57 protein-coding genes (1 of these 57 running past the window's edge) are annotated in these 54,248 nt (G+C 70.5%); 24 read left to right on the plus strand and 33 right to left on the minus strand.

Annotated features, from left to right (window positions below; genetic code table 11):
• From ACE3OU_RS07430 to ACE3OU_RS07470, 9 genes are all read right to left on the minus strand, one after another.
• The coding region (locus ACE3OU_RS07430; RefSeq protein WP_374240909.1) for a PqqD family peptide modification chaperone at positions 1-2,011 on the minus strand (2,011 nt) is incomplete at its 3' end.
• Position 2,012: 1 nt separating this feature from the next.
• Positions 2,013-3,338 carry an efflux RND transporter periplasmic adaptor subunit gene (locus ACE3OU_RS07435; protein WP_374240910.1) on the minus strand — a complete coding sequence of 442 codons (1,326 nt, stop codon included), beginning with the start codon at positions 3,336-3,338 and terminating at the stop codon, positions 2,013-2,015.
• A 307-nt stretch (positions 3,339-3,645) separates the two neighbouring features.
• Positions 3,646-3,930, minus strand: a complete 285-nt coding sequence (locus tag ACE3OU_RS07440) for a hypothetical protein (protein WP_374240911.1) — start codon at positions 3,928-3,930, stop codon at positions 3,646-3,648.
• A 117-nt stretch (positions 3,931-4,047) separates the two neighbouring features.
• Positions 4,048-5,556 (minus strand): methyl-accepting chemotaxis protein, encoded by a 1,509-nt coding sequence (locus ACE3OU_RS07445; protein WP_374240912.1) that lies wholly within the window; start codon positions 5,554-5,556, stop codon positions 4,048-4,050.
• A gap of 280 nt (positions 5,557-5,836) precedes the next feature.
• The gene (locus ACE3OU_RS07450) at positions 5,837-6,979 is read right to left on the minus strand and encodes a M14-type cytosolic carboxypeptidase (RefSeq protein WP_374240913.1); all 1,143 of its coding nucleotides are present in this window, start codon (positions 6,977-6,979) and stop codon (positions 5,837-5,839) included.
• A gap of 20 nt (positions 6,980-6,999) precedes the next feature.
• Positions 7,000-8,265, minus strand: a complete 1,266-nt coding sequence (locus ACE3OU_RS07455) for a DUF445 domain-containing protein (RefSeq protein WP_374240914.1) — start codon at positions 8,263-8,265, stop codon at positions 7,000-7,002.
• A gap of 47 nt (positions 8,266-8,312) precedes the next feature.
• On the minus strand, positions 8,313-9,098 hold the full coding sequence (gene yaaA, locus ACE3OU_RS07460) for a peroxide stress protein YaaA (RefSeq protein WP_374240915.1): 786 nt from the start codon (positions 9,096-9,098) through the stop codon (positions 8,313-8,315).
• A gap of 54 nt (positions 9,099-9,152) precedes the next feature.
• Positions 9,153-10,025 carry a cation diffusion facilitator family transporter gene (locus tag ACE3OU_RS07465; protein ID WP_374240916.1) on the minus strand — a complete coding sequence of 291 codons (873 nt, stop codon included), beginning with the start codon at positions 10,023-10,025 and terminating at the stop codon, positions 9,153-9,155.
• A gap of 6 nt (positions 10,026-10,031) precedes the next feature.
• On the minus strand, positions 10,032-12,230 hold the full coding sequence (locus ACE3OU_RS07470; RefSeq protein WP_374240917.1) for a bifunctional (p)ppGpp synthetase/guanosine-3',5'-bis(diphosphate) 3'-pyrophosphohydrolase: 2,199 nt from the start codon (positions 12,228-12,230) through the stop codon (positions 10,032-10,034).
• Positions 12,231-12,337: 107 nt separating this feature from the next.
• On the opposite strand from ACE3OU_RS07470, the gene ACE3OU_RS07475 reads away from it, so the two are divergent.
• Both ACE3OU_RS07475 and ACE3OU_RS07480 read left to right on the plus strand, forming a co-directional pair.
• Positions 12,338-13,117: a zinc-dependent peptidase gene (locus tag ACE3OU_RS07475; protein ID WP_374240918.1), complete on the plus strand. Its 780-nt coding sequence runs from the start codon at positions 12,338-12,340 to the stop codon at positions 13,115-13,117.
• A gap of 102 nt (positions 13,118-13,219) precedes the next feature.
• Positions 13,220-13,663, plus strand: coding sequence for a host attachment protein (locus ACE3OU_RS07480; protein WP_374240919.1), 444 nt, complete (start codon positions 13,220-13,222; stop codon positions 13,661-13,663).
• 153 nt (positions 13,664-13,816) lie between these two features.
• Here ACE3OU_RS07480 and thpR read toward each other — a convergent pair whose 3' ends face one another.
• Genes thpR through ispD form a run of 3 tightly spaced genes read right to left on the minus strand, consistent with a single transcriptional unit; the run spans position 13,817 to position 15,577 of the window.
• Positions 13,817-14,380, minus strand: coding sequence for an RNA 2',3'-cyclic phosphodiesterase (gene thpR / locus ACE3OU_RS07485; protein WP_374240920.1), 564 nt, complete (start codon positions 14,378-14,380; stop codon positions 13,817-13,819).
• Entirely contained in the window at positions 14,373-14,873 is a 501-nt protein-coding gene (ispF, locus tag ACE3OU_RS07490) for a 2-C-methyl-D-erythritol 2,4-cyclodiphosphate synthase (protein ID WP_374240921.1), read from the minus strand. Before ispF ends, thpR begins: the two co-directional genes overlap by 8 nt.
• The gene (ispD, locus tag ACE3OU_RS07495; protein WP_374240922.1) at positions 14,870-15,577 is read right to left on the minus strand and encodes a 2-C-methyl-D-erythritol 4-phosphate cytidylyltransferase; all 708 of its coding nucleotides are present in this window, start codon (positions 15,575-15,577) and stop codon (positions 14,870-14,872) included. The genes ispF and ispD overlap by 4 nt, the downstream gene beginning before the upstream one ends.
• Positions 15,578-15,649: 72 nt before the next feature.
• Here ispD and ACE3OU_RS07500 point away from each other — a divergent pair, with 72 nt between their 5' ends.
• From ACE3OU_RS07500 to ACE3OU_RS07520, 5 genes are read left to right on the plus strand one after another with little or no spacing between them, the layout of a single operon-like run.
• On the plus strand, positions 15,650-16,918 hold the full coding sequence (locus ACE3OU_RS07500) for an MgtC/SapB family protein (RefSeq protein WP_374240923.1): 1,269 nt from the start codon (positions 15,650-15,652) through the stop codon (positions 16,916-16,918).
• Positions 16,919-16,955: 37 nt separating this feature from the next.
• Complete coding sequence (gene amrB / locus ACE3OU_RS07505) at positions 16,956-17,774, plus strand: AmmeMemoRadiSam system protein B (protein ID WP_374240924.1); 819 nt, start codon at positions 16,956-16,958, stop codon at positions 17,772-17,774.
• Entirely contained in the window at positions 17,761-18,327 is a 567-nt protein-coding gene (amrA, locus tag ACE3OU_RS07510) for an AmmeMemoRadiSam system protein A (RefSeq protein ID WP_374240925.1), read from the plus strand. Before amrB ends, amrA begins: the two co-directional genes overlap by 14 nt.
• 4 nt (positions 18,328-18,331) lie before the next feature.
• The gene (amrS, locus tag ACE3OU_RS07515) at positions 18,332-19,405 is read left to right on the plus strand and encodes an AmmeMemoRadiSam system radical SAM enzyme (protein WP_374240926.1); all 1,074 of its coding nucleotides are present in this window, start codon (positions 18,332-18,334) and stop codon (positions 19,403-19,405) included.
• Positions 19,406-19,448: 43 nt separating this feature from the next.
• Positions 19,449-20,129: a dienelactone hydrolase family protein gene (locus ACE3OU_RS07520; protein ID WP_374240927.1), complete on the plus strand. Its 681-nt coding sequence runs from the start codon at positions 19,449-19,451 to the stop codon at positions 20,127-20,129.
• A gap of 185 nt (positions 20,130-20,314) precedes the next feature.
• On the opposite strand, the gene ACE3OU_RS07525 is transcribed toward ACE3OU_RS07520, so the two are convergent.
• The 3 genes from ACE3OU_RS07525 to tadA are packed head-to-tail and all read right to left on the minus strand — an operon-like array spanning position 20,315 to position 21,707.
• On the minus strand, positions 20,315-20,743 hold the full coding sequence (locus ACE3OU_RS07525) for a GNAT family N-acetyltransferase (protein WP_374240928.1): 429 nt from the start codon (positions 20,741-20,743) through the stop codon (positions 20,315-20,317).
• Complete coding sequence (locus ACE3OU_RS07530) at positions 20,740-21,219, minus strand: L,D-transpeptidase family protein (protein WP_374240929.1); 480 nt, start codon at positions 21,217-21,219, stop codon at positions 20,740-20,742. The genes ACE3OU_RS07525 and ACE3OU_RS07530 overlap by 4 nt, the downstream gene beginning before the upstream one ends.
• 5 nt (positions 21,220-21,224) lie before the next feature.
• Positions 21,225-21,707 carry a tRNA adenosine(34) deaminase TadA gene (gene tadA, locus ACE3OU_RS07535; protein WP_374240930.1) on the minus strand — a complete coding sequence of 161 codons (483 nt, stop codon included), beginning with the start codon at positions 21,705-21,707 and terminating at the stop codon, positions 21,225-21,227.
• Between the two features lie 74 nt (positions 21,708-21,781).
• Between tadA and ACE3OU_RS07540 the strand changes: the two genes are divergently transcribed.
• Positions 21,782-24,124: a PAS domain S-box protein gene (locus ACE3OU_RS07540; protein ID WP_374240931.1), complete on the plus strand. Its 2,343-nt coding sequence runs from the start codon at positions 21,782-21,784 to the stop codon at positions 24,122-24,124.
• A 16-nt stretch (positions 24,125-24,140) separates the two neighbouring features.
• Here the strand turns inward: ACE3OU_RS07540 and ACE3OU_RS07545 are convergent, their stop codons facing one another.
• The 7 genes from ACE3OU_RS07545 to ACE3OU_RS07575 form a co-directional block, all read right to left on the minus strand.
• Positions 24,141-24,638 carry a TPM domain-containing protein gene (locus ACE3OU_RS07545; RefSeq protein ID WP_374240932.1) on the minus strand — a complete coding sequence of 166 codons (498 nt, stop codon included), beginning with the start codon at positions 24,636-24,638 and terminating at the stop codon, positions 24,141-24,143.
• A gap of 1 nt (position 24,639) precedes the next feature.
• Complete coding sequence (locus ACE3OU_RS07550; RefSeq protein WP_374240933.1) at positions 24,640-25,533, minus strand: YgcG family protein; 894 nt, start codon at positions 25,531-25,533, stop codon at positions 24,640-24,642.
• A 19-nt stretch (positions 25,534-25,552) separates the two neighbouring features.
• Positions 25,553-26,173, minus strand: coding sequence for a LemA family protein (locus ACE3OU_RS07555; protein WP_374240934.1), 621 nt, complete (start codon positions 26,171-26,173; stop codon positions 25,553-25,555).
• Between the two features lie 112 nt (positions 26,174-26,285).
• Positions 26,286-27,119, minus strand: a complete 834-nt coding sequence (locus ACE3OU_RS07560) for a uracil-DNA glycosylase family protein (protein WP_374240935.1) — start codon at positions 27,117-27,119, stop codon at positions 26,286-26,288.
• An 8-nt stretch (positions 27,120-27,127) separates the two neighbouring features.
• Complete coding sequence (gene rimI, locus ACE3OU_RS07565; RefSeq protein ID WP_374240936.1) at positions 27,128-27,607, minus strand: ribosomal protein S18-alanine N-acetyltransferase; 480 nt, start codon at positions 27,605-27,607, stop codon at positions 27,128-27,130.
• Positions 27,604-28,296: a tRNA (adenosine(37)-N6)-threonylcarbamoyltransferase complex dimerization subunit type 1 TsaB gene (gene tsaB, locus ACE3OU_RS07570; protein WP_374240937.1), complete on the minus strand. Its 693-nt coding sequence runs from the start codon at positions 28,294-28,296 to the stop codon at positions 27,604-27,606. Before tsaB ends, rimI begins: the two co-directional genes overlap by 4 nt.
• 89 nt (positions 28,297-28,385) lie before the next feature.
• The gene (locus ACE3OU_RS07575) at positions 28,386-28,655 is read right to left on the minus strand and encodes a hypothetical protein (protein ID WP_374240938.1); all 270 of its coding nucleotides are present in this window, start codon (positions 28,653-28,655) and stop codon (positions 28,386-28,388) included.
• A gap of 251 nt (positions 28,656-28,906) precedes the next feature.
• Here ACE3OU_RS07575 and ompR point away from each other — a divergent pair, with 251 nt between their 5' ends.
• From ompR to ACE3OU_RS07615, 8 genes are read left to right on the plus strand one after another with little or no spacing between them, the layout of a single operon-like run.
• Positions 28,907-29,635, plus strand: coding sequence for a two-component system response regulator OmpR (gene ompR, locus ACE3OU_RS07580; protein ID WP_374240939.1), 729 nt, complete (start codon positions 28,907-28,909; stop codon positions 29,633-29,635).
• 18 nt (positions 29,636-29,653) lie between these two features.
• Positions 29,654-31,003 carry an ATP-binding protein gene (locus ACE3OU_RS07585; RefSeq protein WP_374240940.1) on the plus strand — a complete coding sequence of 450 codons (1,350 nt, stop codon included), beginning with the start codon at positions 29,654-29,656 and terminating at the stop codon, positions 31,001-31,003.
• Positions 31,004-31,047: 44 nt separating this feature from the next.
• A complete protein-coding gene (locus ACE3OU_RS07590; RefSeq protein ID WP_374240941.1) occupies positions 31,048-31,758 on the plus strand; it encodes an MBL fold metallo-hydrolase in 711 nt (236 codons plus the stop codon).
• Positions 31,748-32,146, plus strand: coding sequence for a group II truncated hemoglobin (locus ACE3OU_RS07595; RefSeq protein WP_374240942.1), 399 nt, complete (start codon positions 31,748-31,750; stop codon positions 32,144-32,146). Before ACE3OU_RS07590 ends, ACE3OU_RS07595 begins: the two co-directional genes overlap by 11 nt.
• A gap of 34 nt (positions 32,147-32,180) precedes the next feature.
• Positions 32,181-32,717, plus strand: coding sequence for a septation protein A (locus tag ACE3OU_RS07600; RefSeq protein ID WP_374240943.1), 537 nt, complete (start codon positions 32,181-32,183; stop codon positions 32,715-32,717).
• Complete coding sequence (locus ACE3OU_RS07605) at positions 32,717-33,016, plus strand: YciI family protein (protein WP_374240944.1); 300 nt, start codon at positions 32,717-32,719, stop codon at positions 33,014-33,016. The genes ACE3OU_RS07600 and ACE3OU_RS07605 overlap by 1 nt, the downstream gene beginning before the upstream one ends.
• Positions 33,013-33,276, plus strand: coding sequence for a BolA family protein (locus ACE3OU_RS07610; RefSeq protein ID WP_374240945.1), 264 nt, complete (start codon positions 33,013-33,015; stop codon positions 33,274-33,276). The genes ACE3OU_RS07605 and ACE3OU_RS07610 overlap by 4 nt, the downstream gene beginning before the upstream one ends.
• Positions 33,277-33,310: 34 nt before the next feature.
• Positions 33,311-34,090, plus strand: a complete 780-nt coding sequence (locus ACE3OU_RS07615; protein WP_374240946.1) for a peptidyl-prolyl cis-trans isomerase — start codon at positions 33,311-33,313, stop codon at positions 34,088-34,090.
• A gap of 147 nt (positions 34,091-34,237) precedes the next feature.
• Here ACE3OU_RS07615 and ACE3OU_RS07620 read toward each other — a convergent pair whose 3' ends face one another.
• The 4 genes from ACE3OU_RS07620 to ACE3OU_RS07635 form a co-directional block, all read right to left on the minus strand.
• On the minus strand, positions 34,238-36,034 hold the full coding sequence (locus ACE3OU_RS07620; RefSeq protein ID WP_374240947.1) for an acyl-CoA dehydrogenase: 1,797 nt from the start codon (positions 36,032-36,034) through the stop codon (positions 34,238-34,240).
• Positions 36,035-36,104: 70 nt separating this feature from the next.
• Positions 36,105-36,770, minus strand: a complete 666-nt coding sequence (locus ACE3OU_RS07625) for an energy-coupling factor ABC transporter permease (RefSeq protein ID WP_374240948.1) — start codon at positions 36,768-36,770, stop codon at positions 36,105-36,107.
• A gap of 34 nt (positions 36,771-36,804) precedes the next feature.
• Positions 36,805-37,746: an electron transfer flavoprotein subunit alpha/FixB family protein gene (locus ACE3OU_RS07630; RefSeq protein ID WP_374240949.1), complete on the minus strand. Its 942-nt coding sequence runs from the start codon at positions 37,744-37,746 to the stop codon at positions 36,805-36,807.
• Complete coding sequence (locus ACE3OU_RS07635; RefSeq protein WP_374240950.1) at positions 37,746-38,495, minus strand: electron transfer flavoprotein subunit beta/FixA family protein; 750 nt, start codon at positions 38,493-38,495, stop codon at positions 37,746-37,748. The genes ACE3OU_RS07630 and ACE3OU_RS07635 overlap by 1 nt, the downstream gene beginning before the upstream one ends.
• A gap of 229 nt (positions 38,496-38,724) precedes the next feature.
• Between ACE3OU_RS07635 and ACE3OU_RS07640 the strand changes: the two genes are divergently transcribed.
• A complete protein-coding gene (locus ACE3OU_RS07640; protein ID WP_374240951.1) occupies positions 38,725-39,306 on the plus strand; it encodes a TetR/AcrR family transcriptional regulator in 582 nt (193 codons plus the stop codon).
• Here ACE3OU_RS07640 and ACE3OU_RS07645 read toward each other — a convergent pair.
• Genes ACE3OU_RS07645 through ppx form a run of 7 tightly spaced genes read right to left on the minus strand, consistent with a single transcriptional unit; the run spans position 39,275 to position 45,989 of the window.
• Positions 39,275-40,081, minus strand: a complete 807-nt coding sequence (locus ACE3OU_RS07645; protein ID WP_374240952.1) for a TatD family hydrolase — start codon at positions 40,079-40,081, stop codon at positions 39,275-39,277. The genes ACE3OU_RS07640 and ACE3OU_RS07645 overlap by 32 nt on opposite strands.
• Positions 40,082-40,103: 22 nt before the next feature.
• Positions 40,104-40,904, minus strand: a complete 801-nt coding sequence (locus ACE3OU_RS07650) for an enoyl-CoA hydratase (RefSeq protein ID WP_374240953.1) — start codon at positions 40,902-40,904, stop codon at positions 40,104-40,106.
• 44 nt (positions 40,905-40,948) lie between these two features.
• Positions 40,949-41,578: an ABC-type transport auxiliary lipoprotein family protein gene (locus ACE3OU_RS07655; protein WP_374240954.1), complete on the minus strand. Its 630-nt coding sequence runs from the start codon at positions 41,576-41,578 to the stop codon at positions 40,949-40,951.
• Between the two features lie 30 nt (positions 41,579-41,608).
• Positions 41,609-42,553, minus strand: a complete 945-nt coding sequence (locus ACE3OU_RS07660) for an MlaD family protein (RefSeq protein ID WP_374240955.1) — start codon at positions 42,551-42,553, stop codon at positions 41,609-41,611.
• Positions 42,553-43,326: an ABC transporter ATP-binding protein gene (locus tag ACE3OU_RS07665; protein WP_374240956.1), complete on the minus strand. Its 774-nt coding sequence runs from the start codon at positions 43,324-43,326 to the stop codon at positions 42,553-42,555. The genes ACE3OU_RS07660 and ACE3OU_RS07665 overlap by 1 nt, the downstream gene beginning before the upstream one ends.
• Positions 43,327-43,336: 10 nt before the next feature.
• On the minus strand, positions 43,337-44,467 hold the full coding sequence (locus ACE3OU_RS07670; protein WP_374240957.1) for an ABC transporter permease: 1,131 nt from the start codon (positions 44,465-44,467) through the stop codon (positions 43,337-43,339).
• A 10-nt stretch (positions 44,468-44,477) separates the two neighbouring features.
• A complete protein-coding gene (ppx, locus tag ACE3OU_RS07675) occupies positions 44,478-45,989 on the minus strand; it encodes an exopolyphosphatase (protein WP_374240958.1) in 1,512 nt (503 codons plus the stop codon).
• A gap of 162 nt (positions 45,990-46,151) precedes the next feature.
• Between ppx and ppk1 the strand changes: the two genes are divergently transcribed.
• From ppk1 to bioD, 7 genes are all read left to right on the plus strand, one after another.
• Entirely contained in the window at positions 46,152-48,239 is a 2,088-nt protein-coding gene (gene ppk1, locus ACE3OU_RS07680) for a polyphosphate kinase 1 (protein WP_374240959.1), read from the plus strand.
• Positions 48,240-48,346: 107 nt separating this feature from the next.
• Complete coding sequence (locus ACE3OU_RS07685; RefSeq protein ID WP_374240960.1) at positions 48,347-49,663, plus strand: WD40/YVTN/BNR-like repeat-containing protein; 1,317 nt, start codon at positions 48,347-48,349, stop codon at positions 49,661-49,663.
• Positions 49,664-49,778: 115 nt separating this feature from the next.
• Positions 49,779-51,101: an adenosylmethionine--8-amino-7-oxononanoate transaminase gene (bioA, locus tag ACE3OU_RS07690; RefSeq protein ID WP_374240961.1), complete on the plus strand. Its 1,323-nt coding sequence runs from the start codon at positions 49,779-49,781 to the stop codon at positions 51,099-51,101.
• Positions 51,094-52,278, plus strand: coding sequence for an 8-amino-7-oxononanoate synthase (gene bioF, locus ACE3OU_RS07695; RefSeq protein ID WP_374240962.1), 1,185 nt, complete (start codon positions 51,094-51,096; stop codon positions 52,276-52,278). The genes bioA and bioF overlap by 8 nt, the downstream gene beginning before the upstream one ends.
• Complete coding sequence (locus ACE3OU_RS07700; RefSeq protein WP_374240963.1) at positions 52,275-53,027, plus strand: alpha/beta fold hydrolase; 753 nt, start codon at positions 52,275-52,277, stop codon at positions 53,025-53,027. Before bioF ends, ACE3OU_RS07700 begins: the two co-directional genes overlap by 4 nt.
• A gap of 2 nt (positions 53,028-53,029) precedes the next feature.
• On the plus strand, positions 53,030-53,806 hold the full coding sequence (locus ACE3OU_RS07705) for a methyltransferase domain-containing protein (protein WP_374240964.1): 777 nt from the start codon (positions 53,030-53,032) through the stop codon (positions 53,804-53,806).
• Positions 53,803-54,248, plus strand: the 5' portion of a protein-coding gene (gene bioD, locus ACE3OU_RS07710; RefSeq protein ID WP_374240965.1) for a dethiobiotin synthase. Its footprint extends 223 nt past the window's final position; 446 of the gene's 669 nt are visible here — the first part of the coding sequence; its start codon is at positions 53,803-53,805; the stop codon falls past the right edge of the window. Before ACE3OU_RS07705 ends, bioD begins: the two co-directional genes overlap by 4 nt.

Below are 54,248 nucleotides of genomic sequence, written 5' to 3' on the forward strand. Positions count from 1 at the left end.
CGAGGTCGATCACGAAGACCGGCGCCGGGGTGCGCAGGTGATCGGTGTCGGCCGGGTCCACCGGCAGCCGCCCGCCGGCAAAATCCCCCAGCGCGGCGCTGGGGAGCCTTTCGGTGGCGGCGGGCACCGCGCGCAGCACGCGGGCCGGGAAGGCTTCGCCCGGCAGCTCGGCGAGGCGCACCGATACGCCGCGGGTGTCGTCGCGCACCAGGGCGGCCACATCCTGCTCGACGGCCACCCGCAGGGTGCTCGCGTCCCCCGTGAGGATGTGGCCGAGCAGGGTGCCACGGCGCGCGAACACACCAGCCATGTCGGCCTGGCGCGGCATCACCAGCTGCCCGCCGACCCCGGCGCGCAGCGCGAGGGCCGCCTGCAGCGTCTCTGCGTGGGCCAGCTGGCCGCGGACCCGCTCCATCTCTTCTTCCACGTTGCGCAGCTTGACGGGGTCGCGGAGCATGGCCTGGAAGAGGTCCGCATCCAGCGCCGCGAGCTGGTGCCGGTACTTGGCGACGTCGGCCTGCAGGCGCGGGTCGTCGAGCCGGGCGATCAGCTGGCCGGCCTCGACGCGGTCGCCATGGGCGGCCTCCAGCGCCACCAGGAAACCGTCGGTGCCGGTGCGCAGCTGGGCCTGCTCGGGCACCCACACCACGCCCTGGACGACGCTCGAGAACGGCAGCGGCACCACACCGACCAGCAGCACGACCCCGACCCCCAGCGCCCCGGCCGCGCGCAGGGCCCGCTGGCGCTGGGCGTCGGGCAGCGACAGGCGCAGCAGGCGCCGCCAGAAGCCGAGCACCGGCATCACGAGCAGCGTGCCGAGCATCACCACCGCGGCAAGCCCCCCGAGCACCATCGACCAGCTGCCGATCCAGCCCACGATGGCCACCGCCAGCCCGGCCCGGTACAGCCACGAGGCCGGCGCGTAGCACAACAGCCACAGCCGCTCGCCCCGGCCCGGCTCGGGGGATGCCACGTCCGCCAGGCCGAGCACCCGCCCCAGCAGCAGATACCGCCAGAAGGCCGTGCTGCGGGTGGCCAGGTTGGGCAGGTCGAAGGCATCGCAGAGCATGTAGTAGCCGTCGAAGCGCAGCAGCGGGTTGCCGTTGAAGAGCACGGTCGATACCCCGCCGATCACCGCCGCGACGAGGCACACGTCGCGCACCAGGCCCGGCTCGACCAGGGCCCACAGCATCAGCGCGGCGCCGGCGATGGCCAGCTCGACCAGGATGCCGGCCGCGCTCACGGCGAGCCGGTTGGAGGCTTCGCGGAAGGCCGACGCCGCCGAGGCGTCCACGAAGGGCGCCGGGGTGAGCAGCAGCAGGCTCACCCCCACCTGATGGACCTCGCCGCCATGGCGCCGCACCACCAGCCCGTGGGCCAGCTCATGGACGGCCTTGATCAGCGGGTAGAGCAGCCAGGCGATCAGCAGGAAGCGCGACGTCGCCATCCAGGTGTGCACGTCGGCCGCGAGCCGGTCGGATTCCATCGCCGCCACCAGCCCGCCGCCGGCGATCAGCGCCGCCAGGAAGAGCAGCATCCAGCCGGACACCAGCCACTCCAGCCACGGGTCGAAGCGCGCCAGCAGCGCGCTCGGGTCCCCGAGGCGGATGCGGAAGGCCAGCGGGTTCACCCCCAGCCGGCGCTGCTGCCGCGAGGCCTGCCGCTCCCGGTGGAAGATGGCCACCACGTCCGGCGTCAGCTCGCAGTGGATCAGGCCGCGCTGGTTGAGCTGCACCAGCAGGCGCACGATCTCGTCCTGGGTCAGGGCCTCGTCGGGGGCTTCGGCGAGGAGCGCCTCGCTGAGCGCCTCGACGCTCTGGCGGCCGTCGCAGCGGCCGACGAAGGCATAGGCGGCGGCGTTCATCCGGTGGAAACGGCCGGTCAGCGGGTCGGCCAGCACATACCAGACCTCCCGCCGGTGGATCTGCCGCGTCACCCGCAGGTGGGGGCGCAGGCTGGGATGCAGCCCGGCCACGCGATACCACTGGCTGCTGAAGACGCTGCCGCTCACCTCACACCCCCAGCCAGGACCAGGCCCCCAGGCGCAGCCATTCGACCAGCCGGTGGGTCCATGCCCACAACAGCGGCTCACGCCCCACCGCGATGCGCGCCACGCCGCGCAGGCCGGGGCGCAGGGTGTCGGGCTGGGCGTCGAGGCGGGCCTCCACCTCGAAGACGTTGCGGCCCTCGACCGCGGTGGCCATCGGCGTGATCCGGGCCACCGTGACCGCCAGCGTGTCCCACGGCAGCGCCGACAGGGCCAGGCTGCCGGGCTGCCCCAGGCGGACCCGCCCGATGTCGCGCTCATCCACCTCGACGATCACCCGGAAGCGCTCCCGGGGCGCCACGGTGAGCAGCACGTCGCCGCGCTGCACCGGGCTGCCCAGGGACTGGCTCAGGTCGCCGCGGATCACCACGCCGTCGAAGGGCGCCTCGATGCGGGTCCGTCCGAGCTGCTCATCCACCAGCGCCAGCTGGGCCCGCGCCTCGTCGGCCCGGGCCTGGCTGATCACCAGCTGGGTGCGGTCGGCCCGGGCCATCGCGGCGGCATAGGCGTTTTCGTGTTGCGCCAGCTCGCTCGCCCAGCGGTTGTGCTCGAGCTGCAGATCCTGCTCGGCCAGCTCGGCGAGCACCTGGCCGACCTTTACCCGGTCGCCCGGCCGCACCAGGCTCTGCTTGAGAAAGCCGTCCACCGGCGCCACCAGCACCCGCTGGATCTCGCCCTCGACGCGGGCGTTGCCGCCGATCCGGTACTCGACGGGGGCGAACAGCAGGCCCGCCAGCACCACCCCGGCGGCGCTCAGACCAACCCGCCACCGGACGTTGTCCGGCGCACGCAAGCGGGCCCGGAGCTGCCGGAAGCGATCGCCCATGCGCCGGCGCAGGGGCCGCTCCCGGTCCCGCATGAAATACAACACCGGGCCGAGCAGCGCCACCGCATGCTCCCAGTCGGCGATGTCGGCCGCCGGCGAGGACACCGGCTCGCTGAACTGGAACAGCACCGCCCCCACCAGCTCGTGCCCCACAGCGATCGGGATCGTGCACACCCCGCCCCCGCGGGTGCGGAGGAGTTCGTCATGGGCCAGCACGATGCGCGGCGGACGATCCGGCGGCTGGGGGAAGACGACGGTGGCGGCCTGGTCCAGCGCCTCGTCCATCGCCGCGCCGAACACCTTGAGGGTGTCGCTGCCGCCCTCCCCGATCCCGCCGTGGGACAGCGCGACGACCCGGCAGAAGCGATCCTCAACGAAACCGATCGCCACCCACTCGCAACCGAGCCGGGTGGCGAGTTCGGAAGCAAGGGCCGTGGCCGCCGGCCGGAGCCGGTCATGGGACACCACCGCCGCCTGGAGGGCGATCAGGTCGATGCGCTGGGGCGTGGCGAGAAGGGGGGGCGGCGGGGAGTTCAGAGCATCCGTCCTGAGAGGCTATCGTCCTCGTATTGACGACATGCGAAAGGAAAACTTTACAGGCGGATGGCCTGGCGCCGCGGGCCCTCCTCCGGCCGCGCCCCGACCGGCGGGCCGGAAAAAGGCCCGCAGGGGCGGAAAAAGAAAACCCTCTTTCATCGGAGGACGAAAGAGGGTTTTTGCGGGCCGCCGGAGCGGGGGTGGCCTGTCGGGCGCGCCGCCCCGGGGCGGGATGTCAGTGCTGGGACGTCAGCTGGGCGATGAACGCCTCTTCCTTCTCGGCGGGGAAGGCATGCTGGGCGAGCACTTTCTTCACTTCACGGGCGCTGCTCTGGGAGCCTTCAACGCTGAACTCGATCCCCAGCGTGCGGCCGTTGGCGGCCAGGGTCATGAAAGCCGTCCGCCACCGCTGCGATTCCGCCAGACGCTCGCGCACTTCACTTTCGTTGCGGATCACGACACCCGCGGCCTTGAGGGAATCCAGAAATTCTGCGTAGGACCCGTTGTAGTAACTGCCCATCGATTTCTCCTGTTAGTGCGGTGATTGCTCACCTGTAATCCCTCAACGCAGCAAGGTTGAAAGTGGATGACAAGAATTTCGATTTTTTCTGGCTACCCCAAAAATACCGCGGGACGCTCACACGCGGAAGCGTTCCAGAGCCCGGTGCAAGGCCTCTGCGTCCTTCAGCAAGGCGTCGGCTTCGCTGGCGATGCCCTGGGTGGCGCTGGCCGAACGGTCGGCCATCGACGAGATGTGCTCCACGTGGCGGGCGATCTCCTGGGCCGCCGTGCTCTGCTCGAGGAGCGCGTCGGAGATGCTGTTCACGATCTCGCCCACCCCGTCGGCGCGGCCGGTGATCAGGTCGATGGAATCCCCTGCCTTGCCGGCATGGGCCACCCCCAGGTCGACGCGCGCCACGGCGTTCTCGATGCAGTTGAGCACCGACTCCTTGGCGCTGCGCATGTCGCCCATCATGCGGCCGATCTCGTCGGTGGCGGTGGTGGTGCGCTCGGCGAGCTTGCGCACCTCGTCGGCCACCACGGCAAAACCGCGCCCCAGCTCGCCGGCCCGGGCCGCCTCGATGGCGGCGTTGAGGGCCAGCAGGTTGGTCTGGTCGGCGATGCCCTTGATGATCCCCACCACTTCGGCGGCCCGCTCGGACTCGCGGCCGAGGGCTTCGACCCGCTCGACGGCCGTGCCGATCACGCCGGCGATGCCCGACATCTCGCCCACCGCGGCCTTGACCACCTTGCTGCCCTGGACGGCGGCCTCGCTGGAGTCGGACGACAGCTTGCGCGCGTCGCTGGCGTTGTCGGTGATGTGGTTGATGGAGACAGTCATCTCCTGGACGGCGGCGGCCATGGCGCTGGTGGAGGAATGCTGCTCGCCGACGCCTTCGGCGATCTCCTGGGACGTCTGCTGCAGGCGCGCCGCCAGGGACTTCAGGCTGTCGGCGGTGCTACGGGCTTCGGAGACGGTGCTGCGCAGCTCTTCCTGCATGCGCGCCACCGCCGCCAGCACCGGGCGGCGCTCCACCTGGCGCGGGTCGAAGGCGTAGTCGAGATGGCCGTCGGCCACCCGCAGCGCGAAGCTCGAGACGGTCATGCCGTCCTGCACCAGCCCGCGCAGGACGCCAGCGATATAGCACAGCAGGCCCGTCTCGACGACCACGTAGCCCGCATGCACGAGCACCCGGCCGATGCCGTCGAACTCGGGAAACACATACACGCCCGCCCCGGTGGCCTGCAGCCAGGCGAAGCTCAGGTGATGCACGGCGATCAGCGCCGCCGCCGCAACCAGCGGACGCCAGTCGCAATACAGCACCAGGAAGGCCAGCAGCACGAAGATGCCGAAGTGGGACTCGATCACCCCATGGGTCTGGTGGATCAGCAGCGCCGCGAAGATCATCGCCGCGCAGCCCACCGCGATGCGGGTGACAAGCTGGCCGGGGGCGCTGCGGCTGATCAGCAGCGGCACCAGGAAGGCCGGCAGCCCGACCCCGAGGGCCGGGGCCCAGCTGTCGTTGAGCCCGGCGACCACCAGGCACAGCACCAGATGGAGGCCGAGGGTGCCGACCAGCAGATTGTCGGCCTGGGCGCGGAAGGCGCTGAGGCCGTCCTTGAGCTTGCCTGCGGTGGCGCTCATGGCACACCTCCGTTCCACAGGCCGGCGGGTGTGGCCGAACACGCGTCGCCACGCAACACCGATTCCACTTCGAGCGCCCAGATCTGGGCTGCCGACGCAATCAGCCATACCCCGAGCAGCAGCCAGGGCCAGGCGGATCTGAGTCTTTTGTGAGCGGCGCAGGACGCTACCCGTTCGTTGTCCATGAAAACCTCCGTGGTTGAAACCATGGACAGCTAACGGGCTAAAACAGGATTTCTTGAGACAGAACGCCGCACTGGGTGGGGATCCTGCAGGCGGCTCAGCCGGCGAGATGCTGCAGGATCGGAGCCAGCATCGCCGCGCCGAGGCGAATGCTGCGCTCGCCGTTCCAGCCGGTGATGCCGTCGGGGAGGTTGGCGTTGTCCTTGAAGGGCATCTCCAGGGTGAGCGAGACGCAGCCGAAGCGGTGGGCGACCCACTTGGAGGCGAGGGTCAGCAGCTCGTCCTGGAAACGCCCCACCGCATAGCCGTGCTCGGTCTGGAAGTCGGGGCTGGCGGCCCGGAAGGCCTCGACGAAGCGCGCCTGGCGCTCCCGCTGCTCGTCCGAGAAGCCCGGCACCTCCTCGGCGGTGGAGAAGAACACGTAGGGCAGCGCCTCGTCGCCGTGGATGTCGAGGAACAGCCCCACCCCGCTCGCCTCCATGGCCCGGCGCACCAGCAGCACCTCGGGGCTGTGCTCGACGGAGGGCTCGCGCCACGCGCGGTTGAGGTTGACGCCGGCGGCGTTGGTGCGCAGGTTGCCGCGGATCGCGCCGTCCGGGTTCATGTTGGGGACGATGTAGAGCACCGCCTTCTCGCGGATGCGCCGCGCCACCGGGTCGGCGGCGTCGAGCAGGCGCTCGAGCAGGCCCTCCATGAACCACTCGGCCATGCTCTCGCCCGGGTGCTGGCGGGCGATGATCCACACCGGCTGCTTGCCCGGCGCCGCGCGGCCGACGGTGACGAGGTCCAGGTCGCGCCCCTCGACGGTGGCGCCGAGGTTGCTCACCGACGCGAAGGGCGACAGCTCGACGCGGCCCAGCAGGTCGAGGTGGCGCTCGTGGGAGTACGGCTCGAAGTAGGCGTAATACACGCTGTCGCGCTCGGGCCGGTGCTCGACGATCAGCTGGCCGTCTTCATAGCGGGTGGTGGCGATGCGGAACCAGTGGCGCCGGTCGTAGGAGGCCACGCAGCGGTAGCCGGGCCAGCCGTCGGGATAGGCCGCCGCCGCGGCGTTCTCGAAGACCATCCGCACCTCCTGCCCCGCCGCGCCGTGGAGGCGGAAGTGGAACCACTGGCGGAAGGCCGCGTCGCCGCCGACGCCCTGGTCGGCGCGCAGCCGGAGGCGGATGTCGCCGGCCGAGGCAATGGACAGCACCTCGATGGCGCCGGAGTCAAAATTGCTGCTGATGCGGAGGGTCATGGCGGCGTGGGGAGCGATACTCACAGGATGTGGGTCAGGGCGTAGAGGGCGAGGCCGATCAGGCCGCCGACCAGGGTGCCGTTGAGGCGGATGAACTGCAGGTCGCGGCCGACGCTGTGCTCGATCTCGCGGACCAGGTCTTCATCCTTCCAGGCGCGCATGGTGCCGGCGATGTGCTCCGACAGCCCGTCGCGGAGCTGGGGCGCGAGGCCCTCGACGGTGCGCTCGATGTGCTCGTTGACCGAATCGCGCAGGGCCGGGTTGGCGGCCAGGCTGGCGCCGATGGCGGTGGCCGCCGAGGCCAGCCTGGCGCGGATGCGCGAGTCGGGGCGGGCCATGTCGCTGGCCAGCCAGCCGCGCAGGTCGTCCCACAGGCCGTCCACGTATCTGGCGATGCCCGGGTGGGCGAGGAAGCCGCGCTTCATCTCCTCGATCCGCTCGCGCAGGGCCTCGTCGTTCTTGAGGCGCTCGACGTAGCCCTCGACCAGTTCGTCGAAGGCCAGCCGGCGGGGATGGTGGGGATCGGCGGCGATCTCGTTGAGGAGGCCGTTGACCCCATGCACGATGCCCACCGACACCCGGTCGCCGAGCTCCGCCGGGTTCATGCCCACCAGCCCGAGCATGGCGACGACCTTGGGATATTCCTTGCTCGCCACGTCGACGATCATGCCGGCGAAGGACGCCTGCACCCCCGGCTCGTCGAGCCAGGCGGCGAGCCGCCGGATACCCTCGTCGAGGAGGCCCTGGTGGCGGCGGTTCTCGGTGAGGGCGTCGAGGATGCGCCCCACCACGCCCGCCAGGTCGAGCCCGGCGGCACGCTTGCGCAGGGCATGGACGATCAGCCGGCGGACCCGGCGGTCATCCATGAAATCGAGGGACTGGACGAGGATCACCCCCACCCGGTCGGACAGCGCCCGGGCGTTACCGGGTTGCTGCAGCCAGTCGGCGAGGCGCGAGGCCGGGTCGGCGGCACGCAGGCGGGCCACCAGGGAGGCGGTGTCGAGGAAGCGGTCGCGGACGAAGCGGGCCACGTTGTCGGCCAGCCGCGCCTTGTTGCGGGGCAGGATGGCGGTGTGCGGAATCGGCAGGCCGAGGGGGTGGCGGAACAGCGCCACCACCGCAAACCAGTCGGCCAGGGCGCCGATCATCGCCGCCTCGGCGAAGGCCGCCAGCCACGGCCAGCCCTCCCGCCGGGCAACCACGAACAGCAGCGTGACGACCACCAGCAGCCCGGTGGCCAGGGTTTTCATGCGTTTAAGGCTGGCAGCCTTGTCGGGATCGGCCATCGGCGCTCTCCTCTCCTGTGTGGGTTACGCGGGGGTCGTTGCGGGCGTCAGTCCTGGCGGCGCCGGAAGACCCAGCAGCCGTCGTCGGAGGCCTCGGCGGCGAAGGCGTAGCCGTCGCTGTCGAAGGCCTTGAGGGCCTCGACGTCCTGGATGCCGTGGGTGATCGCGTAGCGGGCCATCAGGCCGCGGGCGCGCTTGGCGTAGAAGCTGATGATCTTGTAGCGGCCGCCCTTCCAGTCCTCGAAGGCCACGTTGAGCAGCCGCCCCTTGAGCTTGGCGGCCTTCACCGACTTGAAGTATTCCTCCGAGGCGAGGTTCACCAGCACCGCCTCGCGGCCGGCATCGCGCTCGGCGTCGAGCAGGCGGTTGAGGGCGTCGGTCTGGGTCATGCCCCAGAAGGCGTAGAGGTCCTTGCCGCGGGGGTTCTTGAAGCGGGTGCCCATCTCGAGGCGGTAGGGCTGCATCAGGTCCAGCGGGCGCAGCAGACCGTACAGGCCGGACAGGATGCGCAGGTGGGCCTGGGCGTAGTCGAGCTGGGCCTCGCCGAGGCTGCGGGCGTCGAGTCCGTCATACACATCGCCGTTGAAGGCCAGCACGGCCGGGCGGGCGTTGTCGGGGCCGAAGGGGCGCGACCATTCGGCGTAGCGGGCCACGTTGAGGGCCGCCAGGGCGTCCGAGAGGTGCATCAGCTCGGCCACCTGGGCGTGGGACAGTTCGCGCAGGCCGGCGATCAGCTCGGCGGCGTCATCGAGGTATTCGGGCTGGGTGAAACGGGCGGTGGCGAGGGGCGACTCGTAGTCGAGGGCCTTGGCGGGGGACAACACGAAGATCATGGTGACGGCCGGAAATGCGACGGCGGCGATTCTAGCAAAGGGGGCCGGGCCGCATCAGGCCATTGGTTCGAGGTGGGTGGTGACCTCGACGCCGGGCAGCTCGACCGCGAGGGCGGCCTCGATCTCGTCGAGCAGGGCGTGGCCGTCGCGCACCGTCCAGTCGCCGGGCACCCGCACCACCACCTGCACGAAGGCGGACGCCCCGGCCCGCCGCGTGCGCAGCCCCTCGAAGGCCACGCCGCGGGGCTTGAAGCCGGACAGCACACACCCGACCCGGGCGATCGCGTCACGGTCGAGGCTGCGGTCCATCAGGCCATCCACGGACTCCCGCAGCAGGCTCAGGGCTTCGCGGGTGATGTTGAGGCCCACCGCAATGGCGATCAGGGGGTCGAGGCGCAGCCAGCCGGTCCAGGCGACCAGCCCGACCCCGGCGATGACGCCGATGGACGTCCACACGTCGGTCATCAGGTGGCGGGAGTCGGCCCGCAGCGCGATGGAGTTGAAGCGCTCGCCGGCCTGGGCGAGCACCCGCGCGACGGCGAAGTTGATGGCGGTGGCGGCCGACGACCAGGCCAGGCCCCAACCCGGTGATTCGAGGGGCTGAGGGGCGAGCAGGCGCTCCACCGCCGCCCAGATGATCGCCACCGCGGCGCCGAGGATCAGGAAACCCTCGACCCCGCTCGAGAAATACTCGGCCTTGCCGTGCCCGAACGGGTGCAGGCGATCGGGGGGCGCCTGGGTGACCAGGATCATCCACAGGGCAAACGAGGCGCCGGCCAGGTTGACCAGGGATTCCAGCGCGTCGGACAGCAGGCCCACCGAACCGGTGACCCACCAGGCCAGGGTCTTGAGGGCAATGGTGAACACCGCCGCGGCGATGGACAGCCACGCAAAATGATGCCGGTCCATCCGTTGCAGGTCGATCATCGCCGCTCAGCTCCGCTCCACGTCGGTGACGTCCTTGACGTCGCGGACCAGCTGCACGGCACGCTGGATCTGCTGCACGCCCTGCACCTCGATGGTGAAGCGCATCCGCGCCGCGCCCTTGCGGCTGAGGGTGTTGACGGCGATCACATTGAGCTTCTCGCGGGAGAGCACCTCGGAGATGTCGCGCAGCAGGCCCTGGCGGTCCATCGCGTGAACCACGATATCCACCGGGAAGACCGAGCTCTCCTTCGGCCGCGCGCCGCCCCACTGGACGTTCACGAGGCGTTCGGGGTGCTTGCGGGCGAGCTCCTGGAAGTCGCGGCACTCGACCCGGTGGATCGACACGCCACGGCCGCGGGTGACGTAGCCCTGGATCGCGTCCGGCGGCGCCGGCTTGCAGCAGCGACCGAGGGAGGTCATCAGCTTGCCGACGCCGACGATCAGGATCATGTCGCCCGCGTCGCCGGAGTGGCTCTGGCCGATGGCCACCTCGGCCTCGGCGCCCTCCGGCTCGACGGCCTCGGCCCCGCGCAGGGCGACCTGGATCGCCCGCGGGCCCACCTCGCCGCGCCCGGTGGCGATGAACAGCGCCTCGGCGTTCTTGAAGCCCAGGCGCGTGGCCAGGTCGTCGATGCTCACGTGGCCGTGGCCTTCGCGCTGGATCTCCTTGGTCAGCACGCCGCGGCCGCGGGTGAGCAATTCTTCTTCTTCGAGGGCGCTGAAATACTGCTTGATCTTCTGCCGCGCCCGCGGCGTGGCCACGTAACCCTGGTGGGGGTTGAGCCAGTCGCGGGACGGCCCGCCCTCCTTGGTGGACATGATCTCCACCGTCTGGCCGTTCTCGAGGGGCGTGTTGAGGGTGACCAGCTGGCCATTCACCTTGGCGCCCCGGCAACGGTGGCCGAGATCGGTGTGCACCCGGTAGGCGAAGTCGATGGGCGTCGCCCCCCGCGGCATGTCGATCACCCGCCCCTGGGGCGTCAGCACGTAGATGGTGTCGTCGAGGGAGGCGCGCTTGAACTGCTCGAGCCAGTCGGCGGCGTCGGTGACCTCGTCGCGCCACGACAGCAGGCTGCGCAGCAGCGCGATCTTCTCGTCGTAGGCGACGTTGGGCACGCCGCCGCCCTCCTTGTAGCGCCAGTGGGCGGCCACCCCCAGCTCGGCGTGCTTGTGCATGCCGTGGGTGCGGATCTGCACTTCCAGCGAGCGGCCGTCGGCGGCGTACACCGCGGTGTGCAGCGACTGGTAGTTGTTGCCCTTGGGCATCGAGATGTAGTCGTCGAACTCCTTGGGGATCGGGGTCCAGATCTGGTGCACGATGCCCAGCACCGCGTAGCAGTCCTTGACCTCGTCCACCAGCACGCGCAGCGCCCGCACGTCGAAGATCTGCGAGAAATCGAGGCGCTTGGCGCGCATCTTGTTGTAGATGCTGTAGATGTGCTTGGGCCGGCCATACACCTCGGCCTTGATGCCGATGGCCTCGACCTCCGCCTTCAGGCGCGCCACCGCGTCGACGATGAACTGCTCCCGCTCGACCCGCCGCTCGTCGAGCATGCGGGCGATGCGCTTGTAGGTCTCGGGCTCGAGGAAGCGGAACGACAGATCCTCCACTTCCCACTTGAGCTGCCAGATGCCCAGCCGGTTGGCCAGCGGGGCGTAGATGTCGAGGCTCTCGCGGGCGATGGACTCCCGGTCGGGCACCGGGTTGTCGGTGAGGTAGCGCAGCGTCTGGGTGCGCGAGGCGACCCGCAGCAGCACGACGCGGATGTCCTCGACCATCGCCAGCAGCATCTTGCGCAGCACCTCGCTCTGGGCGCGGATCTCGGGGGCGCTGGTGACCGCCGCCATGTGGGTGACGACGCGCAGGCCGTTGAGGCGGCGCAGGCCATCCACCAGGCTCGCCACGTGGGCGCCGTAGCGCTGGGTGAGCTCGTCGGCGGGCTGGCTGAGCACGTCGCCGACGGCAAAACACAGGGCCGCCAGCCGGGTGTCGGCGTCGAGGCGCAGGGATGCGGCGATCAGGGCCATCCCGAGGGCGTGGCTCCAGGTCGACTCGCGGGTGCCGAGCACGCGCTCGCCGTAGAGGCTGCGGGCCCAGTCGTGGGCCTGCCCGACGCGGGCGGCATCGTCGGGGGCGAGGCCCTCGCAGAGGAGTTCGAGGGCCGACGTGGCGGCAGCGGAAAGGGAATGAGTGACGGCGACCATGCGCGCATTATCCTATAGGCTTGCCTGCCGGCGTTTGATCTTGATCGCAAACCGGCGACGAAGCACCCCGCCCCTTTCGAGACCCCCTGCAGACGAGCCCCCGACCGATGTTCTCCGCCCTCCGCCGCTGGCGCCGCCGACGCCAGGCCGACCGCATGACCGTTTCCACCGCCCAGTGGGAGCAGGTCGAGCAGAGCCTGCCCTTCCTCGCCTGGCGGCCCGCCGAGGACCGCCCCCGGCTGCGCCGCCTGGCCCTGGAGTTCCTCGCCGAAAAACAGGTGCACGGCGCCCGCGGGCTCGAGGTGAGCGACACGATGCTGCTCTCGATCGCCCTGCAGGCCTGCCTGCCGGTGCTCCACATCGGCCTCGACGCCTACGCCGACTGGGTGGGCATCATCGTCTATCCGGGTGACTTCGTGATCCCGCGCAGCGAGGTGGACGAGAACGGGGTGATCCACGAATACGACGACGAGGTGCTGGGCGAGGCCTGGGAGGGCGGCCCGGTGCTGCTGTCGTGGTTCGACGGGGACGACGCGCCGGCCGGCATCAACGTGGTGATCCACGAGTTCGCCCACAAGCTCGACATGGGCAACGGGGCCGTCGACGGCTACCCGCAGCTACCCGCCGACATGCCGGCCGCGGCCTGGGCCGCCGCCTTCCAGCCGGCCTACGCCGACTTCTGCCGCCGGGTGGACGACGGCGAGGACACCGCCCTCGACCCCTACGGCGCCGAGCACCCGTCGGAGTTCTTTGCGGTCATGAGCGAGGCCTTCTTCGAGACGCCGGGCCTGCTGAAGCACGAATACCCGGCGGTTTACGCCCAGTTGTCCCGCTATTACCGGCAGGATCCCGCCGCCTTCGAGCCCGGCGCGGACCAGGCCGGGTAACGCGGATGTCACATTTCTTTGCTTGTCGCCGGTTCCCTGTCTAAAGTGGAGAGGCCCATCGGCACCTAGGGCACTTCCGATCAAACAGTGGAGAGCAATCCCATGGCTATTACCTGGATCCTGGTCGCCAACGCGAGTCTCGCCCGTCTGTACGAACACCTCGGCCCCAAGAAGGGCCTCAAGCTGATCAAGGAACTCGAACACCCCGAAAGCCGCATGAAGAACGCCGAGCTGTCCTCCGACAAGGCCGGTTCGTTCCAGGTTTCATCCGACAGCGGGCGCGGCTCCCGCGAACAGCAAACGCCGCCCAAGCTCAACGCGGCGCGCAACTTCGCCCACGCCCTCGCCAAGGAACTCTACCTCGGGCGCAGCCGCAACGAATTCGGCCGGGCCATCCTGGTTGCCCCGCCGGCCTTCATGGGCATGCTCAACGCCACCCTCGACGGCCCCACCGCCCACATGGTGAGCGACCGGCTCGAGAAGGACTACACCAAGACCCGCGAGCCGGACCTGTGCGGCCACCTCGAGGGCTGCCTCGTGGTCTGACCCGCCCACGCCCGGGCGCCGGCCATCGGCGGCAGCCCGGGCGTCACAACCGCCTCCTCACCGCGAACCACCGGGCGCCGGTAGCCGGCCTGCGTATCGCGCTTGCGGACGGGTGCGACAGGCGTCGCGTCCGTCTGGCTTTATGGGCGGGCTTCAGGCCGAAGCCTCCACATCCGACACCCCGCCCGGTAGCGCCAGCGGCCAGCCGGCGAGTCGCCGGTAGCTGGCGCCCGCCTCCGAGAGGCGGGACTCCATCAGCACCCATCCGGACACCGGCCAGACGATGGCCCCCATAGCCGGCAGAGGCTCCGCACGCGGCACCTTGCGCAGCAGCGTGACGTGGGGAACAAAGGGGGTGTCGTCCACCGCGAACCCCAGCCCGGCGAGACGCTGGCGCAGCGCGCCCACCAGCGCGTCGAGGGCCGCCGGCCGTTCGGCGCAGCCGGCCCACACGATGTGGTTGTGGCGCCAGTGGGCAAGCTGGTCCAGCCTCAAGGTGAAGGGCTCGCCGGATACGCCACCGAGGCCCTCGACGAGCCCCGCAAGGCGCGACTCTTCGACCCCACCCAGGAAGGCCAGCGTGATATGCAGCGTGTCGCGGCGCATTCGCCGGCCCCCCAGCTGGCGCTGGGCGTCGAGGCCGGCGGCATCGAGCGCCGCGGCGGCGGCCTCGTCTGGCCACAGGGCCAGGAACAGCCGCCGGGCAGGTTCAGCCATCCACCCGCGCGAGCAGCGCCACCGCCTGGGCGGCGATGCCCTCGCCCCGGCCGGTGAAGCCGAGCTTCTCGGTGGTCTTGCCCTTGATGTTGACCGCCGCCGGGTCGACCCCCAGGTCGGCGGCGATGTTGGCGATCATCGCCGGCACGAAGGGCAGGATCTTGGGCGCCCGGGCGATCACGGTGGCATCGATATTGACGGTCTGCCAGCCGGCCGCCCGCACCGCCGCCGCCGCCTCGCGGAGCAGCACGCGGGAGTCGGCGCCCTCGAAGCGCGGGTCGGTGTCGGGGAAATGACGGCCGATGTCGCCCAGCCCCGCCGCGCCGAGGATCGCGTCGGTGAGGGTGTGCAGCAGCACGTCGGCGTCGGAGTGGCCGAGCAGGCCGCGCTCGAAGGGGATCGTGACGCCGCCGATGATCAGCGGGCGGCCGGGGACCAGGGCGTGCACGTCAAAGCCCTGGCCGATGCGGAACGGAACGATGGGATGGCTCACGCCTTGTCCTCCCGGTGCTGGAGAATCCACTCGGCCAGGTGCAGGTCGAGGGGGAAGGTAACCTTGAGATTGGTCGGGTCGCCCCGCACCAGCCGCGGCCGCAGGCCCATGGCCTCGATGGCGCTGGCCTCGTCGGTGACGTCGCGGGCCGATTCGAGGGCGCGCTTGAGCATCACGTAGCGGAACATCTGGGGCGTCTGGGCCTGCCACAGGCCCTCGCGGGGCACCGTCGCAGCGACGCGGTGGGTGCTGTCCTCGCGCTTGAGGGTGTCGGCCACCGGCACCGCCAGGATGCCGCCCACCTCGTCGTGGCCGAGCTCGCGCACCAGGGTCTCGATGTGCCAGGGCGCCAGGCAGGGCCGGGCGGCATCGTGCACGAGGATCCAGTCGGACTCACTGGTGTCGTCGGCGATGGCCCGCAGGCCGTTGAGGACGCTGTCGGCCCGCGAGGCGCCGCCGCAGAACAGCGGCACCAGGCGGTCGCCGAACGGACGCCAGTCGTGGCGGTCCCACGCCTGGTCGCCCACCGACAGCACCACGTACACCCGGTCGATCACCGGCGCGGCACACAGGGCGGCCAGGGTGTGGCGGATCAGGGGCTGGCCGAGCAGCGGGAGATATTGTTTGGGCTGTCCGCTCTTCATCCGGCTGCCGCTGCCGGCGGCGGGGACGATCGCAAAACAGCGGCTGGTCTGGGTTCGCATCGCGTAATTCTACTTAATGTCGCGGCCTTTTCTGCCGCAGAATGCCTCATCACCGCCGTGGAGGTGCCCACCGTGCTGTTCTCCCTGCCCTTCGAACCGCGCCAGCTTGAGGCGCTCGGCCTGGCGACGCTGATCGGCCTCCTGATGGGCCTCGAACGCGAGCGCCGCCCGGCGGCCCTCGCCGGCGTGCGCACCTTCGGCCTCACCGGCCTGCTCGGAGCCCTGTCGAGCCTGCTCGGCGAACACTTCGCCACCCCGGCGCTCATGATCGCCGGCTTCGTGCTGGTGGCGGTGATGATCATCGCCGCCAACTTCCGCCAGCCGGAGCCCAACGACCCGGGCACCACCTCGGTGGTCGCCCTCCTCGTCTGCTACTGCCTGGGCGCCATGGTGTGGCTCGGCTACGGGCGGATCGCGGTGATGGCCGCCGTCGGCTCGACGATGCTGCTCTACTTCAAGTCGGAGCTGCGCGGCGTCGCCTCGCGCCTGACCAGCCAGGACTGGCGCTCGGTGCTGCAGTTCTCGGTGCTGTCGCTGATCGTGCTGCCGATCCTGCCCAACCGGGGCTTCGGGCCCTACGACGCGATCAACCCGCACCAGGTGTGGATGATGGTGGTGCTGATCTCCGGCGTCAGCCTGGCCGGCTACGCGGCCCTGCGCTTCGTGGGCGCCCGCTACGGCGCGCCGCTCCTGGGCCTGATGGGCGGGCTGGTGTCGAGCACCGCCACCACGATGGTGTTCTCCCGCCACGCCCGCGAGAACCCGGCGATGGCCTCGACCGCCACCCTGGTGATCCTGCTCGCCAACCTGATCATGGTGCTGCGCGTGCTGGCCATCGCCTGGGCCCTGTCGCCTTCGGCGGTCAGCCTGCTGGTGCCCGGCAGCCTGCTGGCGGTGCTCATCGGCGCGGTGGTGATCGGCCTCGACTGGCGGCAGCTGGCCAGCCAGGGCGAGCTGCCGGTTCCCCAGACCCGCAACCCCACCGAGCTGCGCGCCGCCCTCGGCTTCGGCGCCCTCTACGCCGGGGTGCTGCTGTGCGCCGCCTGGCTGTCGGAGATCGCCGGACGCGGCGGGCTGTACCTGCTCGCCTTCGCCTCGGGCCTCACCGACGTGGACGCGATCGCCCTGTCCACCCTGCGCCTCTACAACCTGCAGAAGATCGAAGGGATGGCCACCGCGATCTCCATCCTGCTGGCCATGCTCGCCAACCTGGGCTTCAAGACCTTCCTCACCTTCCTGCTCGGCGGCGCCGAGCTGGCGCGCCGGGTGGTGGTGGGCATGTTCGCCGTCGGCGCGGGCCTTGCCGGGGGAATCATCTGGCTGCTGAATACATCCCTATAATGAAAGCATTCTCTCGCACCTTCGGGACACGAAAATCATGGCTCAAGTCTCGCAACGCCTGCCCGCCGTAGCCGGGCTGTTCTACCCGGCCGACCCCCACAGCCTGCACGCCCAGGTCGCCGGCTTCCTGGCCTCGGCGGTGCCCGGCGAGGTGGTCACCGCCCCCAAGGCCGTGGTGGTGCCCCACGCCGGCTACATCTACTCCGGCGCGGTGGCCGCCAGCGCCTATTCCGAGCTCACCCGCCGCCGCGACGTGATCCGGCGCGTGCTCATCCTGTGCCCCACCCACCGGGTTTACGTGCGGGGGATGGCGGTGCCGGCGTCCCAGTCCTTCGTCACCCCGCTGGGCGCCGTGGCGGTGGACCGGGACGCCTGGCTGGCCGCGAGCGCGCTGCCCGGCGTCGTGGTGGACGACCGCCCCCACGCCGAGGAGCACGCCATCGAGGTGCAGCTGCCCTTCCTGCAATCCACCCTCGATCACTTCACCATCCTGCCGGTCGCCGTCGGCGACGCCGAGCCGCAGCAGGTCGCCGCCGTGCTGGAGGCCCTGTGGGGCGGGCCGGAGACCCTGATCGTCATCAGCTCCGACCTCTCCCACTACCACTCCTACCGCCAGGCCCAGTTCCACGACCAGGCCACCATCGCCCAGATCCGCCAGCTCGACGCCACCCTCGACGGCGAGCAGGCCTGCGGCGCCAACGCGATCAACGGCCTGCTGCTGGCCGCCCGGCGCCACCACCTCACGCCCCATCTGCTCGACCTGCGCAATTCGGGTGACACCGCCGGCGACCGCAGCCGGGTGGTCGGCTACGCCTCCATCGCCTTCTCGGACGACAGCAACCATGCCCACCACTGACACCGAGCTTGGCCAGATTCTGCTCGCCCAGGCCCGCCGGGCCATCGCCGACGCGCTGGGGCTGCCCGCCCCCGACGCGCCGGATGACCCCCGGCTCGCCGGCCGCGGCGCCACCTTCGTCACCCTCACCCTGGGCGGCGAGCTGCGCGGCTGCATCGGCAGCCTCAACGCCCACCGCCCGCTGGGCCAGGACGTGCGCGACAACGCCGTCGCCGCGGCGCTGCGCGACCCGCGCTTCCCGCCGCTGACGGCGGCCGAGTTTGCCGAAGTGCGGGTCGAGGTGTCGCTGCTCACCGAGCCCGACTTCATCGAGTTCCGCGACGAGGCCGACGCCCTCGCCCAGCTGGAGCCCGGGCGCGACGGGGTGATCTTCTTCAACGGCTGCCAGCGCGCCACCTTCCTGCCCCAGGTGTGGGAACAACTGCCCGAGCGCCGCCTCTTCATGGCCGCCCTCAAGCAGAAGGCCGGGCTGCCGCCGGATTTCTGGGGCCCCAACGTGATGATCGCCCGCTACCACGTCCGCAAATGGCACGAGGGCGCCAACCAGGAGTAAGACCATGGACAAGCATCCCGCGCGTTACTGGCATGCCCTTGATGATGGCCGTATCCAGTGCGACCTGTGTCCTCGGGATTGCCGGCTCCACGAAGGCCAGCGCGGCGCCTGCTTCGTGCGCCAGATGGTCGGCGGCAGGATGGTGCTCACCACCTACGGCCGCAGCTCCGGCTTCTGCATCGACCCCATCGAGAAGAAGCCCCTCAACCACTTCCACCCCGGCTCCAGCGTGTTCTCGTTCGGCACCGCGGGCTGCAACCTGGCCTGCAAGTTCTGCCAGAACTGGGACATCTCCAAGAGCCGCGACATGGACCGGCTGATGGATGCCGCCTCCCCCGCCGAGATCGCGCGGGTGGCCTCCGAACACGGCTGCCGCAGCGTCGCCTTCACCTACAACGACCCGGTGATCTTTGCCGAATACGCCATCGACACCGCCGTCGCCTGCCATGCGCAGGGCGTCGCCACCGTCGCGGTGACCGCCGGCTACATCCACCCCGAGGCGCGTCGCGACTTCTACGCGGTGATGGACGCCGCCAACGTCGACCTCAAGGCCTTCACCGACGACTTCTACGTACACCAGTGCGGCGGCCACCTCGCCCCGGTGCTCGACACCCTCAGCTGGCTGCACCACGAGACCGACGTGTGGGTCGAGATCACCACCCTGCTGATCCCCGGCCTCAACGACGCCGACGCCGAGATCACCGCCCTCGCCCGGTGGGTCGCCACCGAGATGGGGCCCGACGTGCCCCTGCACTTCACCGCCTTCCACCCCGACTACAAGCTCGACCAGCTGCCGCCCACCCCGCCGGCCACCCTCACCCGCGCCCGCCAGATCGCCCGCGACGCCGGCCTGCACTACGTCTACACGGGCAACGTGCACGACCCCGAGGGCGGCACCACCTTCTGCCCCGGCTGCGGCGCTCGGGTGATCGAGCGCGACTGGTACGCCATCCTGGCCTACCGCCTCGACGCCCACGGCGCCTGCCAGGCCTGCGGGCACTCCATCGCCGGGCGCTTTGGCGAATTCCACGGGGCTTTCGGGCCTCAGCGTGTCCCAGTACACGTGCGCCCATTCTAGGTTCTGCCATCGTCGACGGCACCCAAGGCATCACCGCTCGACCATGATGAAACTGCGCCACAGCGCCCTCAGCATCGCCGCCGGCCCGGTCTGGCTGGAAGCCATGCAGGCCCACGCCCCCGACGCCCCCGGCCTGATCCTCGTCGCCCAGACCGCCGTCGGCCGCCACCGCGACTCCCGCGAGGCCCACTTCGTGCAGCGCCTGCAGCAGGCCGGCTACGCCACCCTGCTCTTCGACCTGCTCACCCGCTACGAGGAAAGCCGCGACCCGGACACCCGCTACAACGCCCCGTTGCTCGGCACCCGGATCGGCGCGGTGTTCGAATGGCTGCGCCACCAGCCGCCCCTCACCGGCCTGCCGATCGGCCTGGTGGCCAGCGGCACCGGCAGCGCCGCGGCGGTGCGCGCGGTGGCGAAGGAGCCCGAGATGATCGGCGCCCTGGTCTGCCGCGGCGGCCGGCCGGACCTCGCCGGCATCGGCCCACTGCGCCAGCTGAGCTGCCCGACCCGCGTGATCGCCGGGGACCGCGACGACGGCCTGGCCAGCCTGCGCCAGGCCTACGACCTGCTGGAGTGCATCAAGGACTGGTACCCCCTGGCCGGCACCGACGACTTCTTCCGCGAGCCCGGCGCCCTCGACGACGCCGCCGACGGAGCGATCGAGTGGTTCCGCCAGCATCTCCGCGCCCGCCCGGCAGCGGAGGCCGACACGGCGGCACAATGATTCCTGACGCCCCCATCTGGTCGTCGGGGCGCGGTTGCAGGACCCGCGTTGCACCGCCGATTGTTTGCGGGTCGCTGATGGAGACCAGGCAACACGCGGCTTTGCACACCTGGCCATGGAACCACGCCCCCGCCAACGGAACGCCAGCCAAGCACCAGCCCGCTGGCCTCCGACAGCGAGGCCCCTCAACCCTCCCGCGTCATCACCTGGTGCGGAAGGCCAGCCTCCTCATACACCTCCCCCTCCGGCACAAAACCGAAGCGCGCGTAGAACCCCAGCGCATGGGTCTGGGCGCTCAGCACCAGCCGCGCCATGCCGCGGCGGCCCGCCTCGGCGATCAGCGCCTGCAGCAGCGCCGCGCCGACCCCGTGGCCGCGCCACCCGGGCAACACCGCCATCCGCCCGATGTGGCTGTCGGGCAGCAGGCGGCCGGTTCCCACCGGCTCGTCGTCGACCAGCGCCAGCGCGTGGCACGACACCGCGTCGAACTCGTCCAGCTCCATCTCGGCCGGCACCCGCTGCTCGTCCACGAACACCCGGAAGCGGATCGGCGCGGCCTGGGCCGCCAGCGCGTCCCAGCCGCCCAACCGGACATCGACCAGCGGGCCGCTCATGCCCGGATGTCCACCTTTGTTCCTGCCGGCACCAGATCGAACAGCTCGGCCACGTCCCGGTTGCGCATGCGCACGCAGCCGATCGACAGGGGCACCCCCATCGGCTCGGTGTCGGGCGTGCCGTGGATGTAGATGTAGCGGCGCATCGAATCCACCTCGCCGAGGCGGTTGCGCCCGGGCTCGGTGCCGGACAACCACAGGATGCGGGTCAGGATCCAGTCGCGCGCCGGGTGGGTGGCGGCCAGCTCGGGGGTCCACACCTCGCCGGTCGGGCGGCGGCCGCGGAAGGCCGCGCCGAGCGGCGCGCCTGCGCCGATGCGGGCACGCACGATGTGACGGCCCCGCGGCGTGCAGTGGCTCCCGCTCAGCTCGCCGGCCCCGTTGCGGGCGGTGGACACCTGGTAACGGCGGATGCACGCACCGTCGCCGCCGATCAGGGAGAGGGTCTGGGAAGGGATGTCGATCACGATCTCCACGGGGCTCACGCTCCGGCCCGCTTGCGCCGGGCCGCAAAAAAGGACGATAAAAGGCCGCCACACGCCTCCGCCAGCACGCCACCAGCCACCTCGGCGTGATGATTTAGGCGCGTTTCGGCGAAAAGATCGAGTACGCTACCCGCAACACCCGTTTTGGGGTCACGGGCGCCAAACACCACCCGCCCGATGCGGGCATGCATGATCGCCCCCGCGCACATCACGCACGGCTCGAGGGTCACGTACAACGCGCAGCCGGGCAGGCGGTAGTTGCCCACGGCCTCGGCGGCGGCCCGCAGCGCCATCACCTCGGCGTGGGCGGTGGGATCGTGGCGCAGGATCGGCTGGTTGAAACCGCGGCCCACGACGCGGCCGTCGGCGGCCACGACCAGGGCGCCCACCGGCACCTCGCCGACGCGACCGGCCTCCTGGGCCAGCCCGATGGCCTCGCGCATGAAGGCCGCGTCCTGCTCTGGACTGAAGAGAGTCATGTGAAACTGAAGACCTTACCTGAAAGCTCGGTTCGGGATTTTAAAGCAGCATCGTGAAAAGACAGGCTCCGACAATGCCGTGCCCACCCCCTACCGAACCGACACAGGGTTCGCAGGACACGCCCTGTGCCCCCCGCTCCGCCGAACCCGCCCCGCCGGGCGACGGCTGGGGCTGCCTCGAAGTCACCCTGCGGCACATCCGCGACGGCGTCATCGTGACCGACGGCCAGGGCCGCGTCACGCTGCTCAACCCGGTCGCCGAGTCCCTCACCGGCTGGACCACCTATGAAGCCGGCGGCGAGCGCCTCGCCCACGTCTTTCCGGTGGTCGGCGGCGTGACGAGCGAACCCCTCAGCCTGACGCCCGGCGGGCCCGACGAAGGGGCGCTTGCCTGGACTGCCGCCCAGTTCATCGACCGCCAGGGGCGCCGCCACCCGGTGTCCGTGCGCAGCGCCGCCATCCCCGGCGCAACCGGGCAGACCGGCGCAGTGCTGATCATCCAGGACGAAGCCAGCGATCGCTCCGCGACCCCGGGCGGCGCAGGCACCACCGTGCGCTACCGCGCCCTCGTCGAGAACTCGCCGGTCGGCATCTTCCACTTCGGCCCCGATCTGCGGATCACCTACAGCAACACGCGGCTGGCCGAGATCCTCGCCGTGACGCCGGAGCGCATCCAGGGCTTCGACCTCCACGGCATCGACACCCTCAACGTACTGTCCATCCTGCAGCGCGCCCTGCTCGGCCAGCGCGGCGCCTACGACGGCCCGGTGTCCACCCCCCTGTCGCCGGAGCCGCACCTGCTGTCGATCCACGTGGCCCCCGAGCGGGACGTGGCCGGCCACATCTACGGCGGGGTCGGCATCGTCGAGGACCGCTCGACCTTCCCGATCACCGACGAACAGCGGCGGGAGGCCAGGGAGCGCTACATGCTGGCCCAGCCCGGCGCCAACGAGGGCCTCTGGGACTGGGACCCGAACACCCAGCTGCTCTACCTCTCGCCCCGCCTGCTGGCGCTGCTGGGCCTGCACAGCGAGGCCGTGCGGACCACCGGCGCCGAGTGGCTGAAGCTCATCCACCCGGACGACCGCGCCCACTACCGCGCCGACGTGATCGCCCACCTGCGCGGCGAGACGACGCATTTCGAGTCCGAATACCGGGTGGCCGACAAGGACGGCCGCTTCCACTGGGTGCTCGCCCGGGGCCTCGCCCACCGGGACGCCAGCGGCCGCGCGGTGCGCATCGTCGGGGCGATCAGCGACATCACGGCCCGCAAGCGCGCCGAGGAACAACTGAAGGCCGAGCGGGATTTTTCCCGCGGCCTCATCGACAGCCTGCCCGCGCCCTTCTTCCTGTTCGACGCGCAGGGCCGGCTGGTGCTGTGGAACCGCTTCGTCAGCGAGCTCACCGGCCTCGACGCCACCCACCTGCAGCACGCCCCGGCCGGCAGCCTGGTGATCCCCGAGCAGGAGGCGGTGATGACCCACCGCATCGAATCCGCGCTGAGCACCGGCGAGACTTCCGCCGAGGTCATGCTGCGGCGCCACCGGGCCGATCCGGTGCCCTTCCTGGTGGTGGCGCGCCGGGTGGTGCTCGAGGGCAAGCCCCACATCGTCGGGGTCGGCACCGACCTGACCGAGCGCAAGTTCGCCGAGCGGGCGATCAAGCGCCTCAACCAGGAGCTCGAACGGCGGGTCGCCGAGCGCACCTCCCAGCTCAGCGCCACCCTCAGCGAACTCGAATCCTTCAGCTACTCCGTGTCCCACGACCTCCGCGCCCCGCTCCGCGCCATCGAAGGCTACAGCGCCATCCTCGGCTCGGACTACGGCGACAACCTCGACGACGACGCCAAGGAGCTGCTGCGCCGGGTGCGCTCGGCGGTCCATCGGATGGGCCAGCTGATCGACGACCTGCTGACCCTGTCGCGGGTCAGCCGCAAGGAGCTCGAACGCCGGCCGGTGGACCTCACCGCCCTGGCCCAGGCGATCTGCGAGGAGTTCCGCCAGCAGGACCCGGCACGCCCGGTGAAGGTCGACATCGCCCCGGGGCTATGCGTTGACGGCGACCCCAGCCTGATGCGCACCGTGCTCGAAAACCTGCTGGGCAACGCCTGGAAGTTCACCGGCCGCGTCGCCACCCCCGAGATCCGCTTCGAGGCCACCCGCCACGCCGGCGTGGACGCCTTCGTGGTCCGCGACAACGGCGCCGGCTTCGACATGCGCTACAAGGAGAACCTCTTCCGCCCCTTCCAGCGCCTGCATTCCGACCGGGAGTTTCCGGGCACCGGGATCGGGCTCGCCACCGTCGCCCGCATCGTGCGCCGCCACGGCGGCGAGGTGTGGGCCGAAGGGGAAGTCGGCAAGGGCGCCAGCCTGTACTTCAGCATCGGCCAGAGCACGCCGCTGCAGGGCAGCAGCTGAACCTGCGCCGCGGGCGTCAGAGCCGGACCGGCCGGTCGGGCAGCTCGTCGGGGTTGCCGGGGCCCGCCGGAAACGGGCCGGCGAGCAGGTCGCCCACGGCAATCACCGCGGCCACCGCCCCGGGGCCGTAGCGCCCCTCGCGGAAGGCCGCCTCCAGTTGGCGACAGACCGCCTCCCAGGCGGCCTGGGGCACCCGCCGGGCGATGCCCCGGTCGGCAACGATCTCCACGCGGCGGTCCACCCACTGCACGTAGATCAGCACGCCGGTGTTCTCCTCGGTGTCCCACACCCGCAGCTGCGAGAACACCTCGACGGCCCGCTGGCGGGTATCGACATCATGCCGCAGCAGCGGAAAATCGAGCCCGCCCTCGACCGCAAAGCGGATCTCGCCCCGGTGGCGCGCCTCCGACGCCCGCACCGCCTGCTCGATGGCCGTCATCACCGCCGGCGTGAACACCCGATCGACCCGCCAGGACGGCATCAGCAGGTGCCGCAGAACACGCCTCAGCCGCATCTCACCACCCTCCCGAGGCGCCGCCGCCGCCAAAGCCGCCGCCCCCACCGGACCAGCCGCCACCGCCACCGCGGCCAAAGCCACCGCCACCGAAGCCGCCACCGCCGCTCCACGGCCCGCCGGTATGCCGCCCACCGCCGCCGGCGCCCATCACGAGGATGAACACGAAGGCCAGCAGCCCGCCGACGAGGCCGATCAGCAGGGCCCCGGTGAGCATCCATGCCCCCGCGCCGACGATGCCCGCGGCCAGGGTGGCCCCCAGCAGGCGCCCGAAGACGGCCCGCAGGACACTGCCGATCACGATGGTGCCGATCATGCCGAGCACCAGCACCTCCTCGAAGCCCATCGGCGCGTCGCCCGCCGGCCCACCGGCGACCGGTGCCGGCAACGGCTCGCCGGAGACCCGGGCGGCGATCGCCTCGACACCCGCCTCGACCCCGCCGGGAAAATCGCCCGCCTTGAAATGGGGCGTCACCACCTCGGCGATGATGCGCTTGGCGATGGCGTCGGGGATCGCCCCCTCCAGCCCCCGCCCGACCTCGATGCGCATCCGCCGGTCGTCCCGCGCCACCACGAAAAGCACCCCGTCGTCCACGCTCCGGCGGCCCAGGCGCCAGGCCTCGGCAACCCGGATCGAGTACTCCTCGATGGCCTCCGGGCGGGTCGTCGCCACCAGCAGCACCGCCACCTGGGCGCCCTTCTCGCGCTCCAGCGCCGCCAGCCGCGCCTCGACGGCCGCCCGCCGATCCGCAGGCAACAGCCCGATGGTGTCGGTGACGTGGGCCGTCAGGGCGGGCAGCGGCTGGACATCCTGGGCCCGCGCACCGCCCGTCAGCAGCACGAACAGCGCCGCCGCGAAGATCAGATGGAGCGGCAGCCGCAGCGCGTGGCGCATGGCGCGAGCCGGCTTCAGCTTACTGGGCCGCCGGCTTGGCAGGGGCCGGCGCGGTGCCGAAGTCGACCTTCGGCGGCGCGCTGATGGCGGCTTCGTTGTCGACGGCGAAATTGGCCTTGGCCCGGGCGCCGATGACCATCGCGGTGAGGTTGTTCGGGAAGGTGCGCACCGAGACGTTGTACTCCTGCACCGACTTGATGTAGCGGTTGCGGGCCACGGTGATGCGGTTCTCGGTGCCTTCGAGCTGGGCCTGGAGATCACGGAAGCTCGCGTCAGCCTTGAGGTTGGGGTAGTTCTCGGCCACCACCAGCAGCCGCGACAGGGCGCCGGAGAGCTCGCCCTGGGCCTTCTGGAAGCGGGCCATCGCCTCGGGGTCGTTCACCAGCTCCGGCGTCACCTTCATGCCGGCCACGTTGGCGCGGGCCTCGGTGACGCGGGTCAGCACCTCCTTCTCGTGGGCCGCGTAGCCCTGGACCACCTGCACGAGGTTGGGGATCAGGTCGGCGCGGCGCTTGTACTGGTTGAGCACCTCGGACCAGGCGGCGTTGACCTGCTCGTCGTTGATCTGGATCTGGTTGTAGCCGCAGCCGGAGAGCAGCAGCGCCGACAGCAGCAGGGACAGGAAGAGCTTGATGCGCATGATGTGTCCTCGAAAAATGAACCGGCGGCCGGCTGCCGCCCTTACGCTGAAGTCATTTTAACCACCACCGGCCGGCGCCGCAGCAGCGAAGATCAAATCTTGCAAGGGACGATCACGCCTCGTCCCGCAGCGCCCGCATGGTCTTGCGGGCAAAACAGAGGTCTTCCCAGGCTTTTGCCTTGTCGGGCTGGTTACGCAGCAGGTAGGCCGGATGGTAGGTGACCACCACCGGAATGTCGCCGTAGCGGAAGGTCCGGCCGCGGGCCGCCGAGATCTTGACCTCCTGGTTGAGCAGCGCCTGGGCCGCCGGGCGGCCGAGGGCGACGATCAGCCGCGGCTTGATCAGCTCGATCTGGCGACGCAGATAGGGGAAGCAGGCCGCCAGCTCGTCGGCCTCGGGTGTGCGGTTGTTGGGCGGACGGCATTTGACCGCGTTGGCGATGTACACGTCGTGCCCGCGCTGCAGGCCGATGGTGGCGAGCATCGCATCGAGCAGGCGCCCGGCCTGGCCCACGAAGGGCTCGCCCCGCTCATCCTCCTCGGCTCCGGGCCCCTCGCCGACGAACAGCCAGTCGGCCTCCCGGTCGCCCACGCCGGGCACGGCCTGCTTGCGGCGCCGGCACAGCCCGCAGGCCTCGCAGCCGCGGATGCGCGCCTCGAGTTCGTCCCAGCCCAGGCCGGAGACGTCGGCGCCAGGCGCCGGGCCGGGCTCGGGCGGCGCGACCAGCACAGGCTGCGGGGTGGGCGGCGTGCCGACCGGCCGCCGGGGCGCCCCCGCCGGAGCGGCCTGCGTGCGCGGCAGCTCCGGCGCGCGCGGCGGCGGCGCTTCGAGCGTCGCTGCCGGCGGCTGCACGGCGGGTTCCTCGACCTCCTCGGCGGCGCCGCGCAGGCGCCACAGGGGCGCCAGGCCTATCTCGCGGAGGATCGCGTCGCGGCGCCGGGTCATCGGAGCGCTCACAGGGCGAGGCTCATCACGAGCCCGTCCTCGCGGCCGCCCACCGCCGGGTAATAGCCCTTGCGGCGGCCGATGGTCTGGAAGCCGGCCCGCTCGTAGAGCGCGAGGGCCGGCCCGTTGGACGGCCGCACCTCGAGCAGCAGGCGGCGCGCGCCGTTGGTCCGGGCAACGTCGGCGAAATGCCCGAGCAGGCGCCGCCCGAGGCCGCCGCGCTGGCGGCTGGCCACCACGCTGATGTTGAGGATGTGGGCCTCGTCGATCACCATCATCAGCACGCCGTAGCCGACCGGCTCGGCGCCGTCGAGCATCACCCAGCAGGCGTAGCCGGCGGCCATCGAATCGGCAAAATTGCCCTGGGACCACGGAAACGGATAGAGCTCGGCGTCGCGGGCGGCCACCCATGGCAGGTCGGCCTCTTGCATCGGCCGGAAGTGCAGGCCCGCCACGCCTGCGGCCGGCGCTGCCAGGGGCGCGCTCACGCCTTGCCTCCGCTCGCCAGGCGTTCGGCGGTGGTGAGGGCCACCTTGTCGCGCACATAGAGGGGCGCCGCCAGCGCCGCATCGACGACCTCACCGTGCGCGAAGCGCTCGGCCGCCAGGCGGGCCACGCTTGAAGCCAGCGGAACGGGCGCGCCGTCGTGGCCGGCGAGCCGCGGGCCCAGCGCCGGCAGCAGCGCGTCGCCGTAGGCCCTGAAGGCGGAGCCGAAACCGAACCACTCGCCTTCGGCGGGCAGCGCGACCCCCGCCGGTGCGGCGCAGGCGGGCGCCTGGCACTCCTGGAGCGCGGTACCGACACGGCGGTAGGCCGCAAAGTAAACCTCGGACATGCGCGCGTCCGCCGCAACGAAGATCGCGTCGTGGGGGCACTGGCTCGCCAGCGCGGCCAGCGTCCCGACCGGGATCACCGGCTTGCCGAGGCCCATCGCCAGGCCCTGGGCCACGCCGCAGGCCAGGCGCAGGCCCGTGAAGGCGCCCGGGCCGGCTCCGAAGGCGATGGCGTCGAGGGCCTCAAGGGGCACGCCGGCTTCGTCGAGCAGGCGGCGGATCTCGGGGAGGATGGTTTCGGAATGGCCAGGCCGGCCGGCCACGCTGCGCTCGTGCAGACGATCGCCGTCCAGCAACGCGACGGAGGCGGTCTCGGTGGAGGTTTCGAGGGCAAGGATCTTCATAGCGCCCGCATTCTACCGCCCCTTGGCAGCCGGGGGCGGCGCAGATGGCGCGCGGACGGGGAAACGCCGCGCCCGGCGGCGCCCGGAACTCAGCGCTGCAGATGGGGGTGATGGGGGGGCTTGCTGTACACGTCGCGGCCGGCATCCTGGACGTCGCGCCGCAACTGGCGACGCTCTTCGGGGGACAGGCGGCGGGGGTTGCGCCCCTCGTCGGAATCCCGGCGCGCGCCGTCGGCCATGAAGGACGGCACCTCGCCGGCCGGGCGTTCCTGCAGACCGAGGGCACGCCCCAGCGGCGCAGGACGCTCCGCACCGGCCCATTGGGCCAGCGCCACACCACCATCCAGGCAGGCCGCCACGACCACTCCGACCAAGGCGGCACGAAGATACTTCTTTGTCACAGAACACTCGCTCCCATGGCGTGAATGCTAACCCGTAATGACGCATTCCGGGCAGTCTCGGAGTCTCTGGAAGCATTCTCGCAGCCCCGGCCGCGGACGGTGGCGGGCTTTGTAAGGGGATGTATGCGGCGCACCTTCGTTTACCTTTACTTACTCGCCCGTGCAGCCCCGGCTAGCCGCCCGGCGAGGGAGGCGCTAGGATTCGCCCCATGGAAAAAGAAAGCTTTCGCATCCTCGTCGTCGACGACGACCTCCGCCTGCGCGACCTGCTCAAGCGCTACCTCGGCGAGCAGGGCTTCAACGTCAAGACGGTGAGCGATGCCGCCCAGATGGATCGCGCCCTGTTGCGCGAGCATTTCGACCTGATGGTGCTGGACCTCATGCTGCCCGGCGAGGACGGCCTGTCGATCTGCCGGCGCCTGCGCGGCACCAACAACCAGATCCCCATCGTGATGCTGACCGCCAAGGGCGACGACGTGGACCGCATCGTCGGCCTCGAGATGGGGGCCGACGACTACCTGCCCAAGCCCTTCAACCCCCGCGAGCTGGTCGCGCGCATCCACGCGGTGCTGCGCCGCCAGCCCCAGACGCCGCCCGGCGCCCCCGCCAGCGACGACGAGGACGTGCACTTCGGCAACATCGTGGTGCAGCTGGGCACCCGCATCCTGATCCGCAACGGCGAGGAGACCCTGCTCACCACCGGCGAGTTCGCGCTGCTCAAGGTGCTGCTCCAGCACCCACGCCAGCCCCTCTCCCGCGACCGCCTGATGGAACTCGCCCGCGGCCGCGAGTACGACGTCTTCGACCGCTCGATCGACGTGCAGATCTCGCGGCTGCGCAAGCTGATCGAGGAAGACCCGAGCAAGCCCCGCTACCTGCAGACGGTGTGGGGCTTCGGTTACGTCTTCGTCCCCGACGGCAACAAGCACAGCCAGTAAGCCCCGCCCGGAGTCATCGTGGAGCCCCGCTACCGCGCCTTCCTGCTGGCGGCGCCGCGAACCCTGCTGTGGCGCATCTTCCTGCTGGTCACGGTACTGATGCTGGCCTCGGTGGCCGTGTGGTCGGCCATCTTCAGCCACTTCGACCAGCTCAGCCAGGCCCGCCAGACGGCCCAGACGGTGGTCAGCATCATCAACCTGACCCGCACCGCGCTGCTCAACGCCGACCCGGCCCTGCGCAAGGACCTGCTCCTCGATCTCGCCACCCTCGAGGGCATCCGCATCTACCCCGCCGAAGCCCAGGACAAGACCACGCCGATGGACGACACCCCGGTGCTGCGCCTCGTCACCCGCGAGGTGCGCCTGCAGCTCGGCGCCGACACCCGCTTCGCCGCCTCGTGGGAAGGTCTCTCCGGCTTCTGGGTGAGCTTCCGCATCGGCGCCGACGACCCGGCCGACGCCGAGGATTTCTGGGTGATGCTGCCCATCGAGCGGGTCATCCGCCCCCATGCCCGGGAATGGATGTGGTGGGGCCTGGCCGCCCTCAGCCTGGCGATGCTCGGCGCCTACGCGATCGTGTCGCGGCTCAACCGCCCCCTGAGGGCCATGGCGCTCGCCGCCCGCACGGTGGGGCGCGGCGAAATGCCGCCCCGCCTCAGCGAGAGCGGCCCGGCCGAGGTGGCCGACCTGGCCCACGCCTTCAACCAGATGGCCCACGACCTGCAGCAGCTCGACGCCGACCGGGCACTGATCCTGGCCGGCGTCTCCCACGATCTGCGCACCCCACTCGCCCGTCTGCGGCTGGGCATCGAGATGTGCGGTGCCGACCCGGCCGAGGTGGACGCGATGGTCTCCGACATCGAAGACATGGACCGCATCATCAACCAGTTCCTGGAGTTCTCGAAAAAGGACGGCGGCGAGCAGCCCGAAGCCCTCGACCTCGCCGCCCTGGCCGACGAGCTGGCGGCACTCTACGCCCGGCGCGGCTTCACCATTGCGGTGGATCACCGGGGCGCGGCCCTCGCCCTCGCGCGGCCCCAGGCGCTGCGCCGGGCCCTCACCAACCTGATCGAGAACGCCATCCACTACGCCGGCCAGGCCCCCGAGCTGGAGGTCGGCAGCCCGGCGGGCAAACCGACGATCCACGTCCTCGACCGCGGCCCCGGCATCCCCCCCGACGAGGCCGAACGGGTCAAGCGCCCCTTCACCCGCCTGGAATCCGCACGCAGCAACACCAAGGGCTCCGGCCTCGGGCTGGCCATCGTCGATCGGAGCGTGCGCGGGCAGAACGGTGAATTTCGTCTCGGCGCCCGCCCCGGCGGCGGACTGGACGCCTGCATTGAGCTTCCGGCCGCACCAAAGGCCTGAGTTAAAGCTAGAATCGAGGCAAGCATATTCACCGCGGGCGCCCCATGATCCTGTTCCATCAGTTCTTCGATCCGACCAGCTCCACCCTCACCTATCTTCTCGCCGACCCCCTCAGCGGCGAGGCGGTCATCATCGACTCCGTGAAGGAACACCTCGGCGCCTATCTCACCTTCCTGCAGGAGCAGGAGCTGCAGCTGGCCTGGGTGCTGGAGACGCACGTCCACGCCGACCACATCACCGGCGCCGCCGGCCTGCGCGAGATGACCGGCGCCCGCAGCGCTGTCAGCGCGGCGGGCGGCATCGGCTGCGCCGACCGTCAGCTCCGAGACGGGGACGCCATCGTCTTCGGCAGCGAAGTCATCCGCGTCATCCCCACCCCCGGCCACACGCCCGGCTGCGTCACCTACCACTGGCGCGACCGGCTGTTCACCGGCGACTCCCTGATGATCGGCGGCTGCGGGCGCACCGACTTCCAGGGCGGCAATGCCGGCCAGCTCTACGACAGCATCACCCAGCGCCTGTTCACGCTCCCCGACGAGACGCTGGTCTACCCCGGCCACGACTACAAGGGCGCGCGGGTATCCTGCATCGGCCAGGAGAAGCTCGGCAACCCGCGCCTCGCCGGGCGCAGCCGCCAGGAATTCATCGAGATCATGGCCAACCTCGACCTCGCCCCGCCCAGGTTGATCGACGAAGCCCTCCCCGCCAACCTGCGCTGCGGCCGCCCCGACAGCCGTGAAGTCCATGGCGCCTGATCCCGACACCCCCTACGGCCAGCTGGGCGGCGAAGACATCATTCGTACGCTGGTGCACCGCTTCTACACCCTGATGGACACCCTGCCCGAGGCCTGGGACGTCCGCCAGATGCACCCCGAAGACCTCTCCGGCTCCGAGGAGAAGCTCTTCAAATATCTTTCGGGCTGGCTGGGCGGCCCGCCGCTCTACGAGCAGGAGTTCGGCCATCCGCGCCTGCGGGCCCGCCACCTGCCCTTCCGCATCGCCAGCGCCGAGCGTGACCAGTGGCTGCTGTGCATGCGCATGGCCTTCGACGAATGCCTCGCCGAAGGCCCCCTGCGCGACCGCCTGTGGGGCGCCATCGAAGGGCTCGCCGACCACATGCGCAACCACGCCGATCCGGTCTGAAACACCTCGCCCCGTAACCGCCCGCCCCCGACCGATGAAATTCCTGTTCGACCTGTTCCCGATCATCCTGTTCTTCGTCGCCTACAAGTTTGCCGGCATCTTCGCGGCGACCGCCGTCGCCATCGTGGCCACCATCGGGCAGATCAGCTGGGTGTGGTTCCGCCATCGCAAGGTCGACACCATGCTGTGGGTCAGCCTGGCGATCGTCACGATCTTCGGTGGCGCCACGCTGTTCTTCCACAACCCGACCTTCATCAAGTGGAAACCCACGGTGCTCTACTGGTTCTTCGCCGCGGCGCTGCTGGTGTCGGCCTACGGGCTGCGCAAGAACCTCATCCGCACCATGCTCGAAGCGCAGATGAAGCTGCCCGATCCCCTGTGGAGCCCCCTCAACCTGGCCTGGGCCGGCTTCTTCGCACTGATGGGCGGCCTCAACCTGCTCGTCGCCTACAACTTTTCCGAAGACACCTGGGTCAACTTCAAGCTGTTCGGCGGCATGGGCCTGATGCTCGTGTTCGTCCTGGCCCAGGGAATGTTCTTGTCCCGCTACATCGAAGAGGAACCCAAGTAATGCTGTATGTGCTGATCGGCGAAGACGCCCCCGGCTCCCTGGACAAGCGCCTGGCCGCCCGCGGCGAGCATGTGGCCCGCCTGCAGGCGCTGCAGGCCGACGGCCGCCTCGTGCTGGCCGGCCCCTGCCCCGCCATCGACGCCAACGACCCCGGCCCGGCGGGCTTCACCGGGAGCGTCATCATCGCCGAATTCCCCTCCCTCGCCGACGCCGAGGCATGGGCCGCGGCCGACCCCTACATGACCACGGGCGTGTTCAGCAGCTGCACGGTCAAGCCCTTCCGGAAGACCCTGCCGTGAGCCTCGAAGCCGAAATCCGCCAGCGGCTCGCCGCCCTCGCCCCGACTCAGCTCGAGCTGATCGACGACAGCGCCCTCCACGCCGGCCACGCGGGTGCCCGCGCCGGGGGCAAGCACTTCCGGCTGGCCATCGTGGCCCCCGCCTTCGCGGGCAAAAACACCGTCGCCCGCCACCGGATGATTTACGATGCGCTCGGCGACCTCATGCGACGGGACATCCACGCCCTCGCGATCCAGGCACGCAGCCCTGAAGAGCTGTAAACTTTCAATCCGCTCCACCAAGCAAGGAAAACTGATGAAAATCGTCCCGACCCGTCTGGCCGTGTCCCTCATTGCCGCCGCCATCGCGCTGCCGGCATTCGCCCAGAACGTCGCCACCGTGAACGGCACCGCCATTCCCCAGTCCCGCGCCGATCTGCTGGTCACGGAGCAGAAGAGCCAGGGCGCTCCCGATTCGGAGCAACTGCGCGCGGCCGTCAAGGAAGAACTGATCCGCCGCGAAGTCCTGAGCCAGGAAGCCCGCAAGAAGAGCCTCGACAAATCCGCGGCCGTCCAGGCCCAGATGGACATGGCCCGCCAGGCCGTGCTGATCCGTGCCTACCTGCAGGACTTCGTGAAGGCCCACCCGGTGAGCGACGCCGACGTCAAGGCCGAATACGACAAGATCAAGAGCCAGCTCGGCGACAAGGAATACAAGGCCCGCCACATCCTGGTCGAGAAGGAAGAAGAAGCCAAGGCCATCATCGCCAAGCTCGACAAGGGCGAGAAGATCGACGACCTGGCCAAGCAGTCTAAGGATCCGGGCTCCAAGGACAAGGGCGGCGACCTCGGCTGGGCCAACCCGGCCAGCTTCGTGAAGCCCTTCGCCGACGCCCTCTCCAAGCTCGAGAAGGGCAAGTACACCACCACCCCGGTCAAGACCGACTTCGGCTACCACGTCATCAAGCTCGAAGACACCCGTCCGCTGAAGGCGCCCGCCTTCGACGAGGTCAAGGGCCAGCTCAAGCAGCGCCTCGAGCAGCAGCGCGTCGAGAAGCACATCGCCGAACTGCGCAGCAAGGCCGCCGTCAAGTAAGCCCCAGCCCGGCACAGCCCGCTCCGAAGCCGACGCACGCGTCGGCTTTTTTCATGGCGCTCACGCACCGAGACTGCGTCGGAGCAGAACAAGACAAAAGGAGCCTCGCGGCTCCTTTTGTCGTTGAATCAGATCCTGGTCAGGGGATCAGAACATCTCTTCCGGCAGGGCCAGCGCAGCGGAGGCGCCATTCACCACCGAGTAGGCCAGGCCCGGCGCCTGGGACAGCACGTGGTCGGCGTAGAAGCGCGCGGTGGTGATCTTGGCCTGGTAGAAGCCCGCATCGCCGCTGCCTTCGGCCAGACGCTGCGCCGAAACCAGCGCCGCACGGCCCATCTGCCAGCCGCCGGCGACGACGCCCAGCAGCTTGAGGAAAGGCACCGATCCCACCGAGGCGGCCTTGATGTCCTGGCCGTAGGTGGCGACGATGTATTCGACCGCCTCCTCGAGGGCCGTCACGCCGGACGACAGGGACTTGCGGATCGCCGCGAAGTCGTCGCCGGCAGCCGCGGCCAGGGCGGCCTCGACCTGGCGCATCTCGGCGATCACCCCCTTGACGGTCTGGCCGCTCTCGCGGGCGATCTTGCGGCCGATCAGGTCGTTGGCCTGGATCGCCGTGGTGCCTTCGTAGATCGCCGTGATGCGGGCGTCACGGAAGTGCTGGGCCGCGCCGGTCTCCTCGATGAAGCCCATGCCACCGTGCACCTGCACGCCGGTGGAGGTGATCTCGATGCTGCTCTCGGTGAGCCAGCCCTTGACCACCGGGATCATCAGGTCGACGAAGGCCTGGTTCTGGGCGCGGACGGCCTCGTCCGGGTGGTAGTGGGCCATGTCGGTGGCGGCACCGACCACGTAAGCCAGCGCACGCTGGGCCTCGACCTGGGACTTCATGCTCAGCAGCATGCGACGCACGTCGGCGTGGTGGATGATGCTCACCTTCGGGCCGCCGCGCACGCCGGCCTCGGTGCCCTGGATGCGGTCCTTGGCGTAGGCCAGGGCGCGCTGGTAGGCACGCTCGGAGAGCGCCAGGCCCTCCATGCCCACCGCGAAGCGGGCCTCGTTCATCATGATGAACATGTACTCGAGGCCACGGTTCGGCTCGCCCACCAGGGTGCCGATGGCACCGCCGTTGTCACCGAAGGCCAGCACCGCGGTCGGGCTGGCGTGGATGCCCAGCTTGTGCTCGATGGAGACGCAATGCACGTCGTTGCGCTCGCCCGGGGTGCCGTCGGCGTTGAGCAGGAACTTCGGCACGACGAACAGGGAGATGCCCTTCACCCCCTCCGGCGCGTCCGGCAGACGGGCCAGCACCAGGTGGATGATGTTGTCGGTCATGTCGTGCTCGCCATAGGTGATGAAGATCTTCTGGCCGAAGATCTTGTAGGTGCCATCACCCTGGGGCACGGCGCGGGTGCGCACCGCGGCGAGGTCGGAGCCGGCCTGGGGCTCGGTCAGGTTCATGGTGCCGGTCCATTCGCCGCTCACCATCTTGGGCAGGTAGGCCGCCTTCTGCTCATCGGTGCCGCGCAGCTTGATGGACTCGATGGCGCCGTTGGTCAGCATCGGGCACAGGGAGAAGGCCATGTTGGCCGACTTCCACATCTCCATCACCGCGGTGGACACGAGCTTGGGCAGGCCCTGGCCGCCGAACTCGGGCTCGCAGGCGAGGGCCGTCCAGCCGGCCTCGGCGAACTGCTTGTAGGCTTCCTTCCACCCAGTGGCGGTGTGCACCACGCCGTTGTCCCAGCGCGCGCCTTCCTGGTCACCGGTCCAGTTGAGGGGCGACAGCACGCCGGTGGCGAACTTGCCGGCTTCCTCGAGGATGGCGTCGACCACGTCGGGCGAGGCGTCCTCACACCCGGGCAGGGCAGCCACGGCGTCCAGCCCGGCGAGTTCCCGCAGCACGAACTGCATGTCACGAATCGGTGCGTTGTAGTTGCTCATTGTTCTTTCTCCACTCAGATCGTTTTTGGATTTTTAAGACACGAGATTCCCTGCCACCGCCCTTCGCCCCTCACTTGCTCCCGAAGTAGCTGCGATCGTCGAAGCTGGCCACCCACTCGGGGAAATACACCACCAGCAGGGTCAACGTCATTCCGGACAGCCAGGCTTCGGAAAAACCCAGCAACAGGAAGAAAGGCAGGTAGTCGGACAACAGCAGATCCACCGGATAGGCCCCGGCAGCGACCAGCCCCAGGGACGCCACGCAGCCCTGGAGCAGGACAATCACCGCGGCGCCGATGAAGGCGTTTACGAAAATGTATACAAAGAAATGCCTGGGCAGCCAGCGCGCCACGAGACGGGCGTACAGCGTGCTGAAGGCCACCGGAACCACCGCCATCACGATCAGGTTGATCGGGTAGGCAGACCACTGGGTGCTTCCGTTGAAGGTGATGCCCGCGAGCGCCAGGGCCAGGACGAGCAGGGCCAGTTGCGGCCCGAAGATGAGGGTCGCCGCCATGGCGCCGAGGAGATGCAGGTTGAGGCTGGGATACACCCCGGCGTTCAGGCTCCAGAGCAGGGTCAGGATGACCGCCGCCCCCAACAATGCGTTGAGCTGATGCCCGTCCTGCAGGCGCCGCCACGGCGCCGTCCGGAGAACCCACACCCCGACTCCGACCCCCAGGATGGCCGCAACGACGTGCCATGCCGGGGAGAACAGGTCGGGGGCGAAGTTCATCCGTACGCTACCGTGACGTTCGCCGTGTCTCCCGTCAGACGGCAGCCACGAGTTGCGGCACGGCCTCGAAGAGGTCGGCCACGAGGCCGTAGTCGGCCACCTGGAAGATCGGCGCTTCCGGATCCTTGTTGATCGCGACGATCACCTTGGAGTCCTTCATGCCCGCCAGGTGCTGGATGGCGCCGGAGATGCCCACCGCAATGTACAGCTGCGGCGCGACGATCTTGCCGGTCTGGCCGACCTGGTAGTCGTTGGGGACGTAGCCGGCATCGACGGCCGCCCGGCTCGCGCCGAGGGCTGCGCCGATCTTGTCGGCCAGGGGCTCGAGCACCTGGTGGTAGTTCTCGCCGCTGCCCATGCCGCGACCGCCCGAGACGATGATCTTGGCGGCGCCCAGTTCGGGACGGGCCGACTTGGTCAGCTCGCGGCCGACCAGCTTGGAGAGCCCCAGATCGCCCGTCGCAGCCACCTGCTCGACGGCGGCGGAACCGCCCTCGCCCGCCGCCTCGAAGGCGGTGGTACGCACGGTGATGACCTTGACCGCATCGGCCGACTTGACCGTGGCCAGCGCGTTGCCGGCGTAGATCGGGCGGACGAAGGTGTCGGCGGACTCGATGGCGACGATGTCGGAGATCTGCGCGACGTCCAGCAGCGCGGCGACGCGCGGCAGCACGTTCTTGCCGAAGGTGGTGGCGGGGGCCAGCACGTGGCTGATCGAGCCGCCGGCCGCCTTCACCACGGCCACCACCTGGGTCGCCAGGTTCTCGGCACCGAGGTCGGCGAAGGCGGCGGCATCGGCCGACAGCACCTTGGAGACGCCGGCCACCTTGGCGGCGGCGTCGGCCGCAGCGGCGGCGCCGGAGCCCGCGACGAGGACGACCACGTCACCGCCCAGCTTGGCGGCGGCGGAAATGGTGTTGAGGGTCGCGCCCTTCAGGGACGCGTTGTCGTGCTCGGCAACAACCAGAATCGTCATTACAGCACCTTCGCTTCGTTCTTGAGTTTTTCGACCAGCTGAGCCACGTCAGCCACCATGATGCCCGCGCTGCGCTTGGGCGGCTCGACGACCTTGAGGGTCGTCAGGCGGGGCGCCACATCGACGCCCAGATCGGCCGGCTTGACCGTCTCGAGGGGCTTCTTCTTGGCCTTCATGATGTTCGGCAGCGTCGCGTAGCGCGGCTCGTTGAGGCGCAGGTCGGTGGTCACCACGGCCGGCAGCGCGATCTCGAGGGTCTCGAGGCCGCCGTCGATCTCGCGGGTGACGGTCGCCTTGCTGCCGCTCACGGCGAGCTTGGAAGCGAACGTGGCCTGGGGCCAGCCCATCAGGGCAGACAGCATCTGGCCGGTCTGGTTCGCATCATCGTCGATGGCCTGCTTGCCGCAGATCACCACCTGGGGCTGCTCCTTGTCGCACAGTGCCTTGAGCAGCTTGGCGACGGCCAGCGGCTGCAGGTCGACGTCGGTCTCGACGAGGATGCCGCGGTCGGCGCCGATGGCCATCGCGGTACGCAGGGTTTCCTGGCAGGCGCCCACGCCGCAGGACACGGCCACCACCTCGGTCGCCACGCCGGCTTCCTTGAGGCGCACGGCTTCTTCGACGGCGATTTCATCGAAGGGGTTCATGGACATCTTGACGTTGGCGGTATCGACGCCCGAACCGTCACTCTTCACGCGGACCTTGACGTTGTAGTCGACCACGCGTTTAACGGGAACCAGAATCTTCAATGCTCCACTCCTTCTTATTTAGAGTTTTCCCAACATCTTGCAGATCTGCGGCCATCAACGAAGGCCGCTCGCCCCGGGGCTGGACTGGCGTCAGGAGATTGCCATCCATGATGGGCAGCCCCGCTGGCCACGAAAGCCGGACGACATTTCGCAGCTTCTCACAGGCGACCTTGCCTTGTCACTTTCCGTACGGTAGCGTATGGTTAAAGAAGCGTCAATACTATAACGTATGGAAAAACCACCCCGCCCCCAGCTCGATCGCGCCGCATGGGTTCAGGCCGCCCTCGACACCCTCGCCGACGAGGGGGTGACGGGTATCCGCGTCGAGGTGCTGGCCAAGCGCCTGCACGTCACGAAAGGCAGTTTCTACTGGCATTTCAAGGACCGCCAGGACCTCCTCGCCGGCGTGCTCGACGTCTGGAAGGAAGGCCGCATCCGCGACATCATCAAGCAGACCCGGCCCGAACCGGGCAAGGAGCAGGCCCAGCTCTTCCACGTGATTGACGTGTACAGCGCGAGCCGCAACAAGAAGGGCATCCTGATCGAGCTGGCGATGCGCGAGTGGGCGCGCCGCGACTCCCTCGCCGCCGCCACCGTCGAAGAGGTGGACGCCTGGCGCCTGCGCTGCGCCCGCGAACTCTTCCTTGCCATCGGCCTCCCGCTCCACGAGGCATCCACCCGCAGCATGCTGCTCTACGCCTACGTGTTCGGCGTGTCGATGATGAACTGCGAGAAGTTCGACGGCGACATCGCCCGCATGAAGGCCGACATCCTCGAACTCATCGCGCTTCCCGCCCGATCGGCGGCCTGAACCCGGTCAGGCCGGCCAGCCCCGGAATGGCCGCGACCGCGTTGGCGCAGGTCGCCTCCACCACCTCGGCCATCGGCATGCCCCGCAGCGTCGCCAGTTCGCCGGCAAAACGCCCCAGATTGACGGGGTCGTTGCGCCGCCCGGCCGCCCAGGCGGGCGGGATGTCCGGCGCGTCGGTCTCGAGCACGATCGCCGACAGGGGCAGCTCCGCCGCCAGCTGGCGGATGCGTCGGGAGCCGGTGTAGGTCATCGCGCCGCCGAAGCCAAGCCGGAAGCCGAGCTTGATGAAGGCCTCTGCCTGCTGCAGGCTGCCGTTGAAGGCGTGGGCGATGCCCCCTGGCGGCCGGATGCGCCGCAGGAGCTTGAGGATCTCGTCCTGGGCCCGCCGGATGTGCAGCACCACCGGCAGCTCGAACGCCCGCGCCAGCCGCAGCTGGGCCTCGAAATAGCGCAACTGCAGCGGCAGGCTGCCGTCCTGCATGAAGCCGTCGAGGCCGATCTCCCCCACCGCCACCGCGCTGCCGTCGGCGAGCCGCTCCCGCAGGTGTTCAAGGTCGGCCTCGCAGGCCTGCCGCACGTACATCGGGTGGATGCCGAAGGCGTGGCGGCAATCCGGATGGGCGGCCGACAGGGCAGCTACCGCGTCGAAGTTGGAGGCCCCCACCGCCGGCACCAGAAAGCCTCCCACCCCACCGGCCCGCGCCGCGTCGAGCACCGCCTCGCGGTCGGCGTCGAACTCGGCGGCATCCAGGTGGCAGTGGGTGTCGATCAGCACCGGGCGGCCCTACCCTGGGGGCTTACTTGCCGGTCCACACCGGCTTGCGCTTGGCCATGAAGGCGTCGATGCCCTCGGCCGCGTCATCGCACATCATGTTGCAGGCCATCACCTCGGAAGCGTGCTGGTAGGCGGCGTCGAGGCCCATCTCGAGCTGCGAATAGAACATCTGCTTGCCCATCGCGATGGCCACCGGCGACTTGGCGCAGATCGACGCGGTGAGCCTGGCCACCTCCTCGTCGAGGGCCTCGAGGGGCACCACCCGATTGACCAGCCCGCGGCGCTGCGCCTCGGCGGCGTCGATGAAGTCCCCGGTGACGAGCATCTCGAAGGCCTGCTTGCGGCCCATGTTGCGCGACAGGCCGACGCTCGGCGTGGCGCAGAAGAGGCCCACGTTGATGCCCGACACGGCAAAGCGCGCCACGTCCGAGGCCACCGCCAGATCGCACATGGACACCAGCTGGCAGCCCGCCGCGGTGGCGATGCCGTGGATGCGGGCCACCACCGGCTGGGGCATGCCGACGATCTGCATCATCACCTTGCCGCACAGACGGAACAGCGCCTGCATGAAGGCCTTGGTGTGGTTGCCGCGCATCTCCTTGAGGTCGTGCCCGGCGCAGAAGGCCCTGCCGGCGCCCGCCAGCACCACCACCCGCACCGACTTGTCGGCGGCGATGGCCTGCAGCTCGGCCAGCAGGGCTTCGAGCATGGCCTGGGACAGGGCGTTGAACTGCCCCGGGCGGTTGAGGGTGAGCGTGGCGACCCCGTCGGCATCGGCGCGGAGCAGCATGGGTTCGGTGTTGGAATCGGGCACTGCGTTCATCGGTTGGTCTCCTCGTTTGATATGTGGTGATGCGTCTTGAATGTTCAGGCGCCGCAGCGGCCGCGCGCTGCGCCTTCCCGGCCGAGGGCCTCGAGCCAGTCGGACAGCTCGACGCCCATCTGGCGCACGCCCCCGCGCAGCGCCGCGACACCGCCGAGGGCATCCGCCGACGGCGCCGGACGGGCCAGCGAGAAACCACGGCTGGCGACGATCTGGTCGCTGCGCGGCGCCAGCAGGAAGGCGCGGGCCTCGACGACGCCGCGGCTGGCGGCGGCCTCGTCGAAGACCTGGGCAAACTCGTCCAGCTCGACCCGCAGGCGGCAGGCGCCGCTCGTGCCGGCCTCGCCGCCGGTGCGGACCGCCCGCTTCAGCGCCAGCTCGACCAGCTGGGCCGGCTGGGCCGCCCAGCGGCTCTCGACATAGGCCTGGCGGCGGGTAGGCTGGGCGTAGGCCAGGCGGTACTGTATCGCGGTGGACGCCAGCCAGGGCGCGGCGACCACCTCGAGGCCACGCAGGGGCACCCCGGGGCTGCGGGCGGCAACCGGGTCGGGCCCGCCGAAGTCATGCACCGCATAGGCCGGCGCCACCTTGGGCAGCCCCGTGCAGCCAGCCAGCAGCGCCGCGATCAGCAGGCTCGGAATCATCGGGCAGAGGGACGGACGGGGCAGGGTCATGGCCTAGGGGGCTCCGGCAAGGCGTGGCGGTCAGTGGCCGGGCTGGCGGAAGCCCGCCTCACCCGGGCCCGGCAGGGGCTTGCCGCGGCCCAGCAACAGCAGCTGCGGCGAATTGTCGATCTCGTCGAGCAGGTCGGAGAGCTGCCGCGAGGTGACCGTGAGCTCCTGCAGCAGCCCGTTGAGGCGCGGCAGGGTGCTGGTGGCGACGCCTTCGCCGGTCGCGCCGGCCAGGGTGTCGAGGCGCTCGCTGACCGTCTGCAGCCGGGTGAGCAGCGTGCGCCCCTCCCGCGCCAGCGGCACCGCCTCGCCGCTCAGGCGTTCGAGGTTGTCGAGGGAGCGGCCGATGCGCGCGAGGTTGTCCCTGGAGAACACCTGGCGCACCGCCGCCAGCGTCTGCGGCGCCTCCTGGAGCGTGCGCTCGAGGCCCTGGCTGGAGCGCTCGAGATGGGCCAGGGTGCGTTCGATGCGGGCCAGGTTGTCGGGGCTCGCCAGGCCGGCGAGGCGCTCGGCGAGGTCGCGTACCCGGGAGAGGGTCTGCAGCGAGGCGGCGCTCACCTCGTCGAGGAGGCCCGGCGCCAGGCGGAGCCGGGGCGGTCCGCCGGCCACGCCGGCCAGCGGGGCGGGCTGCTCGCCGTTGTCGTCGAGGGCGATGAAGGCCAGGCCGGTGACCCCCTGGGTGGCCAGCCGGGCGCGGGTGCCCTCGGTGATCGGCAGGTCGGCGCGGATGCGGACGGTAACGAGCACGTCGCGGGGATTGGCCGGATCGAGCCCGATGCTCGCCACCTTGCCCGCCACGATGCCGCGGTAGCGCACGGTGGCCTGGGGGTTGAGGCCGTTCACGCTGCCGGAGGTCACCAGCACCACCTCGCGGGTCACCTCGCGCTTGTCGGAAAACCACCACAGGGCCAGCACCACCCCGGCGCTCAGGATGATCGCGAACAGGCCGGCGGCGATGGCGTGGGAGCGGCTTTCCATCAGATCAGCCCCCGCCCCCGGGCCAGGGCAGCCTCACTGCGCTCGCCATGGAAGAAACGCTGGATGAATGGGTCCTGCACACGCATGATCTCTTCGAGGGGGCCAAAGGCGAGTATACGCCCTTCGGACAGCACGGCCACCCGGGTGGCCAGGGCCGCCAGGGTATCGAGATCGTGGGTGACCAGGATGACCGTCAGGCCGAGGGCCGCGTGGAGGCTGCGGATGAGGCGCACGAAGCCGGCACTGCGGTCGGGGTCGAGGCCGGCGGTGGGCTCGTCGAGGAGCAGCAGCTCGGGCTCGAGGGCCAGCGCCCGCGCCAGGGCCACCCGCTTGACCATCCCGCCCGACAGCTCGGCCGGCATGCGCAGGGCCACGTCGGGGCCGAGCTCGACCATCGCCAGCTTGAGCAGCACCAGGTCGCGCAGCAGGCCCTCGTCGTCGATGCCGGCTTCGCGCAGCGGAAAGGCCACGTTGGCGAACACGTTGAGCGCCGAGAACAGCGCCCCCTGCTGGAAGAGCATGCCGAAGCGCCGCCGCCGGGCGAGCTGGTCGGCCCGGCTGCCGCCAAAGAGCGGCTCGCCGAACAGCCTCACCTCGCCCTCGGCGGGCTGCAGCAGGCCCACCATCTGGCGCAACAGGGTGGTCTTGCCGGTGCCGGAGCCGCCCACCAGGGCCACCACCTCGCCGGACGGCACGGCCAGGTCGATGCGCCGATGCACCCAGGTATGCCCGAAGCGGGTCGACACGCCGCGCAGTTCGACCGGGTGGCTCATCGCCGCCTCCTCAACGCGGCAGCCCGATGGAGCGGGTCGCGATGGCGAACACCGCATCCACCAGGATCACCACGGTGATCGAGGTGACCACCGAAGCCGTCGTGTTGGCCGACAGGCTCTCGGTGTTGGGCCTCACCCGCAGGCCGAAGTGGCAGGCCACCAGCGCGATCAGCAGACCGAAGACGGCACCCTTGGCCAGGCCGATCAGCAGGTTCACCGCCGGCACCGCCCGGGGCAGCGCGTTGAGGAAGAAGTCGAAGCTCAGCCCCAGCTGGAGGTTGGCCGACACCATGCCGCCGAAGAGCGCCATCGACGACCCCCACAGGGTCACCAGCGGCATCGCCAGGGCCAGCGCGACAACCTTGGGCAGCACCAGGCGCACGTAGCGCGAGATGCCCATCGTGGTGAGGGCGTCGATCTCCTCGGTGACCCGCATCACGCCGATCTGGGCCGTCATCGCCGAGCCCGAGCGCCCGGCCACCAGCACCGCCACCAGCACCGGCCCGAGCTCGCGGATGATGCCGAAGCCGAGGATGTTGACGATGAACACGTCGGCCCCGAAGAGCTGCAGCTGCAGCGCCGAAAGGTAGGACAGCACCACCCCGATCAGGAAGCCCACCAGCGCGGTGACCGGCATCGCCTGGACCCCGACCTTGTAAAAGTTGGCCGAGATCTCGAGTAGCGGCCAGTGGCCCCGGTAGCGCAGCAGATAAACGAGGTCGAGGCAGAGCTGGCCGACCAGCGCGACGAAATGCACCAGATGGCGCGCGAAGCCGAACACCGCCCGCCCGACCTGGGCCGTGCCGTCGAGGAAGCGATAGGGCGCCCGCGCCTGCACGGTGGTCTCGCCGAGTTCGGCCAGGCGCCCGAAGATGCCCTCGAGCTCGGCCGGCAGCACCAGCCCGTCGGGCCGTCGCCGCCCCCAGTGGCGCCACAGCAGCACGGCGCCGAAGCTGTCGAGGCGGGTGACGCCGCTCAGGTCCCAGCCGGCGTCGCCGGCCACGGCCTGGAGTTGCCGGCGCAGCGCTTCGAGCCGGGGCGCCAGGAAGCTCAGGGTCCAGTCGCCGGTGAGGCGCACCCGGGGGTCGGCGCCAATGGCCTCCTGTCGCAGGGAGGGAGGCTGCCGGTCTCCGGCGGGCATCCGCGCTGCCTCAGGCACCCGCCGGGCTGCGCGCCGGGGTGCGCTCGACACGCAGCTTGAGGGGCTGGCCGATGGCCTGCCACTGGCGCTCTTCTTCTTCGAGGGCCGAGGCGGTGAGGGGCAGGTTGCGCAGCCAGTCGTTGTCGGCGACCGCCACGTAGCCGCGGCCCTCGCGCTTGAGGCGCAGCGGCGGCACGCCCCGCCCGTCCCGCGCCCGATGCACGACGACCGCCAGCCGCAGGCACAGGATCAGGCGCCACTCGGTGCTCTCCGGGTCGAGGCCGCCGACCCGCGCGAGCTTGCCCCGGTGGGCCAGAACGATCCGCGCCAGGCGCCCCTGGTCCATCCGCGAGAAGCCGGGCATGTCGGCGTTACCGAGGATGTAGGCGCTGTGCTTGTGGTAACTGGAATGGGCCACCGAGACGCCGGCCTCGTGGAGCAGCGCGGCCCATTCGAGGAAGCGCCGGTCGATGCTCTCGTTGTCGGCCGCGGCCGGATCGATCTGCAGCAGGAAGGCCCGCGCGGTATCGGCCACCTGGCGGGCGTGGGCCAGGTCGACGCCGTAGCGCTCGACGAAGGCCGACACGGTGGCGTCGCGCAGGTCGTGGTGGTGATAGCGGCCGAGCAGGTCGTAGAGCACGCCCAGGCGCAGCGCGCCCTCCGAGAAGGTCATGCGCTCGAGGCCGAGCTCCTGGAACACCGCCCACATGATCGCGAAGCCGCCCGGCAGCACCGGCAGCCGGTCGGGGCGCAGGCCCTCGAGCTGGAGGTTGTCCACCGAGCCGGCCTTCAGCATCAGGTTGCGCAGGCGCTCCATGCCGCTGCGGGTGATCCCGCCGTCGGAGAGCCCATTGAGTTCGAGGATGTCCACCAGCGCCTTGGCCGAGCCGCTGGAGCCCACCGCCTCCTCCCAGCCGATCTCGCGGTAGGCGTGGGCGATGGTCTGGATCTCCTTCTGGGCCGCCAGCTCGGCCTCCCGCAGGCCGCGCTTGTCGATGCGGCCGTTGGGGAAATGCCGCAGCGAGTAGCTCACGCAGCCCATGTAGAGGGATTCGAGCGCGATGGGGTTGAAGCTCTTGCCGATCACGAACTCGGTGGAGCCGCCGCCGATGTCCACCACCAGCTGCTGCTTGTGGGGGTTGGGCAGGGTGTGGGCGACGCCCACGTAGATCAGGCGGGCCTCCTCGCGGCCGGCGATGACCTCGATCGGAAAGCCCAGCGCGGCCTCGGCCTGCACCAGGAAGTACGGCGCGTTCTTGGCCACCCGCAGGGTGTTGGTGGCCACCGCCCGCACGGCCTCGGGCGGATAATCGCGGATGCGCTCGTTGAAGCAGCGCAGCGCGCTGATGCCGCGAAACTGCGAAGCGGCGTCCAGCATGCGGTCGGGCGAGAGGCCGGCCGCGAGGCGAACCGCCTCCTTGATCCCGTCGAGGGGATAAATCTGGTCGTTCACGATCCGCCCGATCTGCAGGCGGAAGCTGTTGGACCCCAGGTCGATGGCGGCGATTAGTTCACGGTTCATGAATCGGCTACGGAGACTCGCGCGGAAGCGCATGAGCCGCAAATTCTAGCACCGGCCCACGGCAACGCCGCCGCCGGCATTACCCACCCGCGCAATCGTCATGTGCGTGCAACAAAACCGTCACATACTTGCACTCAAATCAGAAGATTCCGAGGAGAGTCCATGCCCCTGCCCGCCCCCGAGCCCCAATTTCGCCGCGATCACTTCATCAATCGCGAGCTTTCCCTGCTGCAGTTCCAGCGCCGCGTGCTCGCCCAGGCCGCCGATCCGGCCATGCCGCTCCTCGAGCGCCTGCGCTTCCTGTGCATCGTGTCGAGCAATCTCGACGAGTTCTTCGAGGTCCGCGTCGCCGGCGTCAAGGAGCAGATGCTCCTGGGCAGCCTGACGATGACCACCGACGGCCTCACGCCCACCGCGCTGCACGCGCTCATCAGCCGCGAGGTGCACAGCATCATCGCCGAGCAGTACGCCCTGCTCAACGACACCATCCTGCCGGCGCTGGCGGCCGAAGGCATCGTGTTTTTGCGCCGCAGCACCTGGACCGACGCCCAGCACCTGTGGGCGCGCGACTACTTCATGCGCGAGGTGATGCCGGTGCTCACCCCGATCGGCCTCGACCCGGCCCACCCCTTCCCGCGGGTGCTCAACAAGAGCCTCAACTTCGCCGTCGAGCTCGAGGGCCGCGACGCCTTCGGGCGCGACTCCGGCGCCGCCATCGTGCAGGCCCCGCGCGCCCTGCCCCGCGTCATCCGGGTGCCCAAGGAGCTCACCGGCATCGACGACGCCTTCGTGTTCCTGTCGTCGCTGCTCCACGCCCACGTGGGCGAGCTCTTCGGCGGCATGAACGTGGTGGGCTGCTACCAGTTCCGGGTCACCCGCAACTCCGACATGTTCGTCGACGAAGAGGAGGTCAAGGACCTCCGCGCCACCCTCAAGGGCGAGCTGCAGCAACGCCACTTCGGCGACGCGGTGCGCCTCGAGCTCGCCGACAACTGCTCGGAGGCGATGGCCGGGTTCCTGATGAAGCAGTTCGCCCTCGATCGGGCCGACGTCTACCGCGTGCCGGGCATCGTCAACCTCGTGCGCCTCAACCAGGTGCCCGACTGGGTCGAGCGGCCCGACCTCAAGTACCGCGGCTTCCGCCCGGCCCGCCCGAAGGAGCTCGCCAAGGGCGACAACATCTTCGCCGCGGTGCGCAGGCAGGACATCCTGCTGCACCACCCCTTCCAGAGCTTCGAGCCGGTGATCGGCCTGCTCAAGGCCGCCGCCGACGACCCGGACGTGGTCGCCGTCAAGATGACCGTCTATCGCACCGGCACCGACTCGGTGCTGATGGAGCACCTCATCCGCGCCGCCCAGAAGGGCAAGGAAGTCACCGTGGTCGTCGAGCTGATGGCCCGCTTCGACGAGGAGGCCAACATCGGCTGGGCGGCCCAGCTCGAGGAGGTCGGCGCCCACGTGGTGTATGGCGTCGTCGGCTACAAGACCCACGCCAAGATGCTGCTGGTGGTCCGCCGCGAGAACGGCGGGCTGCGCCGCTACGCCCACCTGGGCACCGGCAACTACCACCCCCGCACGACCCGCTTCTACACCGACTTCGGCCTCCTCACCGCCAACGAGGAGATCGGCGCCGACGTGGCCGAGGTGTTCAAGCAGCTCACCGGGCTGGGCCAGGCCGGCAGGCTCACCCACCTGTGGCAGGCGCCCTTCACGCTGCAGCCCAACGTGGTGGCCGCCATCCGCGAGGAGGCCGAGATCGCCCGCTCCGGCCGCAAGGGGCGCATCATCGTCAAGGTCAATGCGCTGCTCGAACCGGAGACCATCGAGGCCCTCTACGAAGCCTCCCAGGCCGGCGTCGAGATCGACGTGATCGCCCGCAGCGTGTGCGCCCTCAAGCCCGGCGTACCCGGCCTGTCGGAGAACATCCGGGTGCGCTCCATCGTCGGCCGCTTCCTGGAGCACCACCGCATCTTCTACTTCCAGGCCGACGGCGCCGACAAGCTCTACCTCTCCAGCGCCGACTGGATGGAGCGCAATTTCTTCAAGCGCATCGAAGTCGCCTTCCCCATCCTCGACCCGAAAGTGAAACGGCGTGTAATGAAGGAAGGCCTGCGCCCCTACCTCGGCGACAACTGCCAGGCCTGGGAGCTCGACGCCGACAACCACTACCGGCGCAAGAACCCCCGCAGCACGCGCCGCGCCGCCCAGGAGATCCTGCTCAAGGAGCTCACCGGCAGCCACGACGGCTGAGCCCAGCGCCTCCCCTGCCCCGCCCGCCCGTGTCGCACGCCGGAGCGGGGCAGGTGCTTCTACTGTTGTAGAATCAGCGCCTTCCGAATTCATTGATGGCGAAACTCATGTTCCTTCCCAAGCGCCGCCTGCTCGTTGCAGCCACCCTCAGTGCCGCCTTCCTCGCCGCCTGTGGCGGTGGTGGCGGGAGTTCCGCCCCCGCACCGGAGGAAGTCAAGGCGGTTGCCGGCGACGAACAGATCTTCGTCGAGTGGAAGGAAATCACCGGCGTTCAGTACTGGCTGTGGTTCAAGGAAGGCGCCAGCGTCGCCGTCGGCGACAAGAATGCCACCGCCAAGGTCGGCTCCAAGGGTGGCGGCATCGACAGCCCGTATCTGATCGACACCGTACGCACCGGCACGGCGCTCACCAACGGCACCGCCTACTCCATCGTGATCAACGGGCGCACCGACGGCGGCGAAGGCGGCCCGGGCGCCAGCCCCGCCGGCGGCCCCTTCACGCCCCGCCCGGCCGGCGCCACCTGGAACGCCTCGACCGGCTTCGGCGGCGCCTCGATGAACGGCATCGCCTACGGCCGCAGCGCCGGCAGCGTCAGCCTCTATTCCTACGTCGCGGTGGGCGACGGTGGCGTCATCTACAACACCCCGGACACCGACGAGAAGCGGGTCTACCGGTCCACCACCGCCCTCGAATGGACGACCCCCACCGGCACCAAGCCCGCCGCCGGCATCGACCTCAAGGCCGTCGTCTACGACGTGAGCCTCGGCACCTACTACGCCGTGGGCAGCGGCGGCAGCGTGGCCTACAGCTCGGACATCAACAACTGGACCACCCTCGGCAGCGCCGCCACCAACACCAGCGAAACCTTCAACGCCATCGCCAGCAGCGGCGGCACCCTGGTGGCGGTTGGCGACAAGGGCACCATCCGCTACTCCACCAACGGCACCACCTGGACCACCCCCGCCAGCATCAGCGAGGACATCAGCGCCATCAATCTGCGCGGCGTCACCTACGCCAACGGTCGCTGGGTGGCGGTGGGCAGCAACGGCAAGGTGCTCACCAGCACCAGCGTCGGCACCTGGGAGGTCTCCACCCAAAGCGGTGACCTCACCGCCGTCGCCTCCGGCCGCTATCCCCTCGACGGCACCGCCTACTACTATCTGGCGGTGGGCGCCGACGGCACCTTGCTCACCAGCTCCGACGGCATCACCTGGACCACCGACAACGTGGGCGCGGCCCTTCGCACCGCGGCGGTCGGCACCCGCCTCATCGCCCTGGGCGACGGCAGCGCCTGGTACCGCGAACTCGCCGGCACCACCTGGACCGCCGCCAGCGGCGCCAGCGGCAACATGCGCGGCATGATCCGCGCCCAGCACATCTACACCGCCGTCGGCGCGGCCGGCGCGAGCAACCACGCCTACTGAGCGCGCTCGCCCATCCCTGCCGGGGCCGGCCGAACCTGCGTCGAGCCGGCCCGCAAGTGGAGCCGCCAGCCCCTGGCCGCTCCACTTTTCGCTTCAACACCGCGATCCCGAAGCCATGTCCGCCAACGCCAGCCTCCTCTCCCGCTCCCTCGCCGCCGTCTGGCACCCGTGCACCCAGATGAAGCACCACGAGCAGCTGCCCCTCATCCCGATCGCCCGGGGCGAGGGCGCGTGGCTCATCGACATGGACGGCCGGCGCTACCTCGACGGCATCAGCTCCTGGTGGGTCAATCTGTTCGGCCACGCCAACCCGCGCATCGGCAACGCCCTCAAGGCCCAGCTCGACACGCTGGAGCACGTCATGCTGGCCGGCTTCACCCATGAGCCGGTGGTCGAGCTCTCCGAGCGCCTCGCCGCCCTCACCGGCCACGCCCTGGGCCACGCCTTCTACGCCTCCGACGGCGCCTCGGCCACCGAGATCGCCCTCAAGATGAGCGCCCACTACTGGCGCAACCACGGCCAGCCGGGCAAGAACCGTTTCGTCAGCCTCGCGGGCAGCTACCACGGCGAGACGGTGGGCGCCCTGGCCGTCACCGACGTGGCGATCTTCCGCGACGCCTACGCCCCGCTGGTGCGCGGCGGCAGCTGCGTGCCCAGCCCCGACGCCCGCAACGCCCAGCCCGGCGAGACCGCCGCCGACGTGGCCCGCCGCGCCGCCGCCGCCCTCGAGGCCCACCTCGCCGAGCACGCCCTTGAAACCGCCGCCGTGATCGTCGAACCCCTGGTGCAGTGCGCCTCAGGCATGGTGATGTACGACCCCGAATACCTGCGCCTCGCCCGCCAGCTGTGCGACCGCTACCGGGTGCACCTGGTGGCCGACGAGATCGCCGTCGGCTGCGGGCGCAGCGGCAGCTTCTTCGCCTGCCAGCAGGCCGGCATCTGGCCGGATTTCCTGCTGCTCTCCAAGGGCATCTCCGGCGGCTACCTGCCGCTCTCCATCGTGCTCACCACCGACGACGTGTTCGCCGCCTTCTACGACGACGACACCGCCCGCGGCTTCTTGCACTCCCACAGCTACACCGGCAACCCGCTGGCCTGCCGGGCGGCCCTCGCCACCCTCGACATCTTCGAGCAGGACGAAGTGATCACCCGCAACCGCGCCACCGCCGCCCGCCTCGGCGAAGCCTTCTGCACCGCCGTCGGCGGCCACCCGGCGGTGCGCCACCTGCGCCAGCAGGGCATGATGCTGGCCTTCGACGTGGAAGGCGCCCCCGCCGGCTTCTCCCGCCGCTTCTTCGCCGAGGCGCTGGCCCGCGAGCTGCTGCTGCGCCCGATCGGCAACACCGTTTACACCATGCCGCCCTACATCGTCTCCGAGGCCGAGATCGCCCACCTCGCCGGCCAGACCGCCGCCGCGCTGGAGGCCAGCCTTGGCTGAGCCCCGCGATCCCCTCGACGAACTCGACGCCGGCCTCGCCCGGCTCGATGAAGCCGGCCTGCGCCGCCGCCGGCGCATCGTCACCACCTCCTGCCGGCCCGAACTCCAGCTCGCCGACCGCGCCGCGCCGGTGGTCGCCTTCTGCTCCAACGATTACCTCGGCCTCGCCGCCGAGCCCACCCTGGCCAGCGCCGCCGCGGGCGCCGCGGCCCGCTGGGGCGTCGGCGCCGGCGCCTCGCATCTGGTCAGCGGCCACTACGCCGCCCACGAAGCCCTCGAAGCCCGCCTCGCCGCCTTCGTCGGCATGGACGACGCGCTGTGCTTCTCCACCGGCTACATGGCCAACATCGGCGTGATGCCTGCCCTCGTCGGCCGCGGCGACGCGATCTTCGCCGACAAGGTCAACCACGCCTCCCTGGTGGACGGCGCCCTGCTGTCCCGCGCCGAGCTGATCCGCTACCCCCACTGTGACCTCGCGGCCCTCGAAGCGCGCCTCGCCGCCTCGGAGGCCCCGCGCAAGCTGATCGTCACCGACAGCGTGTTCAGCATGGACGGCGACCTGGCCCCGCTGCCCGAGCTCCTCGTCCTCGCCGAGGCCCACCGGGCCTGGCTGCTGGTGGATGACGCCCACGGCTTCGGCGTGCTCGGCCCCCAGGGCCGCGGCAGCCTCGCCCACTTCGGCCTCGGCTCGCCGCGGCTGATCCTGATGGGCACCCTCGGCAAGGCGGCCGGCGTGGCGGGCGCCTTCGTCGCCGGCTCGCGGGATGTCATCGAATGGCTGATCAACACCAGCCGCAGCTACATCTTCACCACCGGCGCGCCGCCGCTGCTGGCCGAGACCCTGCTCACCGCCGTCGACCTCATCGAACACGGCGACACCCGCCGCGCCCACCTGGCCGCGCTGATCGCCCGCTTCAAGGCCGGCCTGCGCCTCTCCCGCTGGCAGCTGCTCGCCTCCGACACCCCGATCCAGCCGGTGGTGATCGGCGACAACCACGAAACCCTGGCCGTCTCCCGCGCCCTGGATGCCGAGGGCCTGTGGGTGCCGGCGATCCGCCCCCCCACGGTGCCCAAGGGCGCCGCGCGGCTGCGCATCACCCTGTCCGCCGCCCACAGCGTGGAGCAGGTGGACCGGCTGGTCGCCGCCCTCAACCGCCTGGAGGCCCAGCACCCATGACCCCCGCCGCCCAACCCCTCGTGCTGCTCCACGGCTGGGGCCTGTCGTCCGGCGTGTGGGCGCCGCTGCTCGCCGAACTCGGGCCGACGGTGAACGCCATCGCCGTCGACCTCCCCGGCCACGGCGGCGCCGCGCCGGCCGGCGACACCCTCGCCAGCTGGGCCGACGCCCTCGCCCCCCGGCTGCCCGACGGCGCCGTGCTGGTCGGCTGGTCGCTCGGCGCCCAGCTCGCCCTCCACCTCGCCGCCCACGCCCCCCACAAGGTGAGCCGGCTGGTGCTGATCGCCGCCACGCCGCGCTTCGTGCAGGCCCCCGACTGGCCGGCGGCGCTGCCCGAGGCCACCCTCGCCGGCTTCCGCGGCGACTTCGACACGACCCCCGACGCCACCCAGCGCCGCTTCACCGCCCTGCAGGCGATGGGCGACGGCCGCCGCCGCGAGGTCATCGCGGCCCTCAACGCCGCCCTCACCCCCGCCGACGCCGCCCACCACCCGGCCCTCGCCACCGGCCTCAGGCTCCTCGCCGACACCGACCTGCGCCCGCGGCTCGCCGACGTCCGCCAGCCCGTGCGCCTGCTCCACGGCGCCGAAGACCGCCTGATGCCCGTCGCCGCCGCCGAATGGCTGGCCGACGCGCTCCCCGACGCGCGCCTGTCGGTGTTCAAGGACTGCGGCCACGCCCCCCAGCTGTCGCGCCCGGCCGACTGCGCGACGCTGATCCGGGCCTTCGCCGCCGAGGCCACCCGCTGACGATGCAAGCCCCCGCCCCCAAGCGCGCCGTGCGCGCCGCCTTCGACAAGGCCGCCGACCACTACGACGCCGTCGCCGCGGTGCAGCGCGCCGCCTGCGACCGCCTGCTCGATCTCGCCACCGGCCAGGGCTTCCAGCCCGGCCGCGTGCTCGATGCCGGCTGCGGCACCGGCTACGCCCTGCCGGGCCTGCGCCGACGCTTTCCGGCCGCCGAGCTGCTGGCCCTCGATTTCGCCCCGGCCATGCTGCGCCGCCACCCCGCCGGCCTGGCCCGGCCCCTGTGCGCCGACCTGGAGCACCTGCCCCTCGCCGACGGCTGCCTGGACGCCATCTGGTCGAGCTACGCGCTGCAATGGTGCGCCCCCGGGCGGGCCTTCCCCGAGCTCGCCCGCGGCCTGCGCCCCGGCGGCCAGCTGTGGATCGCCACCCTCGGCCCCGGCACGCTGGCGGAACTCCGCGACGCCTTCCGGCAGGTGGACGACGCCGAGCATGTGTTGCCCTTCCAGCCGCCGGAAGCCGTCATCGCCGCGGTCGAGGCCGCCGGCCTGCGGGTGCTCGCCCGCGAGCGCGCCACCCTGCGGGCCTGGGCCCCCGACCTGCGCCGGCTCCTCGCCGACATCAAGACCCTCGGCGCCCACCAGACCGGCGCCGCCCGCCGCAAGCCCCTGGGCAAATCCGCCTGGGCCCGCCTGCAGGCCGCCTACGAGCCGCACCGCTGCGCCGAGGGCCTGCCCGCTTCCTACGACACCTTCTGGCTGATCGCCGAGAAACGCCCATGACCGCCTACTTCATCGCCGGCACCGACACCGAGATCGGCAAGACCTTCGTCACCTGCGCCCTCCTCCACGCCGCCCGCGCCCGCGGCCTCAGCGCGGTCGGCATGAAGCCCATCGCCGCCGGCGCCGACCTGGTGGGCGGCGAACTCATCAACGAGGACGCCGCCCGCCTGCGCGCCGCCGGCAGCTTCGACCCCGGCCTCGCGCTGCTCAACCCCTACTGCCTCAAGAGCCCCATCGCCCCCCACATCGCCGCCGCCGAAGAGGGCGTGACGATCGCCCCCGCCCCCATCCTCGACGCCTTCGCGGCGCTGCGGGCCCGGGCCGACGTGGTGCTGGTGGAGGGCGTCGGCGGTTTCCGCGTCCCCCTGGGCGACGGCTACGACACCGCCGACCTGGCCCGCGACATGGCCCTGCCGGTGATCCTGGTGGTGGGCATGCGCCT

Source organism: Zoogloea sp., from assembly GCF_041908905.1.
Classification (GTDB): Bacteria; Pseudomonadota; Gammaproteobacteria; order Burkholderiales; family Rhodocyclaceae; genus Zoogloea.

Bases quoted from the DNA above. Each gene is read 5' to 3' on its own strand.
- ACE3OU_RS07455 (WP_374240914.1), bottom strand. From the start codon at position 8,265: ATGGCCGATCCCGACAAGGCTGCCAGCCTTAAACGCATGAAAACCCTG.
- amrA (WP_374240925.1), top strand. From the start codon at position 17,761: ATGCCCACCACTGACACCGAGCTTGGCCAGATTCTGCTCGCCCAGGCC.
- bioA (WP_374240961.1), top strand. From the start codon at position 49,779: ATGTCCGCCAACGCCAGCCTCCTCTCCCGCTCCCTCGCCGCCGTCTGG.
- ACE3OU_RS07520 (WP_374240927.1), top strand. From the start codon at position 19,449: ATGATGAAACTGCGCCACAGCGCCCTCAGCATCGCCGCCGGCCCGGTC.
- ACE3OU_RS07615 (WP_374240946.1), top strand. From the start codon at position 33,311: ATGAAAATCGTCCCGACCCGTCTGGCCGTGTCCCTCATTGCCGCCGCC.
- ompR (WP_374240939.1), top strand. From the start codon at position 28,907: ATGGAAAAAGAAAGCTTTCGCATCCTCGTCGTCGACGACGACCTCCGC.
- ACE3OU_RS07605 (WP_374240944.1), top strand. From the start codon at position 32,717: ATGCTGTATGTGCTGATCGGCGAAGACGCCCCCGGCTCCCTGGACAAG.
- ACE3OU_RS07655 (WP_374240954.1), bottom strand. From the start codon at position 41,578: ATGACCCTGCCCCGTCCGTCCCTCTGCCCGATGATTCCGAGCCTGCTG.
- ACE3OU_RS07595 (WP_374240942.1), top strand. From the start codon at position 31,748: ATGGCGCCTGATCCCGACACCCCCTACGGCCAGCTGGGCGGCGAAGAC.
- ACE3OU_RS07555 (WP_374240934.1), bottom strand. From the start codon at position 26,173: ATGCGCATCAAGCTCTTCCTGTCCCTGCTGCTGTCGGCGCTGCTGCTC.
- ACE3OU_RS07640 (WP_374240951.1), top strand. From the start codon at position 38,725: ATGGAAAAACCACCCCGCCCCCAGCTCGATCGCGCCGCATGGGTTCAG.
- tsaB (WP_374240937.1), bottom strand. From the start codon at position 28,296: ATGAAGATCCTTGCCCTCGAAACCTCCACCGAGACCGCCTCCGTCGCG.
- ACE3OU_RS07705 (WP_374240964.1), top strand. From the start codon at position 53,030: ATGCAAGCCCCCGCCCCCAAGCGCGCCGTGCGCGCCGCCTTCGACAAG.
- ACE3OU_RS07465 (WP_374240916.1), bottom strand. From the start codon at position 10,025: ATGATCGACCTGCAACGGATGGACCGGCATCATTTTGCGTGGCTGTCC.
- tadA (WP_374240930.1), bottom strand. From the start codon at position 21,707: ATGACTCTCTTCAGTCCAGAGCAGGACGCGGCCTTCATGCGCGAGGCC.
- ACE3OU_RS07625 (WP_374240948.1), bottom strand. From the start codon at position 36,770: ATGAACTTCGCCCCCGACCTGTTCTCCCCGGCATGGCACGTCGTTGCG.
- ACE3OU_RS07440 (WP_374240911.1), bottom strand. From the start codon at position 3,930: ATGGGCAGTTACTACAACGGGTCCTACGCAGAATTTCTGGATTCCCTC.
- ACE3OU_RS07475 (WP_374240918.1), top strand. From the start codon at position 12,338: ATGTTCTCCGCCCTCCGCCGCTGGCGCCGCCGACGCCAGGCCGACCGC.
- ACE3OU_RS07670 (WP_374240957.1), bottom strand. From the start codon at position 44,467: ATGCCCGCCGGAGACCGGCAGCCTCCCTCCCTGCGACAGGAGGCCATT.
- ACE3OU_RS07545 (WP_374240932.1), bottom strand. From the start codon at position 24,638: ATGCGGCTGAGGCGTGTTCTGCGGCACCTGCTGATGCCGTCCTGGCGG.
- ppk1 (WP_374240959.1), top strand. From the start codon at position 46,152: ATGCCCCTGCCCGCCCCCGAGCCCCAATTTCGCCGCGATCACTTCATC.
- ispD (WP_374240922.1), bottom strand. From the start codon at position 15,577: ATGCGAACCCAGACCAGCCGCTGTTTTGCGATCGTCCCCGCCGCCGGC.
- ACE3OU_RS07540 (WP_374240931.1), top strand. From the start codon at position 21,782: ATGCCGTGCCCACCCCCTACCGAACCGACACAGGGTTCGCAGGACACG.
- ACE3OU_RS07630 (WP_374240949.1), bottom strand. From the start codon at position 37,746: ATGACGATTCTGGTTGTTGCCGAGCACGACAACGCGTCCCTGAAGGGC.
- ACE3OU_RS07650 (WP_374240953.1), bottom strand. From the start codon at position 40,904: ATGAACGCAGTGCCCGATTCCAACACCGAACCCATGCTGCTCCGCGCC.
- ACE3OU_RS07660 (WP_374240955.1), bottom strand. From the start codon at position 42,553: ATGGAAAGCCGCTCCCACGCCATCGCCGCCGGCCTGTTCGCGATCATC.
- ACE3OU_RS07700 (WP_374240963.1), top strand. From the start codon at position 52,275: ATGACCCCCGCCGCCCAACCCCTCGTGCTGCTCCACGGCTGGGGCCTG.
- ACE3OU_RS07450 (WP_374240913.1), bottom strand. From the start codon at position 6,979: ATGACCCTCCGCATCAGCAGCAATTTTGACTCCGGCGCCATCGAGGTG.
- ACE3OU_RS07525 (WP_374240928.1), bottom strand. From the start codon at position 20,743: ATGAGCGGCCCGCTGGTCGATGTCCGGTTGGGCGGCTGGGACGCGCTG.
- ACE3OU_RS07665 (WP_374240956.1), bottom strand. From the start codon at position 43,326: ATGAGCCACCCGGTCGAACTGCGCGGCGTGTCGACCCGCTTCGGGCAT.
- ACE3OU_RS07600 (WP_374240943.1), top strand. From the start codon at position 32,181: ATGAAATTCCTGTTCGACCTGTTCCCGATCATCCTGTTCTTCGTCGCC.
- ppx (WP_374240958.1), bottom strand. From the start codon at position 45,989: ATGAACCGTGAACTAATCGCCGCCATCGACCTGGGGTCCAACAGCTTC.
- amrS (WP_374240926.1), top strand. From the start codon at position 18,332: ATGGACAAGCATCCCGCGCGTTACTGGCATGCCCTTGATGATGGCCGT.
- ACE3OU_RS07480 (WP_374240919.1), top strand. From the start codon at position 13,220: ATGGCTATTACCTGGATCCTGGTCGCCAACGCGAGTCTCGCCCGTCTG.
- ACE3OU_RS07685 (WP_374240960.1), top strand. From the start codon at position 48,347: ATGTTCCTTCCCAAGCGCCGCCTGCTCGTTGCAGCCACCCTCAGTGCC.
- ACE3OU_RS07560 (WP_374240935.1), bottom strand. From the start codon at position 27,119: ATGACCCGGCGCCGCGACGCGATCCTCCGCGAGATAGGCCTGGCGCCC.
- ACE3OU_RS07590 (WP_374240941.1), top strand. From the start codon at position 31,048: ATGATCCTGTTCCATCAGTTCTTCGATCCGACCAGCTCCACCCTCACC.
- ACE3OU_RS07445 (WP_374240912.1), bottom strand. From the start codon at position 5,556: ATGAGCGCCACCGCAGGCAAGCTCAAGGACGGCCTCAGCGCCTTCCGC.
- yaaA (WP_374240915.1), bottom strand. From the start codon at position 9,098: ATGATCTTCGTGTTGTCCCCCGCCAAGGCCCTCGACTACGAGTCGCCC.
- amrB (WP_374240924.1), top strand. From the start codon at position 16,956: ATGGCTCAAGTCTCGCAACGCCTGCCCGCCGTAGCCGGGCTGTTCTAC.
- thpR (WP_374240920.1), bottom strand. From the start codon at position 14,380: ATGGCTGAACCTGCCCGGCGGCTGTTCCTGGCCCTGTGGCCAGACGAG.
- ACE3OU_RS07620 (WP_374240947.1), bottom strand. From the start codon at position 36,034: ATGAGCAACTACAACGCACCGATTCGTGACATGCAGTTCGTGCTGCGG.
- ACE3OU_RS07470 (WP_374240917.1), bottom strand. From the start codon at position 12,230: ATGGTCGCCGTCACTCATTCCCTTTCCGCTGCCGCCACGTCGGCCCTC.
- ACE3OU_RS07550 (WP_374240933.1), bottom strand. From the start codon at position 25,533: ATGCGCCACGCGCTGCGGCTGCCGCTCCATCTGATCTTCGCGGCGGCG.